This window comes from Lonsdalea quercina, from assembly GCF_900107885.1.
Classification (GTDB): domain Bacteria; phylum Pseudomonadota; class Gammaproteobacteria; order Enterobacterales; family Enterobacteriaceae; genus Lonsdalea; species Lonsdalea quercina.
In genome coordinates this window covers 230,687-288,357 of record NZ_FNQS01000001.1, presented here as the reverse complement: position 1 = coordinate 288,357, position 57,671 = coordinate 230,687, and the positions used below count along the sequence as shown (strand labels likewise).

54 protein-coding genes and 2 tRNA genes (2 of these 56 running past the window's edge) are annotated in these 57,671 nt (G+C 55.8%); 40 read left to right on the top strand and 16 right to left on the bottom strand.

Annotation, left to right across the window (positions count from 1 at the left end):
* The 3 genes in view from nagC to nagB are tightly spaced (at most 21 nt apart) and all read right to left on the bottom strand, a layout consistent with a single transcriptional unit that may run on beyond the window.
* Positions 1–163, bottom strand: the beginning of a protein-coding gene (nagC, locus tag BLU64_RS01290; protein WP_026742756.1) for a DNA-binding transcriptional regulator NagC. It extends 1,061 nt beyond the left edge of the window; 163 of the gene's 1,224 nt are visible here — the first part of the coding sequence; its start codon is at positions 161–163; its stop codon lies beyond the left edge, outside the window.
* Positions 164–178: 15 nt separating this feature from the next.
* Positions 179–1,324: an N-acetylglucosamine-6-phosphate deacetylase gene (nagA, locus tag BLU64_RS01285; RefSeq protein WP_026742755.1), complete on the bottom strand. Its 1,146-nt coding sequence runs from the start codon at positions 1,322–1,324 to the stop codon at positions 179–181.
* Between the two features lie 21 nt (positions 1,325–1,345).
* Complete coding sequence (gene nagB / locus BLU64_RS01280; RefSeq protein WP_026742754.1) at positions 1,346–2,146, bottom strand: glucosamine-6-phosphate deaminase; 801 nt, start codon at positions 2,144–2,146, stop codon at positions 1,346–1,348.
* Between the two features lie 305 nt (positions 2,147–2,451).
* Here nagB and nagE point away from each other — a divergent pair, with 305 nt between their 5' ends.
* Positions 2,452–3,921: an N-acetylglucosamine-specific PTS transporter subunit IIBC gene (gene nagE / locus BLU64_RS01275; RefSeq protein WP_026742753.1), complete on the top strand. Its 1,470-nt coding sequence runs from the start codon at positions 2,452–2,454 to the stop codon at positions 3,919–3,921.
* 207 nt (positions 3,922–4,128) lie between these two features.
* The gene (glnS, locus tag BLU64_RS01270) at positions 4,129–5,787 is read left to right on the top strand and encodes a glutamine--tRNA ligase (protein WP_026742752.1); all 1,659 of its coding nucleotides are present in this window, start codon (positions 4,129–4,131) and stop codon (positions 5,785–5,787) included.
* An 86-nt stretch (positions 5,788–5,873) separates the two neighbouring features.
* Here glnS and fur read toward each other — a convergent pair whose 3' ends face one another.
* Both fur and fldA read right to left on the bottom strand, forming a co-directional pair.
* A complete protein-coding gene (gene fur, locus BLU64_RS01265; RefSeq protein ID WP_026743208.1) occupies positions 5,874–6,320 on the bottom strand; it encodes a ferric iron uptake transcriptional regulator in 447 nt (148 codons plus the stop codon).
* A gap of 344 nt (positions 6,321–6,664) precedes the next feature.
* Positions 6,665–7,177, bottom strand: coding sequence for a flavodoxin FldA (fldA, locus tag BLU64_RS01260; protein WP_026743207.1), 513 nt, complete (start codon positions 7,175–7,177; stop codon positions 6,665–6,667).
* Positions 7,178–7,565: 388 nt separating this feature from the next.
* Here fldA and BLU64_RS01255 point away from each other — a divergent pair, with 388 nt between their 5' ends.
* Positions 7,566–9,239, top strand: coding sequence for a methyl-accepting chemotaxis protein (locus tag BLU64_RS01255; protein WP_026743206.1), 1,674 nt, complete (start codon positions 7,566–7,568; stop codon positions 9,237–9,239).
* 177 nt (positions 9,240–9,416) lie between these two features.
* On the opposite strand, the gene ybfE is transcribed toward BLU64_RS01255, so the two are convergent.
* Both ybfE and ybfF read right to left on the bottom strand, forming a co-directional pair.
* The gene (ybfE, locus tag BLU64_RS01250; RefSeq protein WP_026743205.1) at positions 9,417–9,698 is read right to left on the bottom strand and encodes a LexA regulated protein; all 282 of its coding nucleotides are present in this window, start codon (positions 9,696–9,698) and stop codon (positions 9,417–9,419) included.
* 179 nt (positions 9,699–9,877) lie between these two features.
* Positions 9,878–10,645 (bottom strand): esterase, encoded by a 768-nt coding sequence (ybfF, locus tag BLU64_RS01245; RefSeq protein WP_074727729.1) that lies wholly within the window; start codon positions 10,643–10,645, stop codon positions 9,878–9,880.
* Positions 10,646–10,864: 219 nt separating this feature from the next.
* Between ybfF and seqA the strand changes: the two genes are divergently transcribed.
* A complete protein-coding gene (gene seqA / locus BLU64_RS01240; RefSeq protein ID WP_026743203.1) occupies positions 10,865–11,401 on the top strand; it encodes a replication initiation negative regulator SeqA in 537 nt (178 codons plus the stop codon).
* A 24-nt stretch (positions 11,402–11,425) separates the two neighbouring features.
* Positions 11,426–13,069, top strand: coding sequence for a phosphoglucomutase (alpha-D-glucose-1,6-bisphosphate-dependent) (pgm, locus tag BLU64_RS01235; protein ID WP_074727728.1), 1,644 nt, complete (start codon positions 11,426–11,428; stop codon positions 13,067–13,069).
* A gap of 388 nt (positions 13,070–13,457) precedes the next feature.
* Here the strand turns inward: pgm and kdpE are convergent, their stop codons facing one another.
* The gene (kdpE, locus tag BLU64_RS01230; protein WP_026743201.1) at positions 13,458–14,138 is read right to left on the bottom strand and encodes a two-component system response regulator KdpE; all 681 of its coding nucleotides are present in this window, start codon (positions 14,136–14,138) and stop codon (positions 13,458–13,460) included.
* Between the two features lie 17 nt (positions 14,139–14,155).
* Complete coding sequence (gene kdpD / locus BLU64_RS01225; RefSeq protein ID WP_026743200.1) at positions 14,156–16,879, bottom strand: two-component system sensor histidine kinase KdpD; 2,724 nt, start codon at positions 16,877–16,879, stop codon at positions 14,156–14,158.
* A gap of 294 nt (positions 16,880–17,173) precedes the next feature.
* On the opposite strand from kdpD, the gene BLU64_RS01220 reads away from it, so the two are divergent.
* The 8 genes from BLU64_RS01220 to nei all read left to right on the top strand — a co-directional run bounded on the left by BLU64_RS01220 (position 17,174) and on the right by nei (position 23,903).
* Complete coding sequence (locus tag BLU64_RS01220) at positions 17,174–17,380, top strand: YbfA family protein (RefSeq protein ID WP_026743199.1); 207 nt, start codon at positions 17,174–17,176, stop codon at positions 17,378–17,380.
* A gap of 146 nt (positions 17,381–17,526) precedes the next feature.
* Positions 17,527–18,486: a YbgA family protein gene (locus BLU64_RS01215; RefSeq protein WP_026743198.1), complete on the top strand. Its 960-nt coding sequence runs from the start codon at positions 17,527–17,529 to the stop codon at positions 18,484–18,486.
* A 22-nt stretch (positions 18,487–18,508) separates the two neighbouring features.
* Positions 18,509–19,933, top strand: coding sequence for a deoxyribodipyrimidine photo-lyase (gene phrB, locus BLU64_RS01210; RefSeq protein WP_026743197.1), 1,425 nt, complete (start codon positions 18,509–18,511; stop codon positions 19,931–19,933).
* A gap of 23 nt (positions 19,934–19,956) precedes the next feature.
* The gene (locus BLU64_RS01205) at positions 19,957–20,700 is read left to right on the top strand and encodes a type 2 GTP cyclohydrolase I (protein WP_026743196.1); all 744 of its coding nucleotides are present in this window, start codon (positions 19,957–19,959) and stop codon (positions 20,698–20,700) included.
* 76 nt (positions 20,701–20,776) lie between these two features.
* The gene (gene pxpB / locus BLU64_RS01200; protein ID WP_026743195.1) at positions 20,777–21,433 is read left to right on the top strand and encodes a 5-oxoprolinase subunit PxpB; all 657 of its coding nucleotides are present in this window, start codon (positions 20,777–20,779) and stop codon (positions 21,431–21,433) included.
* Positions 21,427–22,356, top strand: a complete 930-nt coding sequence (gene pxpC / locus BLU64_RS01195; RefSeq protein ID WP_074727726.1) for a 5-oxoprolinase subunit PxpC — start codon at positions 21,427–21,429, stop codon at positions 22,354–22,356. The genes pxpB and pxpC overlap by 7 nt, the downstream gene beginning before the upstream one ends.
* Entirely contained in the window at positions 22,346–23,083 is a 738-nt protein-coding gene (gene pxpA / locus BLU64_RS01190; RefSeq protein WP_026743193.1) for a 5-oxoprolinase subunit PxpA, read from the top strand. Before pxpC ends, pxpA begins: the two co-directional genes overlap by 11 nt.
* A 28-nt stretch (positions 23,084–23,111) precedes the next feature.
* Positions 23,112–23,903 carry an endonuclease VIII gene (gene nei, locus BLU64_RS01185; protein ID WP_026743192.1) on the top strand — a complete coding sequence of 264 codons (792 nt, stop codon included), beginning with the start codon at positions 23,112–23,114 and terminating at the stop codon, positions 23,901–23,903.
* A 143-nt stretch (positions 23,904–24,046) separates the two neighbouring features.
* Here nei and BLU64_RS01180 read toward each other — a convergent pair whose 3' ends face one another.
* Entirely contained in the window at positions 24,047–25,333 is a 1,287-nt protein-coding gene (locus BLU64_RS01180; protein ID WP_074727724.1) for a citrate synthase, read from the bottom strand.
* Positions 25,334–25,986: 653 nt separating this feature from the next.
* On the opposite strand from BLU64_RS01180, the gene sdhC reads away from it, so the two are divergent.
* From sdhC to pnuC, 22 genes are all read left to right on the top strand, one after another.
* A complete protein-coding gene (gene sdhC, locus BLU64_RS01175) occupies positions 25,987–26,376 on the top strand; it encodes a succinate dehydrogenase cytochrome b556 subunit (RefSeq protein ID WP_026743190.1) in 390 nt (129 codons plus the stop codon).
* The gene (gene sdhD, locus BLU64_RS01170) at positions 26,370–26,717 is read left to right on the top strand and encodes a succinate dehydrogenase membrane anchor subunit (RefSeq protein WP_026743189.1); all 348 of its coding nucleotides are present in this window, start codon (positions 26,370–26,372) and stop codon (positions 26,715–26,717) included. The genes sdhC and sdhD overlap by 7 nt, the downstream gene beginning before the upstream one ends.
* Complete coding sequence (sdhA, locus tag BLU64_RS01165; RefSeq protein WP_074727722.1) at positions 26,717–28,483, top strand: succinate dehydrogenase flavoprotein subunit; 1,767 nt, start codon at positions 26,717–26,719, stop codon at positions 28,481–28,483. Before sdhD ends, sdhA begins: the two co-directional genes overlap by 1 nt.
* 17 nt (positions 28,484–28,500) lie before the next feature.
* Entirely contained in the window at positions 28,501–29,217 is a 717-nt protein-coding gene (locus tag BLU64_RS01160; RefSeq protein WP_026743187.1) for a succinate dehydrogenase iron-sulfur subunit, read from the top strand.
* A gap of 240 nt (positions 29,218–29,457) precedes the next feature.
* Positions 29,458–32,265: a 2-oxoglutarate dehydrogenase E1 component gene (gene sucA / locus BLU64_RS01155; protein WP_074727720.1), complete on the top strand. Its 2,808-nt coding sequence runs from the start codon at positions 29,458–29,460 to the stop codon at positions 32,263–32,265.
* A 16-nt stretch (positions 32,266–32,281) separates the two neighbouring features.
* Positions 32,282–33,517, top strand: a complete 1,236-nt coding sequence (gene odhB, locus BLU64_RS01150; protein WP_026743185.1) for a 2-oxoglutarate dehydrogenase complex dihydrolipoyllysine-residue succinyltransferase — start codon at positions 32,282–32,284, stop codon at positions 33,515–33,517.
* 119 nt (positions 33,518–33,636) lie between these two features.
* Positions 33,637–34,803 (top strand): ADP-forming succinate--CoA ligase subunit beta, encoded by a 1,167-nt coding sequence (gene sucC / locus BLU64_RS01145; RefSeq protein WP_074727719.1) that lies wholly within the window; start codon positions 33,637–33,639, stop codon positions 34,801–34,803.
* Entirely contained in the window at positions 34,803–35,675 is an 873-nt protein-coding gene (gene sucD, locus BLU64_RS01140; protein ID WP_074727717.1) for a succinate--CoA ligase subunit alpha, read from the top strand. The genes sucC and sucD overlap by 1 nt, the downstream gene beginning before the upstream one ends.
* A 698-nt stretch (positions 35,676–36,373) precedes the next feature.
* Entirely contained in the window at positions 36,374–37,942 is a 1,569-nt protein-coding gene (gene cydA / locus BLU64_RS01135) for a cytochrome ubiquinol oxidase subunit I (RefSeq protein WP_026743182.1), read from the top strand.
* A gap of 12 nt (positions 37,943–37,954) precedes the next feature.
* Entirely contained in the window at positions 37,955–39,094 is a 1,140-nt protein-coding gene (gene cydB / locus BLU64_RS01130) for a cytochrome d ubiquinol oxidase subunit II (protein ID WP_026738982.1), read from the top strand.
* Between the two features lie 16 nt (positions 39,095–39,110).
* Positions 39,111–39,224, top strand: coding sequence for a cytochrome bd-I oxidase subunit CydX (cydX, locus tag BLU64_RS01125; protein ID WP_071999786.1), 114 nt, complete (start codon positions 39,111–39,113; stop codon positions 39,222–39,224).
* Positions 39,224–39,517, top strand: a complete 294-nt coding sequence (gene ybgE, locus BLU64_RS01120) for a cyd operon protein YbgE (protein ID WP_026743181.1) — start codon at positions 39,224–39,226, stop codon at positions 39,515–39,517. The genes cydX and ybgE overlap by 1 nt, the downstream gene beginning before the upstream one ends.
* A 140-nt stretch (positions 39,518–39,657) precedes the next feature.
* A complete protein-coding gene (gene ybgC, locus BLU64_RS01115) occupies positions 39,658–40,062 on the top strand; it encodes a tol-pal system-associated acyl-CoA thioesterase (RefSeq protein ID WP_026738984.1) in 405 nt (134 codons plus the stop codon).
* Positions 40,059–40,745: a Tol-Pal system protein TolQ gene (gene tolQ, locus BLU64_RS01110; protein ID WP_026743180.1), complete on the top strand. Its 687-nt coding sequence runs from the start codon at positions 40,059–40,061 to the stop codon at positions 40,743–40,745. The genes ybgC and tolQ overlap by 4 nt, the downstream gene beginning before the upstream one ends.
* A gap of 12 nt (positions 40,746–40,757) precedes the next feature.
* On the top strand, positions 40,758–41,183 hold the full coding sequence (gene tolR, locus BLU64_RS01105; protein WP_026743179.1) for a colicin uptake protein TolR: 426 nt from the start codon (positions 40,758–40,760) through the stop codon (positions 41,181–41,183).
* Between the two features lie 56 nt (positions 41,184–41,239).
* The gene (gene tolA / locus BLU64_RS01100) at positions 41,240–42,349 is read left to right on the top strand and encodes a cell envelope integrity protein TolA (RefSeq protein ID WP_026743178.1); all 1,110 of its coding nucleotides are present in this window, start codon (positions 41,240–41,242) and stop codon (positions 42,347–42,349) included.
* A gap of 136 nt (positions 42,350–42,485) precedes the next feature.
* The gene (gene tolB, locus BLU64_RS01095; protein ID WP_026743177.1) at positions 42,486–43,775 is read left to right on the top strand and encodes a Tol-Pal system beta propeller repeat protein TolB; all 1,290 of its coding nucleotides are present in this window, start codon (positions 42,486–42,488) and stop codon (positions 43,773–43,775) included.
* Positions 43,776–43,814: 39 nt separating this feature from the next.
* Positions 43,815–44,330, top strand: coding sequence for a peptidoglycan-associated lipoprotein Pal (gene pal, locus BLU64_RS01090; protein ID WP_026738989.1), 516 nt, complete (start codon positions 43,815–43,817; stop codon positions 44,328–44,330).
* Positions 44,331–44,339: 9 nt separating this feature from the next.
* Entirely contained in the window at positions 44,340–45,113 is a 774-nt protein-coding gene (cpoB, locus tag BLU64_RS01085) for a cell division protein CpoB (RefSeq protein WP_026743176.1), read from the top strand.
* Between the two features lie 174 nt (positions 45,114–45,287).
* Positions 45,288–45,363: transfer RNA gene (locus tag BLU64_RS01080), tRNA-Lys, on the top strand.
* Positions 45,364–45,399: 36 nt separating this feature from the next.
* Positions 45,400–45,475: transfer RNA gene (locus BLU64_RS01075), tRNA-Lys, on the top strand.
* Between the two features lie 381 nt (positions 45,476–45,856).
* Positions 45,857–46,582, top strand: coding sequence for a nicotinamide riboside transporter PnuC (pnuC, locus tag BLU64_RS01070; RefSeq protein ID WP_026743175.1), 726 nt, complete (start codon positions 45,857–45,859; stop codon positions 46,580–46,582).
* A 16-nt stretch (positions 46,583–46,598) separates the two neighbouring features.
* Here pnuC and zitB read toward each other — a convergent pair whose 3' ends face one another.
* A complete protein-coding gene (gene zitB / locus BLU64_RS01065) occupies positions 46,599–47,531 on the bottom strand; it encodes a CDF family zinc transporter ZitB (protein WP_026743174.1) in 933 nt (310 codons plus the stop codon).
* Between the two features lie 269 nt (positions 47,532–47,800).
* On the opposite strand from zitB, the gene aroG reads away from it, so the two are divergent.
* Complete coding sequence (aroG, locus tag BLU64_RS01060) at positions 47,801–48,853, top strand: 3-deoxy-7-phosphoheptulonate synthase AroG (protein WP_026743173.1); 1,053 nt, start codon at positions 47,801–47,803, stop codon at positions 48,851–48,853.
* Between the two features lie 305 nt (positions 48,854–49,158).
* Here aroG and gpmA read toward each other — a convergent pair whose 3' ends face one another.
* The 5 genes from gpmA to modE form a co-directional block, all read right to left on the bottom strand.
* Complete coding sequence (gpmA, locus tag BLU64_RS01055; RefSeq protein ID WP_026743172.1) at positions 49,159–49,911, bottom strand: 2,3-diphosphoglycerate-dependent phosphoglycerate mutase; 753 nt, start codon at positions 49,909–49,911, stop codon at positions 49,159–49,161.
* Positions 49,912–50,274: 363 nt separating this feature from the next.
* Positions 50,275–51,333 (bottom strand): galactose-1-epimerase, encoded by a 1,059-nt coding sequence (gene galM, locus BLU64_RS01050; RefSeq protein WP_026743171.1) that lies wholly within the window; start codon positions 51,331–51,333, stop codon positions 50,275–50,277.
* Positions 51,334–51,411: 78 nt separating this feature from the next.
* Positions 51,412–52,428 (bottom strand): UDP-glucose 4-epimerase GalE, encoded by a 1,017-nt coding sequence (gene galE, locus BLU64_RS01045; RefSeq protein ID WP_074727715.1) that lies wholly within the window; start codon positions 52,426–52,428, stop codon positions 51,412–51,414.
* 266 nt (positions 52,429–52,694) lie between these two features.
* The gene (modF, locus tag BLU64_RS01040; protein WP_026743169.1) at positions 52,695–54,167 is read right to left on the bottom strand and encodes a molybdate ABC transporter ATP-binding protein ModF; all 1,473 of its coding nucleotides are present in this window, start codon (positions 54,165–54,167) and stop codon (positions 52,695–52,697) included.
* A 70-nt stretch (positions 54,168–54,237) separates the two neighbouring features.
* Complete coding sequence (gene modE / locus BLU64_RS01035) at positions 54,238–55,029, bottom strand: molybdenum-dependent transcriptional regulator (RefSeq protein WP_026743168.1); 792 nt, start codon at positions 55,027–55,029, stop codon at positions 54,238–54,240.
* A gap of 202 nt (positions 55,030–55,231) precedes the next feature.
* On the opposite strand from modE, the gene BLU64_RS01030 reads away from it, so the two are divergent.
* From BLU64_RS01030 to modC, 4 genes are all read left to right on the top strand, one after another.
* Positions 55,232–55,387: an AcrZ family multidrug efflux pump-associated protein gene (locus BLU64_RS01030; RefSeq protein WP_036153105.1), complete on the top strand. Its 156-nt coding sequence runs from the start codon at positions 55,232–55,234 to the stop codon at positions 55,385–55,387.
* A gap of 141 nt (positions 55,388–55,528) precedes the next feature.
* A complete protein-coding gene (modA, locus tag BLU64_RS01025) occupies positions 55,529–56,302 on the top strand; it encodes a molybdate ABC transporter substrate-binding protein (protein WP_026743167.1) in 774 nt (257 codons plus the stop codon).
* Entirely contained in the window at positions 56,302–56,991 is a 690-nt protein-coding gene (gene modB, locus BLU64_RS01020; RefSeq protein ID WP_026743166.1) for a molybdate ABC transporter permease subunit, read from the top strand. Before modA ends, modB begins: the two co-directional genes overlap by 1 nt.
* Positions 56,991–57,671 carry the 5' portion of a molybdenum ABC transporter ATP-binding protein ModC gene (gene modC, locus BLU64_RS01015; protein WP_026743165.1) on the top strand. 378 nt of this gene lie beyond the right edge of the window, so the window shows 681 of its 1,059 coding nt (coding positions 1–681); the start codon lies at positions 56,991–56,993; the stop codon falls past the right edge of the window. Before modB ends, modC begins: the two co-directional genes overlap by 1 nt.

The following is a 57,671-nucleotide window of genomic DNA, read 5'->3' as shown; positions in this document are numbered from 1 at the left end:
GGCGAGTGATTTTCGTGACGCTGGCGGGCGCAAGCTGGCTCTGTTCGGCGACTTGTATCCGGGAGATGGGACCTTGCTGGTCGATGAGCCGGTACACTACCGCGCTGTTTAACTGCTTTACCAGATCGATATTGCCTATCTTCGCCTGCTCGCCTGTGGTCATGAAAAGTTGCCCGACTTAGTTCAATACTTCCTCGCCGTTGACAAAAGTATTGATGACATGGAAATCACGGGTGAACGCCGTCAGATTCGCGACTTTGCCGCACTCGATACTGCCCAGTCGGTGGTCGACCCCGATGGCGCGGGCAGGGTAGAGCGTGGCCATTCGGAGCGCTTCATCCAGGGCGATCCCCGCCTGTTCTACGCAATTGCGTACCGCATCGATCATGGTGAGCGCCGACCCGCTGAGGGTGCCGTTCTCATCCACACAGATGCCGTCGCGGTAGTATATGGGTTTGCCGGCAAAAATGAACTGGTCAATTTCGGCGCCGGCGGGCGCCGTGGCGTCGGTGACCAAGACCAGTCGGTCGCCCTTGATGCGTTTACTGTTGCGGATGTTGGCCCAGCTGACGTGATGGCCGTCGGCGATAATGCCGCTATAGATTTCCGGCGCGTCGTAAATCGCGCCGACCAGCCCCGGTTCTCGCCCGGCCACCACCGGCATGGCGTTAAAAAGGTGCGTGGCGCAGCGGATGCCGGCGGCGAAACCGCGTTTGGCCTCTTCCCAGGTCGCATTGGAGTGGCCGGCGGAAACAATAATGCCGGCGCGGGTCAACCGCTGGATGACGTTGGTGGAGACCTGCTCGGGCGCCAGCGTGATTTGGGTGATGACGTCCGCATTGGCGCACAAAAATTCGACCAACGCCTCTTCCGGCTGGCGGATCAGCGTAATGTCATGGGTGCCTTTCTTGATGGGATTCAGCCATGGGCCTTCTATGTGCAGCCCCAACGCCTGATGATTGTTCTGCGCCAGATAGGCGCGCATGACTTCCACTCCGCGCCGGATGAAGTCGTCAGAAGCGGTAATCAGCGTCGGCAGGAAACTGGTGCAGCCGGATTTTTCATTGGCCTGCTGCATGATTTCCAGCGTTTTGACCGAGATATTATCCAGCGTGTCGTTAAACTGCACGCCGCCGCAGCCATTTAACTGAAGGTCGATAAATCCCGGAGCGAGCAGGGCGCCGTTGAGGTCGCGTGTTTCAATATCGGCCGGTAATGCGTTCAGCGGACAAACACGGTCTATCAGGCCGTCGGCAATGACAACGGCGTGACCGTCGAGAATTTGATGGCCGGTAAAAATGCGGCCATGAGTTAAAGCGTACATCGTGAGCTCCCGGCTAACCGATTAAAAATGTGTGAGGTTCTCAGCTTCCAGTTCGCGAAAGTATTTAACGGTTTTCACCTTCAGTTCCATCGTCGAAGGTTCGTCGCAGACCATCATCGATTTGGCATGCAGCTGTAGACAGCTGATGGTCCACAGATGATTGACGTTGCCTTCAACCGCGGCCTGTAGCGCCTGCGCCTTGTTCCGACCGGTGACCAGAATCATGATTTCTTCCGCATCGAGCAGCGTGCCGACCCCTACGGTCAGCGCGTATTTGGGAACCAGGCTGACGTTGCCGCCGAAAAAGCGCGAGTTGGCGACGCGGGTTTCTTCGGTCAGTGTTTTGATGCGCGTGCGCGACACCAGAGATGATGCCGGTTCGTTGAAAGCGATATGACCATCGCTGCCTACGCCGCCCATGAACAGGTGAATTTTGCCGTAAGCGCGGATTTTGTCCTCATAACGCTGACACTCCGCGGTGATATCCTTCGCGTTTCCGTTCAACAGATTAATGTTTTCATGTGGGATATCAATGTGATTAAAGAAATTCTGGAACATGAAGGTGCGATAGCTCTCCGGATGATCCGGCGGAAGCCCGACGTATTCGTCCATATTAAAGGTAACGACATGCTGGAAACTGACTTCGCCCGCCTTGTGTAGCGCAATCAAAGCCTTGTAGGCTTCCAGCGGCGTGCTGCCGGTGGGAAGCCCCAGAACGAAAGGTTTTTCGGGCGTAGGATGAAAGTCGTTAATGCGCTCTGCAATATAACGTGCGGCCCATTTGCCGACTTCCTCGGCGGTGTTAAGCGGGATCAGTCTCATTGGCGTTCTCCTGAAGCGTCAGCAAGCGCTTGAAATTTAGGTCTATAGTCGAATGACACGGCGATATTCCACCATCGTGCTACGAAATGTAGTCTAGCGCGTTTTTTTTTATCTTGAAATAAGTGTGGTGATGGCTCTACCCATAAACTTTTTATATGTGATTTTTAGGTGAGGTTTATCACATAATCAGTGATGTTATTTCGCAATAAAAATTATTTTTCTTACACTCAAAACCTATCCGCAGGATGGGACTAAAACGAATGCATCGACTGGCTGTTTCATTGTTCGCAAGGGGAGAGAGGAAAGTGAGTATACTCGGTTATCTACAGAATATAGGCCGGGCGCTGATGGTGCCTGTCGCCACGTTGCCTGCCGCCGCCATTTTGATGGGGGCAGGATATTGGATCGACCCGACGGGATGGGGCAGCCAGAACGCGCTGGCCGCGCTGTTGCTCAAATCTGGCGCTGCCATCATTGAACACATGTCGGTGCTGTTTGCCATCGGCGTTGCGTATGGAATGTCCAAGGACAAAGATGGCTCCGCGGCGTTGAACGGGTTCGTGGGCTATCTCGTTCTGACCACGCTGTGCTCGCCAGCTGCGGTCGCCATGATTCAGCAAATCCCGCTGGACCAAGTTCCGGCAGCGTTCGGTAAAATTGAAAACCAGTTCGTCGGCATCCTGGTCGGGGTAATTTCGGCGGAACTTTATAACCGTTTCAGCGGGGTTGAGCTTCCGCGGGCTCTCTCTTTCTTCAGCGGCCGCCGTTTGGTGCCGATCCTCACCTCTATGCTGATGATTGTCGTCGCCGCCATTCTCATGTACGTTTGGCCGGTGATCTACGGTGGGCTGGTCTCCTTCGGCGAACACATCCAGCGGCTTGGCTCCGTCGGCGCAGGTATTTACGCCTTCTTTAACCGTATGCTAATCCCCGTTGGTCTGCATCATGCGTTGAACTCCGTCTTCTGGTTCGACGTCGCGGGGATCAACGATATTCCTAATTTCCTGAGCGGGCAGCAGGCGATTGATGCGGGTAAAGCGATTCCCGGCATCACCGGTCGTTATCAGGCGGGCTTCTTCCCTATCATGATGTTTGGCGTGCCGGGCGCGGCGTTGGCGATTTACCATTGTGCCCGCCCTGAGAATCGCAGTCGGGTGGCCGGAATTATGATCGCCGGCGCTTTTGCCGCGTTCTTTACCGGGATCACGGAGCCGCTGGAGTTCTCCTTTATGTTTGTAGCGCCGGTGCTGTATTTTCTGCATGCGCTGCTGACCGGGCTGTCAGTCTACATCGCCGCCAGCATGCATTGGATTGCCGGTTTCGGTTTCAGCGCGGGTCTGGTGGACATGGTGCTCTCGTCCCGTAACCCGCTGGCGACGCAATGGTATATGTTGATCCCGCAGGGGCTGGCATTCTTCGTCATCTACTACGTTGTGTTCCGCTTTACCATTCAGCGTTTCAATCTCCTGACGCCGGGACGCGAAGCGTCCGCAACCCCATATACGGCGGCTTCGTCTCCAGACAAGCTGGAAATGGTGGCCGAGGGTTATTTGCGCGCCGTCGGGGGAAAAGAGAACCTGACTGGCATCGACGCCTGCATCACGCGTCTGCGCTTAAATGTGAAAGACTCCGGGCGGGTGGATGAAGCGTTAGCCAAGCAGCTGGGTGCTTCTGGCGTCATTCGTTTGAACGCGCAAAGCGTGCAGATTGTGGTGGGGACGCAGGCTGAAAGTATTGCGTCCGCTTTGCGGCAGGCTTCGCAAAAAACAGGCTAAACTTTATTCGTCTGGTGCAAAACGGGTGACCCCTCCGGGCTGATCCCGTCATTGGAAGATTCGTAACGGGGTGAAGATAAAACTTCACCCCGTTTTTTATGCCGTTCACTTCCATGCAATTTAGGTGAAACAAACGGTTGTTTCCCGGCGTGGCTTGTTGGATCATTAGCGGTTATGTGGTGTTTTTCGTTTTTTAAGGAATCAAGCATGAGTGAGGCAGAAGCCCGCCCAACGAATTTTATTCGCCAGATCATCGAAGAAGATCTGTCATCGGGTAAGCATGATCATATTCAAACGCGCTTCCCGCCGGAGCCTAACGGCTATCTTCATATCGGTCATGCAAAATCAATTTGCCTGAATTTCGGTATTGCCGAAGATTATCAGGGTCAGTGCAATCTGCGCTTTGACGATACCAACCCGGTAAAAGAAGACATTGAATTTGTCGACTCCATCAAACAAGACGTTCAATGGCTGGGCTTCTCCTGGAGCGGCGAGGTGCGTTATTCGTCCAACTATTTTGATCAGCTGCATCAGTATGCGATTGAATTGATCAATAAAGGACTGGCGTATGTCGATGAACTGACGCCGGAGCAGATCCGCGAGTACCGCGGCACGTTGACCTCCCCAGGTAAGAACAGCCCTTACCGAGATCGCGACGTTCAGGAAAACCTGGCGCTATTCGAAAAAATGCGCAGCGGCGGATTCGCCGAAGGCACCGCGTGTCTGCGTGCCAAAATCGATATGGCGTCGCCTTTCATGGTGATGCGCGATCCGGTGTTGTATCGGATTAAATTCGCCGACCACCACCAGACTGGCAACAAGTGGTGCATCTATCCGATGTATGACTTCACCCACTGTATCTCCGATGCGCTGGAGGGGGTGACTCACTCCTTGTGTACGCTGGAGTTCCAGGATAACCGCCGCCTGTACGACTGGGTGCTGGACAATATCTCTATCCCCGCGCATCCGCATCAGTACGAGTTTTCTCGTCTGAATCTGGAATACACCGTGATGTCCAAGCGTAAGCTGAATCAGCTGGTGACGGAAAACGTCGTGGAAGGCTGGGACGATCCGCGTATGCCGACTATCTCCGGGCTGCGTCGTCGTGGCTATACTGCGGCTTCTATTCGTGAATTTTGCCGTCGTATTGGCGTGACCAAGCAAGATAACACGGTAGAAATGGCGTCGTTGGAATCTTGCATTCGCGATGATTTGAATGAAAATGCGCCGCGCGCCATGGCTGTACTGGACCCGGTGAAAGTGATTATCGAAAACCTGCCGGAAGGCCATGAAGAGTGGGTCACGATGCCAAACCATCCCAACAAGCCGGAGATGGGAACGCGTCAGGTAGGTTTCAGCCGTGAACTGTACATCGACCGCGCCGACTTCCGTGAAGCCGCCAACAAGCAATACAAGCGTTTGGTGCTGGGAAAAGAAGTCCGTCTCCGCAACGCTTACGTGATTAAAGCCGACCGCGTTGAGAAAGATGAACAGGGCGAGATCGCTACAATTTACTGCAGCTATGATCCGGATACGCTAAGCAAAGATCCCGCCGATGGGCGCAAGGTGAAAGGTGTCATCCATTGGGTTTCCGTGGCTCACGGCATTCCGGCCGAATTCCGTCTGTATGACCGCCTATTCAGCGTGGCGAACCCAGGCGCTGCGGAAGATTTCCTGTCGACCCTCAACCCAGAGTCGCTGAAGATTGCGCACGGTTATGTTGAAGCCAGCATGGCGGATGCGGTGGCGGAGAAGGCGTACCAATTCGAACGTGAAGGGTACTTCTGCGCGGACCGCGTGTACTCCAGCGCTGATCATCTGGTCTTCAACCGAACGACGGGTTTGCGAGACACTTGGGTCGGTTAATTCCACTAGGCCTGAATAAAAAAAAGAAAACCGCCGCGACGGTTTTCTTTTTTTTTGCAAATCCGTTTTTTTAATCAGAACAGGGATTAATTCCCTTCGTGCAGTTTTTCGTCTTCACGGCAGTTGCCGGAGCTGCAGTGGCCGTAAAGGTACAGGCTGTGGTTGGTCAGTTTGATCCCGTGGCGCTCTGAAATCTCACGCTGGCGAGTTTCAATAGATTCATCGCTGAATTCAATGACGCGCCCGCAGTCCAGACAAATCAGGTGATCATGATGCTGTTGCTGAGTCAGTTCAAAAACTGATTTTCCGCCTTCGAAATTGTGGCGGGTAACGATACCGGCGTCATCAAACTGGTTCAGTACGCGATAAACGGTGGCCAGACCAATTTCTTCTCCCATATCAATCAGCTTCTTATACAAATCTTCCGCACTGACGTGATGGCAAGTTGGATCCTGCAGTACTTCCAAGATTTTGAGACGAGGAAGGGTTACTTTCAGGCCGGCCTTCTTTAATGCGGTGTTGTTGTCAGTCATGCGGATTTAGTCCTGTTACTCTACTTTCATCAAGGGAGGCTAACTAGCCTAATATTATCGGTCGGCTCAAACATGTTTATTCGTCTCAATTATAGAACTGCATAGGCGAAATGAAAACCGCAGAACCGTAACCATATCAGGCTTACCCATCGGTAAAGGGGACGGCGCAACGCCGTTTTAAAAGCGAAAAATGGTGAGAAACCAGCTAACCGAAGGGGTTATTGTACCGCGCAACGCGGAAAAGTTAAAAAAATGTATCTATCTTTACGACAGATTTTACCTATTGATACGGCTCCGACACAAATTTGCGCCGGGCCGCAACGGGGATTACGGTTCCAAAAAGCTTACAAATTCAGCTCAGCGCTGATTTGTTTCACCCATGCGCTCACGCGCTCCTCCGTCAGCTCCGGCTGACGATCTTCATCAATTGCCAGGCCAATGAAGTGAGAGTCATCCGCCAGACCTTTGGAGGCTTCGAAGTAGTAGCCTTCGGTTGACCAGTTACCGACGATGGCCGCGCCGCGCGGTTCGATAATGTCGCGTAAGGTGCCCATAGCATCACAGAAATACTCGGCATAATCTTCCTGATCGCCGCAGCCAAAGAGCGCTACGCGCTTGCCGGTGAAATCGATGTCTTCCAGCGTCGGGAAGAAGTCGTCCCAGTCACACTGTGCTTCCCCGTAGTACCAGGTTGGAATGCCCAGCAACAGAATGTCGAAACGCTCAAGATCTTCTTTGCTGCTTTTGGCGATGTCATGGACTTCTGCGACATCGGTGCCCAGCTGCTGTTGGATCGCCTTGGCAATGTTTTCGGTATTGCCAGTATCGCTGCCGAAGAAAATACCTATAAGTGCCATGGATAATATAACCTCTTGATTCCTAATGAAATGGCGCCAGAGCTACCACAGATCGGGTAATGATAGCAGACCCTTTCTGAGGGAGAAACTTGTATCTGCCGATGCTTAGGGTCTCTCCGCCTTTGCGTTGATTTCTCATATCTTAAATATTTTTATAACTTTTTTAACTCACTATCTTATTGAAAGCAGTTAACTAAATATTATTTCAGGTTTTTTTCTCACTTTTGCGAGGTCTGCCCTCTAAATTTTTGCCCGATATTGACGATGGTGAACACAGAGCGCTTTGTCAGTAACGCCCATTCAAGACCGTGCTTTGCCTTAACGAAGACGCTTCATCACAATTCTAGCTACACCACACTTAATTTTTGCTTCAACGGGGAGTTTAGATATGCAATTGCTGAGAAATATTGCTATCCGTACGGCATTACTATGGGTATTGGGCACCTTCTGCGTGCTGTGGGGCGCTGTTTCGGCCTACACCTTCTATTCATTCCATGCAATGACCCAAACATCACACACCAGCACCCTGCTGGTTAAAAATATGAACCTGGTCAATATGGGCAACGATCAGTACTTCCGAATGGTGACTCGACTGGCCAGATCGGTGGACTATCGTCGGTCGGGCGATATTGTCAACGCCGACAAAGAGCAGCAGTCTGCGGCGGAAGCGCTCAATAATATGAAAGAGGATTTGGTGGCGTTCAAAGAGATCGACCACGGCGGCATGGATGGTTCTTTGGCCGATGCGGTGGCTAACGACTGGGCGAATCTTGTCCAGAATGGTGTAGAGCCGATGTTCCAGCGCGCAGCTGCTTCCGCGCTGGACGAGTATCAGGGTTATGCCAAAACGACCGTCCCTGCATTGAGCCGTCAGTTCGGCATTTCAGTAACGGCCTTCAACAAAGCGGGCGCGGAGAAGTTTAGCGCGGCGGGCGAACGCTTCAATCAGCTGACCTTCATCGGCCAGACCATCCTGGTGGCGGGATTGATCGCGGGCCTATTGATGCTGCTGTTCACCGACCGTTATCTGGTCAAATATTTGATGCGTCCTCTGAACGAACTCCGTGACTACTTTCAGATCATCGCCGCCGGGCGGTTGGGAAAACCGATTGCGGACTTCGGCAACAATTGCGTGGGCAAACTGTTCCCTCTGTTGCGTGATATGCAGAGCAGTTTGGCGAATACGGTCAGCACTATCCGTACCAGCGCGGAATCGATATATCAGGGCGTCTCGGAAATCGCCGCTGGCAATAACGACCTCTCGGCGCGAACGGAGTCTCAGGCCTCGGCGCTTGAGGAGAGCGCGGCCAGTATGGAGGAGTTAACCTCGACGGTTAAACAGAACGCCGAAAATGCAGGGCAGGCACGTCAGCTGGCGCAGCAGGCGTCGGCGACGGCGCATAAGGGGGGCGAACTGGTCGATAACGTGGTGAAAACCATGTCTGAAATCTCCAGCAGCTCCAAGAAGATCGCTGAAATCACCACGGTTATCAACGGGATTGCGTTCCAGACCAATATTCTGGCGCTAAACGCCGCGGTGGAAGCGGCCCGTGCCGGAGAGCAGGGACGTGGCTTCGCCGTCGTCGCGGGAGAAGTGCGTAATCTGGCTCAGCGAAGCGCGCAGGCGGCTAAGGAGATCGAACATTTAATTTCCGATTCGGTGCGCAGCGTCGATTCCGGATCGTCCCAGGTCGCGGACGCGGGCACGACCATGAGTGAAATTGTCCGCTCCGTCTCGAACGTTACCGATATCATGGCGGAGATTGCCACGGCGTCCGAGGAACAAAGTAAAGGGATCGCTCAGGCAGGGCAGGCGATTGCGGAAATGGATGGCGTGACGCAGCAGAATGCCGCGTTGGTAGAAGAAGCTTCCGCCGCCGCGCGCTCGCTGGAAGAGCAGGCGGCTCTGCTGACGCAGGCCGTGTCGGTCTTCCGCCTGACGGAATCGTCGGCCAAAGACGCGCCTGTAGCCCGAAACCGTGAAGTTAAACCCGCCGCTGCCGCGCCTGCGTTGAAAGCGCTGCCTTCCAGGAAGTCGACGGATAATTGGGAAAAATTCTAAAAAGCGGCACGGTTTCAGACGCCGTCTGACATGTTCGTCCACCTTATCGTCGCCGCAGGAGCGCGATGATAAGGGTGGATGGGGGGGAGTAGGAATAGCAGGCAGAGTGGGGTAGCCAGCGAACGTCGTTATGATCCCCTCGAATTCAGAGCGTCCTGAACGACATCTTAAGTGAAATCAACGTTTAGTCCTGGCCAGCTGAGACAGCAACATTTGCTCAATCAGCTCACTCCGGCTGATATTTTTCTCTTCCGCCAACGCGTTGAGAATATCGACCGCTTCCGCGTTAATTTTCAGCTCAACTCGACGTAGCCCACGATTCTTGTCTCGTCGCAGCTGATTTCGCTTATTAATTCTCAGCTGTTCATCTCGTGAAAGCGGATTGGTTTTCGGACGGCCTGGACGCCGCTCATCAGCGAACAGATCCGGTGTGGTGCGATCCGTTTGTTCTTTTGCCATAGGTAGTGGTACTGCAAAGATTCGGACCAAAACGCGCATTTCATTCGCGACATTTTGATGATGTGATTAACAATGCCAGTGGCTAGACAGCCGACCCTTAAGTGCGTAAAGCGGGCGACATGATACCCTAGCGGAACCAGCCGCGACAATGGTTTACGGCGTCGCGGCGAACGGTTGGGCTAACTCTGCGCCATAAAACGGTGTATCGCCCGCAGCACGGCCTCAGGTTTTTCCGCATGCACCCAATGCCCCGCACCCGCGATGGCATAAGCCGTCGCGCCGGGAAACTGACGCAGCAGCGCGTCGCGATAGCGGCGATCCAGATAAGGCGAATTCTCACCGCGAATAAACAAAATGGGATGCGCCCAGACGGGTACATCTTGCCAGCCTGAAATGACATCGTATTGATCCCATAAAACCGGCACGTTGAATCGCCACTCTCCTTGAGCAAATGACTTCAGCAGGAACTGAATCACGCTTTCATCGGCGATGCTTTCGCGCATCAATTCCGCCGCGGCAGTACGTTGTGTGATCCCGGCGGCGCTGACGGCTCTTAGTGCGGCAAAGATGTCGTCGTGTCGTCGGCTGTGATAATGCACCGGCGCGATATCAATCGCGACGATGCGCTCAATGCGATCCGGGATCAGCGCGCTCAGCGCCATGGCGACTTTTCCGCCCATGGAGTGGCCGATCACAATGACACGATCCAGCGACAGTTCGTCCAGTAGATCCACGACATCTTGCGCCATATCTTGATATTGCATGGAAGGATCGCGCGGAGACAACCCGTGGTTACGCAGATCGATCTGTAAAATATCGTGTTGATTTTGCAGATCGCGGGCCAATACGCCAAGATTATCAAGGTTACCGAACAGGCCGTGAATGAGAATAACCGGAAGCTGCTGCTGAGGCAGTTGCGCGTTTTGCCAGCGATAATTCAATTTCATAGTGAAGTTCATTCAGGGAGACGTTTGCTTAGGGTATCATGAGTTTATCCTGCGATCTCGCGGTGCCATGAACGATCGCCTCAGGCGACCCTCCATGCGCAAAGGCATCACTCAGCCTAATCTGACTTTATGCGGATACCCGCGTTTGCTGCTGTTCGCGGGAGAAAGGTAACTTTATACTCCCTGATGATTGAAGAAATAAAACCGTACTGGATAAAGATGAAAACTATTGAGGTCGACGAAGAGCTTTATCGTTATATCGCCAGCCATACCCAGCATATTGGCGAAAGCGCATCCGACATTTTACGGCGTATGCTGAAATTCAGCGCCGGACAGGTTGTACAGACAGCCTCCTCCACAGTTGCGGCGGCGGAAAAGCCGGCGGCGACGATCCAACGTAGCCCGCGTGACCGGGTGAGAGCGCTCCGCGAGCTGCTGTTATCAGACGAATACGCTGAGAAGAATAAAGCGATCAACCGCTTCATGTTGATATTGTCCGTATTGTATGACCTGTCACCTGCGGAATTCGGCGCAGCGACCGAGTCGCTCCACGGCCGAACCCGCGTCTACTTTGCCGGTGACGAGCACACGCTGCTGCAAAATGGCACGCACACTAAACCCAAACATATCCAGGGCACGCCATACTGGGTTATCACTAACACCAATACGGGTCGTAAACGGAGCATGATTGAACACATCATGCAGTCGATGCAGTTCCCGCCGGAGCTAATCGAGAAAGTCTGCGGTACCCTCTAAATCACGCGTCAGGAAAACAAGGCAATGGCTAATCACCCGAGAGCTGGACAACCGACCCGGCAGAGCGACTTGATTAACGTCGCGCAGTTGACGTCGCAGTATTACGTGTTGCAACCGGACCCCGCTAACCCGGCCCATGCCGTTAAATTCGGCACCTCCGGTCATCGCGGCAGCGCCGCGCGTCACAGTTTCAATGAAGCGCATATTCTGGCTATTGCCCAGGCCATCGCCGAAGAGCGCAGTCGCCAGGGGATTAGCGGTCCTTGTTACGTGGGGAAAGACACGCATGCGTTGTCTGAACCCGCGTTTATTTCCGTTCTGGAAGTGCTGACGGCGAATGGCGTGGATGTGATTATCCAGCAGGATAACGGCTTCACCCCGACACCGGCGGTCTCCAACGCGATTTTGACGCATAACCGCAACGGCGGTGCACTGGCGGATGGCATTGTCATCACACCGTCGCACAACCCGCCGGAAGACGGTGGCATCAAGTACAATCCCCCCAATGGCGGACCCGCAGACACCAACCTGACCAGCGTGATTGAAAAGCGCGCCAACGCGTTGCTGGCCGAATCGCTGCGCGACGTTCAGCGTCAGACCGTGGACGCGGCCAAACAGGGCGGTCATCTTCACGAGCAGGATCTGGTGCAGGCCTATGTGGAAGGGCTGGGCGAGGTCGTCGATATGGCGGCCATTCAGCGCGCCGGGCTGAAGCTGGGCGTCGATCCTCTGGGGGGTTCCGGTATCGCCTACTGGCAGCGGATCGCCGAACACTACCAGCTGGATCTGACGATGGTTAACGACGAAGTTGACCAGACGTTCCGCTTTATGACGCTGGATCACGATGGCGTCATCCGTATGGACTGTTCATCCGAATTCGCCATGGCGGGACTGCTGGCGCTGCGCGACAAGTTCGATCTGGCCTTCGCCAACGATCCGGACTACGACCGCCACGGCATCGTGACCCCCGCCGGGCTGATGAATCCGAACCACTATCTCGCCGTCGCGATCAACTACCTGTTCCAGCATCGTCCGCAGTGGAACGACAGCGTCGCGGTCGGCAAAACATTGGTCTCCAGCGCGATGATCGACCGGGTCGTCAACGATCTGGGCCGCAAGCTGGTGGAAGTGCCGGTCGGCTTTAAATGGTTTGTCGATGGGCTGTTCGACGGCAGTCTGGGCTTCGGCGGCGAGGAAAGCGCGGGCGCGTCTTTCCTGCGCTTTGATACTCAGCCGTGGTCAACCGACAAAGACGGCATCATCATGTGTCTGCTGGCGGCGGAGATCACGGCCGTGACCGGTAAGAACCCGCAGCAGCACTACGATGAATTGGCGAAACGCTTCGGCGCGCCTAGCTATAACCGTATCCAGGCTCCGGCCACGCACGCGCAAAAAGCCGCGTTGTCCAAGCTGTCGCCGGAACAGGTCTCCGCCAGTACGCTGGCGGGCGATCCGATCACCGCGCGTCTGACCACCGCGCCGGGCAATGGCGCGTCCATCGGCGGGCTGAAGGTGATGACGGACAACGGCTGGTTTGCCGCGCGTCCTTCCGGCACGGAAGAAGCCTACAAAATTTACTGTGAAAGTTTCCTCGGGGATGACCATCTGCGGAAAATTGAAAAAGAAGCGGTAGAGATTGTCAGCGAAGTGCTGGACAACGCGAAATAACGTCCGTTACCACGCGAAATTTAAAAGGCACCGATGACGGTGCCTTTTTTGTTATTAGCCGGAATGTTAGCGACGAAAAGCGTTGTTTTGGTCAGTCGCGGTCTTAACGATTATGCGAATGTTGCGCCCGTATCATTCTGTCCGCCTGCCGTGTTGCTGGGGAGATTCGAGCGTCGCCGTTCCTCATGCCGAGGATAAATCCGGCAGTGACGAATTGGACAATGTCATCGAAAATGGGGGACGATTGCCATTATCCAAGTGTAACCATCAGCGTGACCACTGGGATCATCACAGCGCATATTGCGGATAGCCAACCCGCTACTTATAACTCTTTTCCCGCTCAAGAATAAGCGGAAATGCCGCTTCAGCCTCATGCGAAAGGCTATCTTCAGGGGATGAAACGATAACCGACGGCGGTCTCCGTCACCAGGTGCCGCGGGCGGGCGGGGTCCAGCTCCAATTTTTGGCGCAGGTGTCCCATATAGATGCGCAGGTAGTGGCTGTTCTCTACCGCATTAGGCCCCCACACGTCATTCAGCAATTGGCGCTGCGTCAAGACTTTGCCGGGATTAGCGACCAGCAGGGACAGTAAGCGGAACTCGGTGGGCGTCAGATGTAGCAGTTCGCCGTTGCGAGTCACCTGACGATCGAGCAGATCGACACTGATGTCTCCGAAGGTCACCTGCGGGCTTTCCTGCCGCGACAGCGTAAACCGACGCTGTGCGACACGCAGCCGCGCCAGCAGCTCGCCAATGCCAAAAGGTTTTGTCAGAAAATCGTCGGCGCCAGCGTCCAGCGCCGCGATTTTATCCTGTTCATCGCTGCGGGCGGACAGGACGATAATCGGGATGCTGCTCCACTGGCGCAGGTCGTGAATATAATCGATGCCGTTGCCGTCCGGCAGGCCCAGATCGAGGATAATCAGCGACGGCTTGCGGGTGGCGGCCTCGATCAGGCCGCGCTGTAGCGTGTCGGCCTCAAAGACATGACAACCTTCCCCTTCGAGCGCTTGCCGCACGAAGCGCCGTATCTCTTTTTCATCTTCTACGAGCAATATGTTGGTAAGCACCTGCGTGGTGACTCCTCTTATTCAGGTTCCAGATCCGGCGGGGTTATCAGCGGCAATGTGAAGTGAAACACGGCGCCGCCGCCTTCGGCATTCGTCGCCCAGATTTTTCCGCCGTGAATGGCGACGATGGCCTGACAGATAGCCAGTCCCAACCCTACACCAGGAATGGCGGATTCCTGATGTCCTCGGGCGAATTTATCAAAAATCATCAGCTCTTTACCGGGGGCGATGCCGGGGCCGTTGTCCTGCACGCGCACTTCAACGTAGCGCTCGTCGGTTGCTGCGACGAGCGGCAGTGCGGAGAGCGTAATAGCGGCTTGGTCTCCCGCATACTTGACGGCATTCTCCAGAAGGTTAATCAGCACCCGTTCTATCAGGATGGCATCGCAGTAGACCAGCATCAGATCTTGCGGCAGCGCCAGCGCCAGCGTCACGTCTGGCGCGTCTTCGCCATTTTCCAGATGCCGCACTGCGCTGTCCGCCAGCTCCTGAAGCGACTGCCAGGCTTTGCGGGGATGGAAACTGTCCGACTGGAGACGAGCCATATCCAGCAGATTATTGACCAGCCGTATGGTGTTCTGGATCTGCCGTCCGATCTGGCCGGCTTGCGGAGCATAAGGCGATGCCTGCGCGCTCAGATTCCGTGTCAGAATCTCCGCCTGTCCGGACAGCACCGTCAGCGGCGTGCGCAAATCGTGGGACAGCGCGGACAGCAGCGAGTTGCGTAACTGCTCTCGTTCGGTATCCAGACGCGCCTTCTCGGCGCTTTGGATGAGATGCAGCCGTTCCAGCGCATTGGCGATCAAGACGGTGCAGGTCTCCAGCATGCGCTGCTGTTCGGGGATCATCAATTGGCGCGCATGCAGCGGCTCAAGCGCGATGACGCCGAACGTCAGCTGCGGCGTCGACAGCGGCTGAATCTGGTAAGGAACGCCGGGCAGGGTACGGGTTCCGTAGCCCGCCGGCGCATGATGGTCGAAGCTCCAGCGTGCGATAGCCGGGTCGACGATAAGCGATTCCGGCGTCTGCGCCGAGACGGGCTTCAGCTCGGTCGTCGGTGAGGACGGCGTATCCGCCAGCCAGATCGCGGCGCGAGCCTGAAACGTCGAGCCAAGATAGTGACGACTGGCGGCGGCGATATCTTCCACGGTCAGGCTGCGGTTAAGCGCGTTGGACATCTCGTACAGATGGCGCATGCGCTGTTCACGGAAGCGGGCGACGCGTGCCTGGTAGCGCACGCCCGCGGTCAAGCTGCCCACCAGAATGCCGACGCTGAGCATCACGATAAACGTGACCAGATACTGTGCATCGGCCACGGCCAGTTTGCCGCGCGGCGCGACGAAGCAGAGATCGAAGGCGACGACGTTGATCAGCGCGGCAAAAACCGAGGGCCAACGTCCGAAGAACAGCGCGACGATCGCCACGCCAAGCAGGTAAATCATCACCAGATTCACCGGTTCGAGCATGGAAAATGGAGACCACAGCGCCAGCAGCGTGATTGCGGCGCACAGGGCGATCGCCAGCGCGCAGCCATACAGCTGACGCCGCCATTTTTCGGTGGGACTCCGGTTATCTTCCGGTTTGTCTGGCGGGGTGGCGGGCTCATCCTGAACGGCAACCACCACCAGATCGAGATCGGGTCCTAATAGCCCCAGCTTCTCGGCGAATCGCGCCCGACGCCAGCGATTCCATCGGCGATCCGTGTGACGACCAATCACGATTTTGCTGAGATTATGTTCGCGTGCGTAACGGAGGATGGCGTTTTCCACGGAGGGATCGGACAAGGTGGCCGTTTCTGCGCCCAAATCCTGCGCCAGCTTCAACGCGCGCAGGATGGCCCGGCGTCGGGATTCAGGCAGTCGGTGTAACCGGGGCGTTTCCACGTACACTGCGTGCCAGACGCCGCCCAACCGCGCCGCCAGCCGGGCGGCAGTCCGCACCAGTTTTTCATTGCCCGCGTCCTGACCGATGCAAAGCAGAATCGCGTCGCGGGTATGCCATACGCGCTCGCCGCCCTGAAGGTCGCGCATCGCCCGCACCTGGTCGTCCACCCGGTCAGCCAGCCGACGCAGGGCCAGCTCACGCAGCGCAACGAGATTGCCCTTGCGGAAGAAATGTTCGATGGCGCGCTCCGCCTGCTGCGGAAGATAAACCTTGCCTTCATGCAGGCGTTGGCGCAGGTCGTCCGGCGGCAAATCCACCAGCACGACTTCGTCCGCATCGTCAAAGAACGGATCGGGGAGGGTTTCGCGTACACGTATACCGGTGATCCCGCCCACCACATCGTTGAGGCTTTCCAGATGTTGCACGTTGACCGTTGTGAAGACATCGATCCCGGCTTCCAATAGCTCCTGCACATCCTGCCAGCGTTTAGGATGACGACTTCCATGCAGATTACTGTGGGCCAGTTCATCTACGAGGATCAGCGCAGGCGCTCGCGCCAGCGCGGCGTCCAGGTCGAACTCCTCATAATCTCTGCCCGCTGCCCCGATCTTTTTCCCCGGCAGTTGCGGCAACCCGTCTAACTGCGCGAGGGTCTCCACGCGCCCGTGGGTTTCCACCACGCCGACCAGCACATCCAGCCCCTGCTCCTTGAGACGGCGAGCTTCTTGCAGCATCGCGTAGGTTTTACCGACGCCCGCGCTGGCGCCAAAAAAAATCTTCAGTTTTCCCCGCGGGGATTCTCCAAGCTGGGACAGCAACGTATCCGGGTCGGGACGACGCGGTTCCTCATGGGTCATGAACGGTCCTTATCGCAAGGCTCAGTGAATCATGGGTTGGGTCTAACAGTAATACATAAGCGGCGGTGTTTCCGCCAGAGCCAGGCGTCTCCGGCGTTTTATTCGCGGGTGGCGAAAGTCAGCTTTTTTATCATCGTCAGGCCCATCCCTTCATCAATTTTTAGGATAATTACGGCCCGGTTTTCTGGTCGGATGAGTAGCTAACCGGGCACAAAGCGGGTAGAGTTTTAGCCTATTGCAGTAACGCGTTCATCACCTGCGGGAGTGCCTCCCGCGCATCGTATGACTCGGAGGATGGCCATGTCTTGCGCTTACCCGTTCCACCGTATTGTTCTGCGCCGCAGCGCGGTTGTGATTATTGGTCTGCTGGCTTTGCCGGTGATGCTGTTCCGTCGCGATCGCGCCCGTTTCTACAGTTACCTGCATCGAGTATGGTTAAAAACCAGCGACGAACCGGTGTGGCATAGGCAGTCAGAGCATGCCGCCGGCCACTTTTATTGACCGCAGCGCCGAGGGACCGCGTATCTATCCCTCCTTCGCGTCTGAAATCGTCAGGCGCGAAGGCATGATTTTCCTCATCTTTCTCATGAGTTGCCTGTAAATCCGCTATGCTATTGAGATAGCAATTTCTTTTGATGAGGCACCTCATGTCGAACTCGTTAATTCCCGTTGGCATAAGCGCCTGCCTGCTGGGAAATCAGGTCCGTTTTGACGGCGGACACAAGCGTTTTGGGTTTGCTGCGGATCAACTCACCTCCTATTTCAGCTTTGAGCCGATATGCCCCGAAATCGCGGTTGGGCTGCCGACGCCGCGTCCGGCCTTGCGTTTGGTCAAGAACGAACACGATGAAACCGTGTTGCGCGCCAGCAACGGCAGCGATCTGGACGTGACCGAGGAAATGCACGCCTTCTCGGCAAGCAAGGTGAACGAACTGAGCCATCTGTGCGGCTACATCGTCTGCGCCAAATCCCCCAGCTGTGGGATGGAGCGCGTCCGCGTGTATGACGCCGACCAGAAAAACGCGCGGCGAAGCGGCATGGGTCTCTTTACCGAACACCTGATGGCCGCCATGCCGTGGTTGCCTGTAGAAGAGAACGGCCGCCTGAATGACGCGGTGCTCCGCGAGAACTTCATCGAGCGAGTTTTCGCACTGCATGAGCTGAATCAGCTATGGCAACAAGGGCTGACCCGCGGGCGGCTGGTGGCGTTTCACAGCCGTTACAAGCTGCTGTTGCTGGCCCATTCTCAGACGGAATACCGCACGCTGGGACGTTTTGTCGCCATGATGGACCAGTGGGAGTCTCTGGAAGCCTTCGCTGCGGAATACCGGCTGCGCTTGATGTCGCTGCTCTCGAATCCCGCGACCCGCCGCAATCACACCAACGTTCTGATGCATGTGCAGGGCTATTTCCGCAATCAGCTGAATGCCTCACAGCGCCAGGAGCTGACCCAGCTTATCGATCGTTATCGCCAAGGGGTCCAGCCGCTGCTGGCTCCCATTACGCTCCTGCGCCACTATTTGTCCGAATATCCGGACGACTACCTCGAGCAGCAGCGCTATTTCGCGCCGTATCCCGAAGCGTTGCGCTTGCGGTACGGCTACTAGTTTGTTGTCATAAGGACTCGCTATGGCTACGCACTTGGTCTGGTTTCGCCACGATTTACGCATGAGCGATAATCTCGCGCTCCACGCTGCCTGTCAGGATAAAAAAGCCCGTGTGATCGGGTTATTCATCGCCACGCCCCGGCAGTGGGCTAACCATGACATGTCCGAGCGTCAGGCCGCCCTGATGTTCGATAACCTGCAACGGTTGCAGCAGTCTCTGCATGATAAAGGCATCCCGCTGTTCTATCAGCAGTGCGGCGACTTTAACGACAGCGTTGATGCGCTGGTCGAGTTTTGCCAGCGCGAGCAGGTGACGAACCTGTTCTACAACTATCAGTACGAGCTGAACGAACGCCAGCGCGACAGAAAAATGGAGCAGGCGCTGGACGGCAAAGTCGTCTGTCAGGGCTTTGATGACAGCTTGCTGCTGCCGCCCGGCAGCGTCATGACGGGCGACGGCAAGATGTATCGTGTCTTCACGCCGTTCAGCAAAGCGTTCGTCAAACGGTTGCAGCAGAGCGAAACCGTCTGCGTGCCAGCGCCGACCGCGCGCGGCAAGATGACGGACGATGTTCCGCCGGTGAAGCCGTTCGACTATCCGTCAATTTTAGTATCCGAGGACTTTCCGGCGGGCGAAGAGGCTGCGCAGCAGCGGCTGCGTCAGTTCTGTCGTCAGAAGGCCGACGGCTACGCCTCTCAGCGAGACCTCCCCGCCGCGCCCGGCACCAGCCAGCTTTCGCCGTATCTGGCGCTCGGCGTCATCTCCCCGCGGCAGTGTCTCGAGGCGCTACTGGCCGAGTATCCCGAGGCGCTACGTCAGCCAGACAGTAGCGCTTTTGTCTGGTTCAACGAACTGATCTGGCGGGAGTTTTACCGCCATTTGATGGTTTTCAGCCCTGAGCTGTGTCGCCATCAGCCGTTCATTCCCTGGACGAAGCAGGTTGAGTGGCGGGACGACCCGAAAGGGCTTAAAGCCTGGCAGGAAGGCCGCACCGGCTTCCCCATCGTGGATGCGGGCATGCGACAGCTTAATCACATGGGCTGGATGCATAACCGGCTACGCATGATCTGCGCCAGTTTCTTGATTAAGGATCTGCTGATTGACTGGCGCGAGGGTGAGCGGTATTTCATGAGCCAACTGGTGGACGGCGACCTGGCCGCCAACAACGGCGGCTGGCAGTGGGCCGCGTCGACGGGGACCGACTCTGCGCCCTACTTCCGCATCTTCAACCCGAGCACGCAGGGGGAGCGCTTCGATCCGGACGGCGACTTTATCCGGCGCTGGGTGCCGGAGCTGTCGAAGGTGCCCGGCAAAGCGATTCATCATCCTCTGCGTTGGGCGGAACAGCAGGGGCAAAAGCTAGACTACCCGGCGCCTATCGTCGACCATAAACAGGCGAGAACCCGCACGCTGGCAGCGTTCGAGTCCGCCAAGAACACACAATAAATTATCAGGGAGCCGTTGTACCTATGCGTAATACCGAACTGGAAACCGTGATCGACCGATTTCTGAATGTGTCCGCTTTTTCCGACTACGCCCCGAATGGGCTGCAGGTCGAAGGCCGCAGCGATGTGAAACGTATCGTTACCGGGGTGACGGCCTGTCAGGCCTTGCTGGACGCCGCCGTGGCGCAGCAGGCCGATGCGGTGCTGGTGCATCACGGCTATTTTTGGAAAAGCGAGCCGGCGGTTATCCGCGGAATGAAACGTCGGCGTCTGAAGACGCTATTGGCCAACGACATCAATCTGTATGGCTATCACCTGCCCTTGGATGCGCATCCTGAGATCGGCAACAACGCCTGTCTGGCGAACATGCTGAATATCACGACGCTGGGCGAGATCGACTCGCTGCTGCCTTATGGCGAGCTGCGGCAGCCGCAGAGCGGTGATGAGCTGCGCCACCAGCTGGAGGAGGCGTTAGGGCGCTCGGTGCTGCACTGCGGCGATCATGCGCCGGCGATGATCAAGCGCGTGGCATGGTGTACCGGCGGCGGGCAAGGATTTATCGATCAGGCCGCCGATTTCGGCGTGGATGCCTTCATTACCGGGGAAGTATCCGAAAAGACGGTGCATACCGCACGAGAAATGGGACTTCACTTTTATGCGGCCGGGCATCACGCCACGGAGCGAGCGGGGATCCGCGCGCTGGGCGAATGGCTGGCGCAGCAGCATGGCTTTGACGTGACCTTTATCGACATTCCCAATCCGGCCTAATTGACCGTCATCGCTGGGGATGAGACGGGACGACGGTGATACGGCGTCGCGGCGGAGGTTTTCAGGGGAGGTAAGGATGCAACAGGTTCGCTGTTATCTGCTGGGAGAGAGCGCGGCGGTGCTTGAGCTGGCGGCGCCGCCGGCGCTGCAAAGTCAGCAACGTATCTGGGCGCTGGCTGAGCGTCTGCGCGGGGAAAGCGGGGTAGAAGAGGTCATTCCCGGAATGAATAATCTGACCGTCATTCTGGCCCAGCCGGTGTTCGCGCCGACGGCGGTGTTAGCCCAGCTTCGCCATGCCTGGGATGAGATCTCGGCGAAGCCTCAGGCTTCTCGGGAAGTCGATATCCCGGTGATTTATGGCGGGGGGAATGGGCCGGATTTAGCGCATGTCGCGGCGCACTGCGGTATGACGCCGCGTCAGGTCGTCGAATGTCATGCCGCCACGCGCTATGTCGTTTACTTCATCGGCTTTCAGCCCGGCTTCGCTTATCTGGGCGACCTGGATGCGCGGCTGTATACCCCGCGGCGCGCAGAACCCCGTTTGCAGGTGCCTGCCGGCTCCGTCGGCATTGGCGGCCATCAGACCGGTATTTATCCTTTATCCACCCCCGGCGGTTGGCAGCTGATAGGACGTACAGAACTTTCGCTGTTCACGCCCGCATCGACGCCGCCGACGCTGCTGCGGCCGGGCGATCGGGTTCGCTTCGTTCCACAGCGGGAGGGCCTATGCTGACTATTATTCGGGCGGGTTTGCAAACCACGGTTCAGGACCTGGGCCGCTTCGGCCATCGCCAGTTCGGCATTGGTCAATGCGGGGCGTTGGATGTGCCCGCGCTGAGCATCGCCAACCTGCTGGTGGGGAATGAGGCCGACACGGCCGCGCTGGAGATCACGCTCGGTCAGTTTACGGCCAAATTCACCCGCCGCAGCTGGATCGCGCTGAGCGGGGCGGACGCGCGCGCGGAGCTGGATGGTCAAACGCTGTGGACCGGATGGCGTTACCCGGTCGAGCCGGGGCAGACGCTGCATCTGGGCATGCCGCGACACGGCATGCGCAGCTATCTGGCGATTTCCGGCGGCATCGACGTGCCGGAAGTGTTGGGGTCGCGAAGCACCGATCTTAAAGCCGCCTTCGGCGGATTGTCAGGACGTCCGCTGGCGGATGGCGATAGCCTGCCACTCGGCGCACCTGGACGGCAACTGAGCAAGCCGATCGGCATAAAACAGCTTCTGTTTCACAACCGGGTTCGGGTTTTAACCGGGCCGGAGTATCAGGAATTCAGCGAAGTCGCGCACGACGAGTTCTGGCGTACCGGCTGGCAGTTAAGCCCGCAAAGCAACCGAATGGGATATCGGCTGCAGGGACCGGCGCTGGAGCGCGTTACCCACCGCGAGATACTGTCTCACGGGGTGTTGCCGGGGGTAATTCAGGTGCCGCACAACGGCAAACCGATCGTCCTGATGGCGGATGCTCAGACGACCGGCGGCTATCCGTGCATCGCCAGCGTGATCGCCGCCGATCTTTATCATCTGGCCCAGATCCGTCTGGGCGAGAAGGTGCACTTCGTTCACTGTTCGCTGCCAGAGGCTCGGCAGGCATGGCTGACTCAGCGGCACTATCTGGAACAACTGGCTTGGAGGCTACATGGTGATTGACTTGAACGCGGATCTGGGAGAAGGCGGGAAACATGACGAGGCGTTGTTACCGTTGATCAGCTCCGCCAACATCGCCTGCGGTTTTCATGCCGGCGATGCGCAGACGATGCATCGTTCGGTGCGCTCGGCCATCAAATACGGCGTCACCATCGGCGCGCATCCGGGCTATCCCGACCGGGAACATTTCGGCCGCCGGGCGTTGCAGCTTTCGCCCGACGCGGTCTTTGCTCAGGTGGTTTATCAGGTCGGCGCGCTGGCGGCGTTAGTCAAAGCGGAGGGCGCGCGGATGTTCCACGTGAAGCCCCACGGTATGCTTTATAATCAGGCCGCCAAAGATCCGCAGCTGGCGGACGCGATCGCCAGAGCGGTCCAAGTGGTCGATCCCTCGCTGCATCTGGTCGGTCTGGCGGGGAGCGAGCTGATTGAAGCCGGAAAACGACACGGGCTGAAGACGCGCGAAGAAGTGTTCGCCGATCGCAGCTATCAGGCCGACGGCACGCTGGTGCCGCGCGATCAGATCAGCGCGCTGATCACCAGCGATGAATTGGCGCTGGCGCAAACGCTGGAAATGATCCAGCGTCAGCGGGTGCGCGCCACCGACGGCAGTTGGGTTCCGGTGAAAGCCGATACGGTGTGCCTGCACGGCGACGGCGACCATGCGTTGCAGTTCGCCAACAAGCTGCATCATAGTTTTGCGCAGTACGGCATTCACATCGCCGCCTGCTGAATAAATAGCGTTAACGGGAGCGGGGGTTATGCCGGAAGGCCCTGAAATTCGTCGCGCGGCCGATGCGCTGTCGGCGGCTATCGTCGGGAAAACGCTGACCGCCGCCTGGTTCGCGTTTCCCGCATTGAAAATCTATGAACCACAACTGACGGGGTCGCAGGTGACGCGGATTGTGACCCGCGGCAAGGCCCTGCTGACCTATTTTTCCAACGATTTCGTGCTGTACAGCCACAATCAGCTGTATGGCGTTTGGCGCGTGGGGTTGCCCGAAACGTTGCCAGAGACCAAACGCGACCTGCGCGTTCGGCTGACGGCGGCAGACACTGCTGTGTCTCTGTACAGCGCTTCCGATATCGACATGCTGACGGTCGACCAACTGGCCACGCATCCTTTCTTGCAACGCATTGGTCCGGATGTGCTGGATATGACGGTGACGGCTGAACAAGTGCAGGCGCGATTGCTGCTGCCTCGTTTTCGTCGTCGCCAGTTCAGCGGGCTATTGCTGGATCAGGCTTTCCTGGCCGGATTGGGCAACTACCTCCGGGCGGAGATTTTGTGGCAGGCCGAGCTGGCGCCCCGGCGCCGCGCCGCGGACTTGTCGCCAGAGCAACTGGCGGCCCTGAGTCAGGCCCTGCTGGACGTCCCTCGTTTATCTTATCGGACTCGCGGCGAAGGGAGTGAGCGACGGCATCACGGCGCCGTGTTCCGCTTTCGCGTTTTCCATCGCGCTGGCAAGCCCTGCGAACGCTGTGGTCACCTTATTGAGCGCACCGTGTTGTCGTCGCGCCCGTTTTACGGCTGTCCCCACTGCCAGCGTTAAGCTGAGCAGGACACTGTGTGGCGGCAATAAATGTGCATGACGTTGGTTCCGGAAGGGGAGCCGCGATGGGCGATCAGAGGGGGCGACGGAGAGTCGATGGTATCGCTCCGAACCGAACATCGCCGACCCGGAGCCGCGTTTCATCAATGCTCTTTCACCTCGGGTTCGAAGTCGCGGCGTTCGTAACCGGTGTATAGCTGGCGCGGACGTGCGATCTTCAGACCTTCGCCGTGCATCTCACTCCAATGGGCAATCCATCCGACCGTACGCGCCATCGCAAAGATGACGGTAAACATCGATGACGGGATCCCCATCGCTTTCAGGATTATGCCGGAGTAGAAGTCCACATTCGGGTAGAGTTTGCGCTCAATGAAGTACGGATCGTTCAGGGCGATGTGCTCCAGCTCCAGCGCGACCTCCAGCAGATCGTCCTTGGTTTTCAGCTCCTTCAGCACTTCGTGACAGGTTTTGCGCATGACGGTGGCGCGCGGGTCATAATTTTTGTACACGCGGTGGCCGAATCCCATCAGCCGGAACGAATCGTTTTTGTCTTTCGCGCGCTCAATAAATTCTGGGATGTGTTTGACCGAACTAATCTCTTCCAGCATTCGCAGACAGGCTTCATTAGCGCCGCCGTGGGCGGGGCCCCACAGCGATGCGATGCCGGCGGCGATACAGGCAAAAGGATTGGCCCCGGACGATCCGGCGGTGCGCACGGTCGACGTGGAGGCGTTCTGCTCATGGTCCGCATGCAGAATAAGAATTTTGTCCATGGCGCGTTCCAGCACCGGATTCACCACATAGTCTTCGCACGGCGTGGCGAACATCATGTGCAGGAAGTTGCCCGCGTAGGAGAGGTCATTACGTGGGTAGATGAAGGGCTGACCCAGCGAATATTTGTAGCACATGGCGGCCACGGTCGGCATTTTTGACAGCAGACGATAGGCTGCAATCTCGCGGTGCCGCGCATTGCTGATGTCCAGTGAGTCATGATAGAAGGCGGCCAGCGCGCCGGTCACGCCGCACAGCACCGCCATCGGATGCGAGTCGCGGCGGAAACCGTGAAACAGGCGGGTAATTTGCTCATGGATCATGGTGTGGCGGGTCACGATGGTTTTGAATTCGTCGTATTGCGCCTGCGTAGGCGCTTCTCCAAACAGCAGCAGATAGCAGACTTCCAGATAGTTGGATTTATCAGCTAACTGATCGATCGGGTAACCCCGGTGCAGAAGGATGCCTTTATCGCCGTCGATAAAGGTGATTTTTGACTCGCAGGACGCTGTGGAGGTGAAACCAGGATCGAACGTGAAATAACCTTTCGCACCGAGGCTGCGGATATCGATCTCGTCGTAACCGAGCGTACCGGACAGGACATCAAGCGCGATAGGCTCTTGACCGTCGATAGTAATCGTTGCGTGTTTGTCAGCCATTGACATTCTCCTTAGCGTTTTAGTTAACGACATTGCTCACCGTGACAGCGAGTCATCCTACCTGGGAGCGGCGACCGGAAGCCGGCTGGCATGACTCGGTAAAAACCGGTTGTTTAGGACGGCGCCAGCGGCGGTGATTTTCCGCTGAGCGCAGGCAGTTTCGAGTCAGGCGGTTGCCGTTAATCCGACGTGTCGTCCTAAATTGAGTGTAGTCATACCGATGACTTTTACGTGGACTCTTTCGACACTGTTACACAACCCATCTCAATCGAAAAGCGTCGTCTCTCACCTTCGTTATCAGTCACAAGCACCCAATCATTTGTTAAATTAATGTTTAATAATCGCCTACATAATCAGTTTGTTTTTAATAAATTGTTAAATGCGTGATCCAATTCACCATTCCCAGCAAATTCCCTTAAACTCTATGTGTGCTATTTGTAATGATATTGTGAAGCACCTATACTTTTTTCAGGTCTCCGGAATACCCTGCAGTAGGAGCACCCAGCGTGATAGGTTTGCGCCGCCCAGGCTTAAAATTGGCTGATGGGGCGTGCGGCGAAACAAGGAGATGCCCGACTTATCTTCCTTTATGCAACCGTTCATGCTGTCTGACCCCCACAACAGGTCCGGAGTAAGAAAATAATAAAAGTTGTGTGGGCGAACCTGTGAAAAAACAAAGACCTGTGAATCTGGATCTGCGAACGTTCCACTTTCCTGCTACCGCGGTAGCATCTATTCTCCATCGCGTTTCCGGCGTCATCACCTTTGTTTCAATCGGTATCCTGCTCTGGCTGCTGGGCCTCTCTCTGTCTTCCGAAGATGGCTTCATGCAGGCGTCGGCCATGATGGATAGCGTCATCGCCAAATTGATCGTCTGGGGGATTCTCACCGCGCTGGCCTACCATGCCGTGGGTGGTTTGCGTCATCTGCTGATGGATTTTGGCGGCATAGAGGAAACGTTTGCCTCGGGTGAACGCTCCGCATGGATCGCTTTTGTTATTACTGTCGTGCTTTCAATCTTGTCTGGAGTCCTTGTATGGTAAGCAATGCTTCTGCACTTGGGCGTAATGGAGTACACGATTGGTTATTACTTCGCGCTGCTGCCATCGTCATCGTGCTGTACGTTTTGTATCTGGTGGGGTTTTACGTCACTGCGCCCGAACTCACCTATCCCCTCTGGCGTGATTTCTTCGCCCTGCGTCTCACTAAAGTGCTCACCCTGATGGCCCTGTTTTCGATTCTGGTGCATGCCTGGATCGGCCTGTGGCAGGTGTTGACCGACTACGTCAAACCGCTGGCCGTTCGGCTCACGTTACAGTTGGCGATTGTGGTCGTACTGATGGTGTATGTCATTTATGGAACGATTGTGGTGTGGGGGGCGTAATGAATTTGCCGGTCAGAGAGTTTGATGCAGTTGTGGTTGGCGCGGGCGGCGCGGGTATGCGCGCCGCGTTGCAAATTTCCCAGATGGGGCTGTCCTGCGCCCTGATTTCCAAGGTATTCCCGACGCGTTCCCATACCGTCTCCGCACAGGGCGGTATCACGGTCGCGCTGGGCAATACCCACGAGGATAACTGGCAGTGGCATATGTACGACACGGTAAAAGGGTCGGACTACATCGGCGATCAAAATGCCATTGAGTACATGTGCAAGACCGGACCGGAAGCCGTGTTGGAGCTGGAGCATATGGGGCTGCCGTTTTCGAGGTTGGATGACGGGCGTATTTACCAGCGTCCGTTCGGCGGTCAGTCGAAAAACTTCGGCGGCGAGCAGGCGGCGCGTACCGCGGCGGCGGCCGACCGCACCGGACACGCGCTGCTGCACACGCTCTATCAGCAAAACCTGAAAAATCACACCACCATTTTTTCCGAGTGGTACGCGCTGGATCTGGTGAAAAATCAGGACGGCGCGGTGGTGGGCTGTACTGCGATTTGTATCGAAACCGGCGAAGTCGTCTATTTCAAAGCCCGCGCGACGGTGCTGGCGACCGGCGGCGCAGGGCGCATTTATCAGTCAACGACCAATGCGCATATTAATACCGGCGACGGCGTGGGCATGGCGCTACGCGCCGGCGTGCCGGTGCAGGACATGGAAATGTGGCAGTTTCACCCGACGGGGATCGCCGGAGCGGGGGTGCTGGTTACTGAAGGCTGTCGCGGCGAGGGCGGCTATTTGCTGAATAAAGACGGCGAACGCTTTATGGAACGTTACGCGCCGAATGCGAAAGATCTGGCGGGCCGCGACGTCGTCGCACGCTCCATCATGATCGAAATCCGCGAAGGCCGTGGGTGCGACGGTCCGTGGGGGCCGCACGTCAAGCTGAAGCTCGACCACCTCGGCAAAGAGGTCCTGGAGTCGCGCCTGCCGGGTATTCTGGAGCTTTCCCGCACCTTCGCCCATGTCGACCCGGTGAAGGAGCCGATCCCGGTGATCCCGACCTGTCACTACATGATGGGCGGCATACCGACCAAGATCACCGGTCAGGCGCTGACCGTTAACGAACAGGGCGAGGATGTGGTGATCCCCGGCCTGTTCGCCGTGGGGGAGATTGCCTGTGTCTCAGTGCACGGCGCGAATCGTCTCGGCGGTAACTCGCTGCTCGACCTGGTGGTGTTCGGCCGCGCCGTGGGGATGCATTTGGAAGCGTCTTTGTCGGAGCAGGGCGCCAGCCGCGATGCCAGCGAGTCGGATATCGAGGCCTCGCTGACACGTCTCAACCGCTGGAACAACAACCGCGATGGGGAAAGCCCCGTAGAGATCCGCCGGGCTTTGCAGGAGTGCATGCAACATAACTTCTCCGTCTTCCGCGAAGCCGACGCGATGGCTCAGGGGCTGGAGGAGCTGAAAACAATCCGCGAGCGGTTGCAACACGCCCGTCTGGACGACACGTCGCAGGAGTTCAACACCCAGCGCATCGAGTGTCTGGAACTGGATAATCTGATGGATACCGCGTTCGCCACCGCGCTGGCTGCGAATTACCGCACGGAAAGCCGTGGCGCGCATAGCCGCTCCGACCACCCCGATCGCGATGATGAACACTGGCTTTGCCACACGCTGTATCTGCCGGAGACCGAAAGCATGACGCGCCGCGAGGTGAACATGCAGCCGACGCTACGCGAGGCATTCCCGCCGAAAGTGCGCACCTATTAGAAGACGGAGAGACGGCGATGAAACTTGAATTTTCGATTTATCGTTACAACCCGGATATGGATAACGCTCCACGGATGCAGGACTACCAGTTGGAAGCCGACGAAGGGACGGACATGATGCTGCTGGACGCATTAATCCAGCTCAAGGAGCAAGACCCTACGCTCACCTTTCGCCGCTCTTGCCGTGAGGGCGTGTGCGGTTCGGATGGGGTGAATATCAACGGTAAAAACGGTCTGGCATGCATCACACCGGTGTCCAGCCTGCGTCGCGGCAACCACAAAATCGTGATTCGACCGCTGCCGGGATTGCCGGTGGTACGCGATTTGGTGGTAGACATGGGGCAATTCTATGCCCAATATGAGAAAGTTAAACCTTACCTGTTGAATAATGGGAAGAATCCTCCAGCACGTGAAAATTTGCAATCGCCGCAGGACCGGGCGAAGCTGGACGGGTTGTATGAATGTATCTTGTGCGCCTGCTGTTCCACCTCTTGTCCCTCTTTCTGGTGGAATCCGGATAAATTCATCGGGCCTGCCGGGTTGCTGACGGCGTACCGATTCCTGATCGACAGCCGTGATTCGGAAACCAAGCCGCGTCTCGACGGGCTTGACGACGCTTTCAGCGTGTTCCGTTGTCACAGCATCATGAACTGCGTCAGCGTGTGCCCGAAGGGTTTGAATCCGACGCGCGCCATCGGCCATATTAAGTCAATGTTATTGCAGCGCGGCGCCTGACGGACGCATCGAGCTTAAGGCCTCCGACTTCGGACTGGGGCCATCGGGAATGGGTTTTTATCCCGCATTCAGGCGCGATAGACCCTGATCATTCGGTTCCCTTGGCGGGCTGAATTTAGCTCACCAGGCTCACCGTCGGCATGCGGAGTGAACCGCTTATCCGGCAACGCCGCTTTTGATGCGGCGCAAAAAAATGTTAACCACGGCGAAAACTGAAGCACATCAGCTTAAGGGATCATAATGCAGAATGGTGCAATGAAGGCCTGGTTGGATTCCTCCTATCTGGCGGGGGCGAACCAGTCCTACATAGAGCAGCTCTATGAAGATTATTTAACCGATCCGGCCTCTATCGACACCAGTTGGCAAACGATTTTCCAGCAAATGGTGGCGACGGGAGTCAAACCCGATCAACTGCACTCTCAAACCCGAGACTATTTTCGTCGTCTGGCGAAGGACAGTTCACGGTACACCTCCTCTATCCACGACCCGGACAGCGACGCCAAACAGGTCAAAGTGCTGCAGCTCATCAATGCGTTTCGCTTTCGCGGCCATCAGCATGCCAACCTCGACCCGTTGGATCTTTGGAAACAAGAGCCCGTTCCTGACCTTGACCTCGCCTATCACAATCTGACCGAAGCGGATTTGGACGATACCTTTAACGTAGGTTCGTTCGCTATCGGCAAAGAGACCATGAAGCTGAGGGATTTGTACGCGGCGCTGCGGCAGACCTACTGCGGCCCCATCGGCGCGGAGTATATGCACATTACCAATACGGAAGAGAAACGCTGGATTCAGCAGCGCATCGAATCCGTGGTCGGTCAGCCGTCGTTCAGTGTCGATGAGCGTAAGCGTTTTCTAAAAGAGTTGACGGCGGCGGAAGGGCTGGAGCGCTATCTGGGCGCGAAATTCCCCGGCGCCAAACGTTTCTCTCTGGAAGGCGGGGACGCGCTAATCCCGATGCTGAAAGAAATCGTGCGGCATGCCGGTAAAAACGGCACGCGCGAGGTGGTCTTGGGGATGGCGCACCGTGGACGCCTGAATGTGCTGGTCAACGTCTTGGGCAAAAAGCCGCAGGATCTGTTCGACGAGTTCATCGGCAAGCACAAGGAGCATCTCGGCACGGGCGATGTGAAATATCATCAGGGCTTCTCTTCGGATGTCGATACTGAAGGCGGCAGGGTGCACCTTGCGCTGGCCTTCAACCCCTCGCATCTGGAGATCGTCAGCCCGGTCGTCATCGGCTCGGTGCGGGCGCGTCTGGACCGTCTGGATAATCCCAGCAGCGCGCTGGTCCTGCCCATCACTATTCACGGCGATGCGGCCATGACCGGTCAAGGCGTGGTGCAGGAAACGCTGAACATGTCCAAAGCGCGCGGTTACGACGTCGGCGGGACGATCCGTATCGTCATCAACAACCAGATAGGGTTCACAACCTCCAATCCGCGCGACGCGCGTTCGACCGAGTACTGCACCGACATCGGCAAAATGGTGCAGGCGCCCATTTTCCACGTGAACGCGGATGATCCCGAGGCCGTGGCCTTTGTGACCCGGTTGGCGCTCGACTTCCGCAATACCTTCAGGCGCGACGTCTTCATCGACATGGTGTGTTATCGCCGCCACGGTCACAACGAGGCCGATGAGCCGAGCGCCACTCAGCCCTTGATGTATCACAAAATCAAAAAGCACCCGACGCCGCGTAAAATCTACGCGGACCGTCTGGAGCAGCAGCAGTTGATTCAGCTGGAAGACGCCACCGAAATGGTCAACCTTTACCGCGACGCGCTGGACGCGGGCGAATGCGTGGTGGAAGAGTGGCTGCCGATGGATACGCAGGCGCTGGCGTGGATGCCCTATCTCAATCACGACTGGGACGAAGACTACCCGCATCAGGTAGACAGGAAGCGCCTGCAGGAGCTGGCCCGACGTATCAGCACCATCCCTCCGGCGATCGAAATGCAGTCTCGGGTCGTGAAAATATACCATGACCGCGCCGAAATGGCAGAGGGCGGTAAGCCTTTTGACTGGGGCGGCGCTGAAACGCTGGCCTACGCCACGCTGGTAGATGAAGGCATTCCTATTCGGCTGTCGGGTGAAGATACCGGCCGCGGCACCTTCTTTCACCGTCACGCGGTCGTGCACAACCAGAAGAATGGCTCTACCTATACGCCGTTATCGCATGTGCATAATGCGCAAGGGGAGTTTAAAGTATGGGACTCGGTGCTGTCGGAAGAGGCGGTGCTGGCCTTCGAATACGGTTATGCCACGGCCGAGCCGCGTACGCTGACCATCTGGGAGGCGCAGTTCGGCGATTTCGCCAACGGCGCACAGGTGGTGATTGACCAGTTCATCAGCTCTGGCGAGCAGAAATGGGGACGGATGTGCGGCCTGGTGATGCTGCTGCCGCACGGCTATGAAGGGCAGGGACCCGAACACTCCTCGGCCCGCCTGGAACGCTATTTGCAGCTGTGCGCTGAACAGAATATGCAGGTCTGCATCCCTTCCACCCCGGCGCAGGTTTACCACATGCTGCGGCGTCAGGCGCTGCGTGGAATGCGCCGTCCATTAGTGGTGATGTCGCCGAAGTCGCTGCTGCGTCATCCGCTAGCGACATCGACGCTGGATGAGCTGGCCTCCGGTAAATTCCAGCCAGCGATTGGCGAGGCCGACGACATCGATCCGCGCGAGGTGAAGCGCGTCGTGATGTGCGCAGGTAAGGTTTATTACGATCTGTTGGAAAAACGACGCAAGAATGAGCAGAAAAATGTGGCGATTGTCCGCATCGAGCAGTTGTATCCCTTCCCTCAGCAATATGTGCAGTCCGTGCTGGAACCGTACGCTCACGTTCTCGATTTCGTCTGGTGTCAGGAAGAGCCGCTGAATCAGGGCGCCTGGTACTGCAGCCAGCATCATCTGCGCGAGGCGATCCCCTTCGGCGCTTCCCTGCGTTATGCCGGCAGACCGGCATCCGCATCGCCCGCCGTGGGGTACATGTCCGTCCACCAAAAGCAACAGCAAGATCTTGTTGATGACGCGCTGAACGTTAATTGAATCAAAAGGATAGATAATGAGTAGCGTAGATATACTGGTTCCCGACCTGCCCGAGTCCGTCGCCGACGCCACCGTGGCGACCTGGCGCAAGCAGCCGGGCGACAGCGTCCAGCGTGACGAAGTGCTGGTTGAAATCGAAACTGACAAGGTGGTGCTGGAAGTGCCTGCCTCCGAAGCCGGCATCTTGGATACGGTACTGGAAGCAGAAGGTGCGACCGTGACCTCACGCCAGATCCTCGGGCGTTTGCGGCCCGGCGACAGTAGCGGCAAAGAGTCCAGCGAAAAACCGGCGAACAAGGAGTCTACGCCAGCCCAGCGTTACACCGCCGGGCTGGAGGAGGGGAGCAACGACGTGCTGAGTCCGGCGATCCGCCGACTGATCGCGGAGCATGATTTGGACGCGTCGGCGATTGCGGGCAGCGGCGTGGGCGGTCGCATCACCCGGGAAGATGTCGAAAAACAGCTTACCCGGCAGCGCGATGCCGCCGTAGTCGCTCCGGCGTGCGCGGGAGAGGCTGCGGCAGTACCGGCATCTGACTCTTCGCTGGACCGCCGCAGTGAAAAAAGGGTGCCGATGACGCGCCTGCGCAAGCGGGTAGCCGAGCGACTGCTCGAAGCCAAAAATAGTACGGCCATGCTGACGACGTTTAACGAAGTCAATATGAAACCCGTGATGGCGCTACGAAAACAGTACGGTGAAGCGTTCGAAAAACGGCATGGCGTCCGCCTGGGATTTATGTCGTTCTATATCAAAGCGGTGGTAGAAGCGCTCAAACGTTTTCCCGAAGTGAATGCCTCCCTGGATGGCGAAGATGTGGTGTACCACAACTACTTCGACGTCAGCATTGCCGTCTCTACACCGCGTGGTCTGGTGACGCCGGTGCTGAAAGATGTCGATATGCTGAGCATGGCGGATATCGAGAAACAGATTAAGGAACTGGCAATTAAGGGGCGTGATGGCAAACTCACCGTGGATGAGTTGACGGGGGGAAACTTCACCATCACCAATGGCGGCGTGTTTGGTTCATTGATGTCGACACCGATCATTAATCCCCCGCAAAGCGCGATTCTGGGGATGCACGCCATTAAGGATCGTCCGATGGCCGTTGAAGGGCAGATGGTCATTTTGCCCATGATGTATTTGGCGCTTTCCTACGACCACCGACTCATCGACGGTCGCGAGTCAGTCAGTTTCCTGGTGACGATCAAAGACATGCTGGAAGATCCGGCGCGTCTGTTGCTGGACGTTTGAGGCAGAGGTTCAAGATAGAGTAGGGCGGCTTGACGCCGCTTTTCGTCACCCAAACCGTCTGTATATCGCCACTCATAAAATCGTGGATTTATCTTCAAATATAAAATGGATTGAACACCATGAATTTACACGAATATCAGGCAAAACAGCTCTTTGCTCGGTATGGCATACCGGCTCCAGAGGGCTATGCCTGCAAGACGCCCCGCGAGGCGGAAGAGGCCGCCGAGAAAATCGGCCAAGGTCCGTGGGTCGTCAAGTGCCAGGTGCATGCCGGGGGAAGAGGTAAGTCAGGCGGCGTTAAAGTCGTCAACAGCAAAGAAGAAATTCGCGCTTTCGCGGAACACTGGTTGGGCAAGCAACTGGTCACTTATCAGACTGACGCCCACGGGCAGCCGGTGCAGCAGGTGCTGGTCGAAACCGCGACGGACATTGCCAGCGAGCTGTACCTCGGGGCCGTTGTCGACCGCGGCAGTCGTCGCGTCGTGTTTATGGCGTCCACGGAAGGCGGCGTAGAGATTGAAAAAGTCGCGCAGGATACGCCGCATCTTATCCACAAAACGGCGCTGGACCCCTTGACCGGACCGTTGCCGTATCAGGGCCGTGAGCTTGCCTTCAAACTGGGCCTTAGCGGTAAACAAGTTGCCCAGTTCACCCAGATTTTCATGGGGTTGGCCAAGCTGTTTCTGGAGCGCGATCTGGCGTTGGTTGAGATCAACCCGCTGGTCATCACCGGGCAGGGCGAACTGCTCTGTCTGGACGGCAAGCTGGCGGTGGACGGCAATGCGCTGTTCCGTCAGCCCGAGCTGCGTGAAATGCACGATCCGAGTCAGGTCGATGAGCGTGAGGAACACGCGGCGCAGTGGGAGCTGAACTATGTCGCGCTGGACGGCAATATTGGCTGTATGGTCAACGGCGCGGGGTTGGCGATGGGCACGATGGATATCGTGAAGCTGCACGGCGGCGCGCCGGCCAACTTTTTGGATGTGGGCGGCGGCGCGACCAAAGAGCGCGTGACCGAAGCTTTTAAAATCATTCTGTCAGACAGCAAGGTCAAAGCGGTGCTGGTCAACATTTTCGGCGGCATCGTACGCTGTGACCTGATCGCGGATGGCGTCATCGGTGCCGTGGCGGAAGTGGGGGTCAACGTACCGGTGGTGGTGCGTCTGGAAGGTAACAATGCGGATCTTGGCGCGCAGAAGCTGGCGGAGAGCGGTCTGAATATCATTGCTGCAACCGGCCTGGCGGATGCGGCTCGGCAGGTGGTCGCTGCCGTGGAGGGAAATTAATGTCTATTCTGATCGATAAAAATACCAAAGTGATCTGCCAGGGTTTCACCGGGAGTCAGGGAACGTTCCACTCCGACCAGGCGATAGCCTATGGGACTCAGATGGTTGGCGGGGTTACGCCGGGCAAGGGCGGTACCCAACACCTGGGTTTGCCTGTGTTCAACACGGTACGCGACGCCGTTGCGGCCACCGGCGCGACGGCGTCGGTCATCTATGTTCCGGCGCCTTTCTGCAAAGATTCCATTCTGGAAGCAATTGATGCGGGCATCGAGCTGATTATTTGCATCACCGAAGGTATCCCTACGCTAGACATGTTGACGGTGAAAGCCAAGCTGGAGCAGACCGGGGCGAGAATGATCGGCCCGAATTGTCCGGGTGTGATTACGCCGGGCGAATGTAAAATCGGCATTATGCCCGGCCATATTCATCTGCCGGGAAATGTCGGCATCGTTTCACGCTCCGGTACGCTGACCTATGAAGCGGTCAAGCAGACGACGGACGTCGGTCTGGGCCAGTCTACTTGCGTTGGCATCGGCGGCGATCCCATTCCAGGCTCAAACTTCATCGATATTCTGTCACTGTTCGAGCAAGATCCGCTCACGAAAGCGATTGTCATGATTGGCGAAATCGGCGGTACGGCGGAAGAAGAAGCCGCGGCTTTCATCAAAGATCACGTGACCAAACCCGTTGTCGCCTATATTGCGGGCGTCACTGCGCCGAAAGGGAAGCGGATGGGTCATGCCGGCGCCATCATCGCAGGCGGGAAAGGAACGGCTGACGAGAAATTCGCTGCGTTGGAAGCGGCTGGCGTGAAGACGGTGCGTAGCCTGGCGGATATCGGCGAAGCGGTAAAAAGTATCATTACCCGTTAATGGGGTGAACGATTGATTTCGCGGATAGCTAAAGCGTCATGACCACCATAAAGACCATCTTCGGATGGTCTTTTTTATGTTTGCGATAGGCGAATATTTAAATGGTAATGACTCTCATTTCTAAAAATAACGTTGCGGCAACAATATAAACCCATAAATATAAAAACCGTCATCATATATAAACAAAATTGCAGTAATTACCCTGATCGACAAGTCGGCAAATATTAATTATTGAAACGTTACGGTCACGTCAAATTAACAACATCAGCCTAATGAAAATGGAATGTGTCCCATTGTTAACATGAAAGGCGGATATTGCGCCAAATCAAAAAATGCACACTGGATATCTTCGTCAAAATACGCTTAAATTGCGCCCGATCAATTATCTGCCAAAGGTATGTGATTGTGAGGGCGGGGTTAAATCAAAACCCTAACCAGCGTCACGTAAAAACCTATTTATTACAGGGGATTGTAGGCGTAATATACCGGTCACTTCATTTTAGGTGCGATATTGGTAATTTTTATAACCTTTCTTAGGCTTATTTTAATTAGACAGCATGTCGTGGTGGGATTTTCGTCATGCGATGTTTAAGCCTGTGTTCAGCAATTAGTTGTGTTCTTTTAGGGTATTGCAGCCGTTATTCAACGGATTGCCTCTACTGCGAGCGAAACCTTCCTGCGAGGAGCAAGGAGTCAAGATGTTTGATATAGTCGAACTGTCACGTTTACAGTTTGCCTTGACAGCAATGTACCATTTCCTGTTTGTGCCACTAACGCTGGGGATGGCGTTCCTGCTGGCAATCATGGAAACGGTCTACGTCCTGTCTGGCAAACAAATTTATAAAGATATGACCAAGTTCTGGGGCAAGCTGTTTGCGATCAACTTCGCACTTGGCGTGGCTACCGGGCTGACCATGGAATTCCAGTTTGGGACCAACTGGTCTTACTTCTCTCACTATGTTGGTGATATCTTCGGGGCGCCATTGGCTATCGAAGGCCTGATGGCGTTTTTCCTGGAGTCCACCTTCGTCGGCTTGTTCTTCTTCGGATGGGATCGCCTGAGCAAGGTACAGCATATGGCGGTGACCTGGCTGGTCGCTCTGGGTTCCAACTTCTCCGCGCTGTGGATTCTCATCGCCAACGGCTGGATGCAAAACCCTATCGCTTCCGACTTCAACTTCGAAACTATGCGCATGGAGATGGTGAGTTTCGCGACTCTGGTCTTCAACCCAGTTGCACAGGTGAAGTTTGTGCACACGGTTGCCGCCGGATACTGTACGGGCGCCATGTTCATTCTGGGCATCAGCTCTTACTATCTGCTGAAAGGCCGCGATATCGCGTTCGCCAAGCGTTCATTCGCTATCGCCGCCAGCTTCGGGATGGCTTCCGTGCTGTCTGTTATCGTACTGGGTGACGAATCCGGTTACGAAATGGGCGACGTTCAGAAGACCAAGCTGGCTGCAATCGAAGCCGAATGGGAAACACAGCCTGCTCCAGCTGCGTTCACGCTCTTTGGCCTGCCGGATCAAGAAGCCAGAGAGAACAAATATGCGATTCAGGTTCCTTATGTTCTAGGCCTGATTGCAACGCGTTCTACAGATAAAACCGTGACGGGTCTGAAAGATCTGATGGAGCAGCACGAAGTGCGCATCCGTAATGGCATGAACGCCTACCATCTGCTTGAGCAACTGCGCGCAGGCAACACTGACCCCGCCGTTCGTGAAGCCTTCAACGCCAGCAAGCAGGACCTGGGTTACGGCATGCTGCTGAAACGCTATACGCCGCAGGTGTCCGATGCATCCGAAGCACAGATCCAAATGGCCGTGAAAGACTCTATTCCTCACGTGGCGCCGCTGTACTTCTCGTTCCGCATCATGGTGGCCTGTGGGATCCTGATGCTGATCATCATCGGCCTCTCTTTCTGGACCGTGCTCCGCAACAAGATCGGTCAGCGTAAATGGCTGCATCGTGCCGCGTTGTACGGTATTCCTTTACCGTGGATCGCGGTGGAAGCCGGATGGTTCGTCGCGGAATATGGTCGTCAGCCTTGGGCGATTGGCGAAGTGCTGCCGACCTCTGTCGCCAACTCATCGCTGACAGCAGGCGATCTGCTGTTCTCTATGGGATTAATTTGCGGTCTGTACACGTTGTTCCTCGTCGCAGAAATGTACCTGATGTTCAAGTATGCGCGTCTGGGGCCAAGCAGCCTGAAAACGGGTGCATATCACTTTGAACAGCCGACCGCTGCAGCGACGGAAGCAAGGTAACAGGAGTCCACTATGTTTGAGTATGAAGTACTGCGTTTTGTCTGGTGGGCGCTCATCGGCGTACTGCTGATTGGCTTCGCCATCACCGACGGCTTCGATATGGGCGTGGGGATGTTGGTCCGCCTGATGGGCCGCAGCGACGTTGAACGTCGCGTTATGATTAACTCCATCGCGCCTCACTGGGACGGCAACCAGGTATGGCTGATCACGGCGGGGGGCGCGCTGTTCGCCGCCTGGCCGATGGTCTACGCCGCAGCGTTCTCCGGCTTCTATGTCGCCATGATCCTGGTACTGGCGTCGTTATTCTTCCGTCCGGTCGGTTTCGACTACCGTTCGAAGATTGAAGACGCGCGCTGGCGCAACATGTGGGACTGGGGCATTTTCATCGGTAGCTTCGTGCCGCCCCTGGTTATCGGCGTTGCTTTCGGCAACCTGTTGCAGGGCGTACCTTTCCACATCGATGCCTATCTGCGACTGTACTACACCGGTAATTTCTTCCAGCTGCTGAACCCGTTTGGTCTGCTGGCGGGCGTGGTCAGCGTGAGCATGATTCTGGCTCAGGGCGGGACTTACCTGATGATGCGTACCAACGGCGAACTGCACCTGCGCGCTAAGGGCGTAGCGCAGTTGGCGTCGTTGGTTCTGTTCATCACCTTCGCCCTGGCTGGTGTCTGGGTCGTCTACGGCATCGACGGTTACACCGTGACATCGGTGATCAATACCGCCGCGGAATCTAACCCGTTGCGTAAAGAAGTGGTCCATCAGGCGGGTGCCTGGTTAGTCAACTTCAATCACTATCCTGCTTTGTGGGCTATTCCACTGTTGGGTGTGGTGTTCCCGCTGTTTACGGTGTTGATGGCTCGCGTGGAAAAGGGCGCGCTGGCGTTCCTGTTCTCCTCGCTGAGTATCGCCTGCGTCATCCTGACGGCCGGTATCACGATGTTCCCATTTGTTATGCCGTCGATCACGATGCCGAACGCCAGTCTGACGATGTGGGATGCCACATCTAGTCTGCTGACGCTGAAGGTCATGACCTGCGTGGCGATCGTCTTCGTCCCGATCATTCTGTGTTACACCACCTGGTGCTACTACAAAATGTTCGGTCGCATCACTAAAGAGCATGTCGAGCAGAACTCGCATTCCCTGTACTAAGTAAGGAGCTTATTTTATGTGGTATTTTGCCTGGATACTCGGAACGCTTCTTGCCTGCTCGCTGGGCGTGATTACCGCGTTGGCGATTGAGCATGTTGAAGATGCCAAAGCGGGAAAAGACGACGCGTGATGAGTCAACTTATTCATCGTCTTTACTGCATCATGGACAAGGGCCCGTTACGGGCCCTTTCCCTGATCATGGCCCTGCTGCTGGCGGGGTGCGTTTTTTGGGACCCGTCACGTTTTGCGGCGAAAACCAGCACATTGGCCGTCTGGCAGGCTTTCGTCCTGATGTGGGCGGTTTGCGCGGGGGTGATTCATGGGACGGGATTTAGGCCGCAGCGCTTGCGCTGGAAAGCCTTCTTCTCACCCTTGCCCGCGGCCATCATTTTGGCCGCCGGTTTGTACTATTTTTTCCAATAATCTTCGCGCTCTATCCCTTGTCATGTGGGCCGTTTCCGGCTCACATTTATTTACCAGCCTGTACATTCTTCCCATTCCAAACCACAATTCTCTTGCGTATAGTAGCCTAAGTTTTATCGCATCAATTGCTGGGATATAAAGTGAGTAATCAAGTGTTCCGCTGGCCAGTTCGCATCTATTATGAAGATACTGATGCTGGTGGCGTGGTTTATTACGCACGCTATGCTGCGTTTTATGAAAGAGCTCGCACGGAAATGCTGCGTGAGCACGGTGTTCATCAACAACAGCTAATGGAGCAGAGGCTCGCCTTTGTCGTACGTAAGATGACAGTGGAGTACTTCTCTCCGGCGCGCCTTGATGATTTGCTGGAAGTGCAAAGCGAGATCGTTTCGCTTCGACGGGCGTCCATGACGTTTGTACAGCGCATTCTCAATCCCCAGGGCGAAGTGATGAGCCAGGCCGAATTTTTGATCGCATGCATCGACCCACACCAAATGAAGCCGATTGCGCTTCCTAAGTCTTTTGTCGCGGAGTTTAAGCAGTGACTGACATGAATATTCTTGATTTGTTTCTGAAGGCCAGCCTTCTTGTGAAGCTAATCATGCTAGTTTTAATCGGTTTTTCCATTGCGTCCTGGGCAATCATTATACAGCGTACCCGTATCCTTAACGCGGCGACCCGTGATGCTGAAGCGTTTGAAGATAAATTCTGGTCGGGTATCGAACTCTCCCGTCTGTACCAAGAAAGCCAGACGCGACGTGAAACCCTATCTGGGACCGAGCAGATCTTCTATGCCGGTTTTAAAGAATTCGCCCGACTGCACCGCGCCAATCATCATGCGCCCGAAGCGGCGGTTGAAGGCTCCTCGCGGGCAATGCGTATTTCGATGAATCGCGAACTTGAAACGCTGGAAACTCATATTCCTTTTCTTGGAACCGTTGGTTCTATCAGTCCTTACATCGGCCTGTTCGGCACGGTATGGGGGATCATGCACGCCTTCATCGCGTTAGGCGCCGTCAAGCAGGCGACTTTGCAGATGGTCGCTCCGGGTATCGCGGAAGCGCTGATTGCCACGGCGATCGGTCTGTTCGCCGCGATTCCTGCCGTCATGGCCTACAACCGCCTGAACCAGCGCGTCAACAGATTGGAACAGAACTACGATAACTTCACGGAAGAATTTGTTGCCATCCTGCATCGCCAGGCATTCTCCAGCGATAGCAACCGTTAATCAGGAGGGAGCATGGCACGTGTACGTCGAGGTCGTCGGGAACTGAAGTCCGAGATCAATATTGTCCCCTTGCTGGATGTGCTGTTGGTGCTGCTGCTGATTTTCATGGCGACGGCGCCGATTATCACGCAAAGCGTCGAGGTCGATCTGCCGGATGCCACGGATTCCAAAACCGTTTCCAGCGATGATAATCCGCCTGTGATTGTCGAGGTTTCCGGTATCGGCCGCTATAGCCTGGTGGTCGATCATAATCGTATGGAACAATTGCCGGCAGAGCAGGTGGTAGCCGAAGCCCAATCTCGTCTCGGCGCCAATCCGAAAACGGTATTCCTGATCGGGGGTGCCAAAGAGGTGCCTTACGACGAAATCATCAAAGCGCTTAATTTACTCCACCAGGCCGGCGTGAAATCCGTGGGTCTGATGACGCAACCGATTTGAGCCGGTAAACAGAGTATGAGTGATCTATTTGGCCACACTGTATTTGGGAATGACTTGTGCTAAAGGGAAACGGACAAAACGATAAGCTAAAACGGGCTTTGATTATCTCAGCCGTTTTGCACGTCATTTTGATTGCGCTGCTAATTGTCAGCTCTTTGCACCAGTCAATGGACGCCAGCAATGGCGGCGGAGGCGGGTCTGCTATCGATGCCGTGATGGTCGATCCCGGCGCTGTTGCCGAACAATACAGTCGTCAGCAGCAGCAACAGCGCGACGCGCAGCGAGCAGCGCAGCTGCGTCAGAAGCAAGCCGACCAGCAGGCGAAGGAGCTACAGGAAAAGCAGGCGGCGGAACAGCAACGCTTGAAAGAGCTGGAAAAAGAGCGTTTGCAGGCCCAAGAAGAAGCAAAAAATCAGGCGCGGGCGCAAGAACAACAGCGTAAGCAAGCCGAAGAAGCGGCGCAGCAGGCTAAAGAACAGCAGAAACAGGCTGAGGCCGCGGCGGCGAAAGCAAAGGCTGACGCCGAGCAACAGGCCAAAGCGGCCGCCGCTAAAAAACAGGCGGAAGAGGAAGCCAAAAAACAGGCTGCCGTAGACGCGAAGAAAAAGGCTGAACAGGAAGCAAAGGCCAAAGCGGAAGAAGTGGCTAAAGAGAAAGCTGAGGCGGACGCCAAGGCAAAAGCCGAAGCTAATGCCAAGAAAGCGGAAGCTGCGGCAGCTAAAAAAGCCGCTGACGACAAGAAAAAGGCCGCAGCGGCTGAAGCCGCCAAACAGGACAGCGAAGTAGACGATCTACTCGGCGGACTGTCGTCGGATAAAAATGCCCCCAAATCAGGTTCTACTGCGAGCAGCGGCGGCGCGGCCGGCGTAGGTAAAAATACGAAGAGCGGAGCGTCGGGGGCTGCATTAGATAGCTATGGCAGTCAGATCAGAACCGCGATTCAAAGTAAGTTTTACGACTGGGAATCCTATAAAGGCCGGACGTGTACGCTACGCGTCAAGCTAGCGCCGGACGGTCTGCTGATCGATGTCACTACAGAAGGTGGCGATCCTGCTCTGTGTCAGGCTGCTATCGCTGCAGCCAAGCAGGCCAGAATTCCTAAGCCGCCGAGCAGTGAGGTCTATGAAGCATTCAAGAACGCCCCGATAGACTTTAAGCCGCAGTAAAGCAGCCTGAAGCTCCGCGAGGGATTTAAGATTAAGCCTATGGTCGACAGACTTGGTCATCGTGTTTTGTTGACGTTGGTTTTGTTCACATTCTGCTAATTTATCGCAGGTTAAGCACCTGGATAAGGGAGATGAAATGAAGCAGGCATTTAAAGTTGCATTAGGTTTTTTGATGCTATGGGCGGCAGTCCTCCACGCGGAAGTACGCATTGAAATCACCCAAGGGGTTGATTCCGCTCGCCCGATCGGCGTTGTTCCGTTCAAATGGGTGGGGCCTGGCGCCGCACCTGAAGACATCGGGGGTATCGTTGGCGCGGATTTGCGCAACAGCGGTAAGTTCAACCCTATTGATCCTTCTCGAATGCCGCAGCAACCGGGCAGCGTGGCGGAAGTGACGCCTGCGGCTTGGACGGCGTTGGGCATTGATGCCGTCGTCATCGGGCAGGTTCAGCCCAGCGCCGATGGTTATGTGATTTCTTATCAACTGGTCGACACCTCGGGCAGCGCAGGCAGCGTGTTGGCGCAGAATCAGTTTAAGGTCACCAAACAGTGGCTGCGCTACGCGGCGCATACCGCCAGCGATGAAGTTTTTGAAAAACTGACCGGGATTAAAGGCGCATTCCGTACGCGAATCGCCTATGTGGTTCAAACCAACGGTGGCCAATATCCTTATGAACTGCGCGTGGCAGATTATGACGGCTACAATCAGCTCCCCGTGCATCGTTCCCCGCAGCCGTTGATGTCACCCGCATGGTCTGCCGACGGCAGCAAACTGGCGTACGTGACCTTCGAAAGCGGCCGTTCCGCGCTGGTAGTGCAGACATTGGCCAACGGTGCGATCAAACAGGTTGCCTCGTTCCCACGTCATAACGGCGCACCGTCCTTCTCTCCGGACGGCAGCAAACTGGCTTTCGCGCTGTCCAAGAGCGGCAGCCTGAATCTTTACGTGATGAATCTGGCTTCTGGACAGATGACTCAGATAACCGATGGACGCAGCAACAACACGGAGCCGACCTGGTTCCCGGATAGTCAGACACTCGCTTATACTTCCGATCAGGCGGGACGTCCGCAGGTGTACAAAATTAATGTCAACGGCGGTGCGCCTCAGCGCCTGACCTGGGAAGGTGCCCAGAATCAGGACGCGGATGTCAGCAGCGACGGTAAATTTCTGGTGATGGTTAGCTCTAATAGCGGAGTGCAGCATATCGCCAAACAAGATCTGGTAACGGGTGCCGTTCAAGTATTGACGGACACGTTCCTGGACGAAACGCCTAGCGTTGCGCCTAACGGCACCATGGTAATCTACAGTTCCAAACAGGGGATGGGATCCGTGCTGCAGCTGGTTTCGACTGATGGTCGTTTCAAAGCGCGTCTTCCGGCAACTGATGGTCAGGTAAAATTCCCTGCCTGGTCGCCGTATCTCTAAATGCAAATATCTATGATAACCTTTTGAAAGGACATAAAAATGCAATTCAATAAAGTGCTGAAAGGCCTGATGTTGGCTCTGCCGGTGCTGGCTGTTGCCGCGTGTAGCTCTAACAAGCATGCTAACAACGACCAATCTTCTGAGAATGGCGTCGGCGTTGGCAGCGGTATGGAAAACGGCGGCAACATGTCTTCCTCTGAGCAGGCGCGCCTGCAGATGCAGGAACTACAGCGCAACAACATCGTCTACTTTGATCTCGATAAGTATGACATCCGTTCGGATTTTGCTCAGATGCTGGATTCTCATGCCGCATTCCTGCGTAGCAACCCGTCTTACAAAGTGACCATTGAAGGTCATGCGGATGAACGCGGTACGCCGGAGTACAACATCGCTTTGGGCGAGCGTCGTGCGAATTCCGTGCAGATGTACCTGCAGGGCAAAGGGGTTTCCTCTGACCAGATCTCTATCGTTTCTTACGGTAAAGAAAAACCCGCGGTTCTGGGTCATGACGAAGCTGCTTACGCTAAAAACCGTCGCGCCGTTCTGGTCTACTAAGAGTCTTGCATGAACAGTAACTTCAGACCTTACCTTCTCAGTCTGTCGTTACTGGTTGGCGTAGCGGCCCCCTGGGTCGCTACCGCCCAAGCGCCAATCAGTAATGCCGGCTCAGGCTCGGTAGAAGATCGAGTCACTCAACTGGAGCGAATCTCAAACGCTCACAGTCAGCTTTTAACCCAACTTCAGCAGCAGCTCTCCGACAACCAGCGCGATATCGACAGCCTGCGTGGTCAGATTCAGGAAAGTCAGTATCAGCTTAACCAAGTTGTAGAGCGTCAGAAACAGATCTACCAGCAAATAGACAGCCTGAGCTCTCAGGGCGCTCGAACGCCTGCTCCTGCGGCCTCAGACGCTAACACACCCCCTGCGGCGAGTAACGCTGCTCCGAACGCGCCAGCCAGCACAGGAGACGCGAACAGCGATTACAATGCCGCCGTGGCGCTAGTGCTTGAAAAAAAGCAGTATGATCAGGCTATTGTTGCACTACAAAACTTCGTCAAAAAATATCCTGATTCCACTTATCAGCCCAACGCCAACTATTGGTTGGGGCAGTTGAACTACAACAAGGGTAAGAAAGACGATGCGGCTTACTATTTCGCCAATGTCGTAAAAAATTACCCTAAATCTCCCAAAGCGTCCGAAGCCTTGTACAAGGTTGGGGTCATCATGCAGGAGAAAGGCCAGACTGATAAAGCCCAGGCGGTATATCGTCAGGTGGTCAAGATGTACCCAAATACCGAAAGCGCTAAACTGGCGCAAAAATCTTTGTCTCACTCTTAATTGCCACGATAAGGCACAAAATTCGCTCGAAATGAGCGGCTTTTGTGCCTATTTGTTTGAGTTGTAAGCAGTTAAACGTTTTTTTTATAAAATAGGTTGCGTGGAAAAATTATCACAGTAATATATGCCGCCGTTGCCAAGGCGATAGTGAATCGCTGAAGTGATGTGGAAATTGGGTCGTTAGCTCAGTTGGTAGAGCAGTTGACTTTTAATCAATTGGTCGCAGGTTCGAATCCTGCACGACCCACCATTTTCCAGTGCTACATCTTGAAGTATTCCGCAGTGCGGGTCGTTAGCTCAGTTGGTAGAGCAGTTGACTTTTAATCAATTGGTCGCAGGTTCGAATCCTGCACGACCCACCATCCCAAGTTTGTTTTCCGAATTCCAATCTACATGCCAAAATTACTTATCGCACGCGTCGTGCGGGTGAGAAGCTGCGTACAGGTTCGAGCCAACAAAATTTAATGCTTTCCCGTACATATTCATCACAAGCGTCTATTGCATTCTTAACCCGCCCTTCTATTTTCTTTGTTCATCTATCGCCCGCCCGAGCGACTGCAGTCCGTCTATCCTTATGAATTACGCTATTGATTTTAATAAATTGAACCTTTATGCGATATATAACGTATAAAAGCGGAATTAAATGGTAAGAAGGGATTGTTTTGTTTAGTATTTGAAACATTGTCTAGCTATAAAGTCAGACGCCATGACGATAACGTATTTTCGGGGCAGACGAGGTGAAGATGGATTTTTTCAGTACGAGCAATATTTTGGTTCATATTCCGTTGGGGGCGAACGGTTACGATCTCTCATGGGTTGAAGGCCTGGGAACCTTATTCGGCTTACTGTGTATCTGGTTAGCCAGCCTGGAGAAGACGAGCAATTATTTTTTCGGACTGATCAACGTCACGTTGTTTGCACTAATTTTCTTCCAGATCCAGCTCTACGCCAGCCTGCTGCTGCAAATCTTTTTCTTCGGTGCGAATCTCTATGGTTGGTATGCCTGGAGCCGGAAGACCAGCGCCGACCAATCCGAGTTGCGTATACGCTGGCTGTCTCTGCCGCAGGCATTGGGGTGGGGGGCTGCCTGCGTCATTGCTATTGGCCTGATGACGGTTTATATCGACGCGCTCTTCGCACTATTGACTGATATCGCTGTGATGCTGATGAAAGGCATTGGAATTAGCGTCGAGCGACCTCAGCTACAGCCTGACGCATTTCCTTTCTGGGATTCCACCATGACCGTGCTGTCCATTGTGGCGATGATCCTGATGACGCGTAAATACGTTGAAAACTGGCTGGTCTGGGTGGTCATCGATGTCATCAGCGTGGTGATTTTTGCCTACCAGGGCGTCTATGCGATGTCGCTGCAATACGCCATCCTAACGTTGATAGCCCTCAACGGTTCCTGGCTGTGGATTAAGGGCGCGCGTGAAAACCAGTCACGCCCTTTGGCCCGAGCCAGCTAACCGCGACTGAGCACCATTAATGGTGGTGATGGTGATGGTGATGGTGTTCGCCGGCCACCTGCTGAATATGGCAGTGGCCGTGATCGCAGTGGCGGTATTCCATTTGGATGGTCACATGATCGATCTGATAGCGTTGCAGCAGATAGTCCTGAATTTGCTGTAGCAATGCATCGTGATCGTCAGAGGGCGTCACCTGCGCATGCAGCGTCAGCAGCGGTTTTTCTCCAACCTGCCATAAGTGGACGTGATGCACGTTCTGCACCGCCGGGATATCGGCACTCAGACTCTGTCTTAACGCGTCGACGTCAATTTGGGCAGGCGAACCTTCCAGCAACTCGTGAAGACTTTCTTTCAGCAGCGCCCAGGCGCTGCGCAATATCAGCATTGACACCACCAAAGACAAAATGGGGTCAATTGGCGTCCAACCGGTCATCATGATAATCAGCGCTGCGGCAATCGCTCCGACCGACCCCAACATATCACCCAATACATGGAGAGCCGCCGCGCGGACGTTCATGTTTTTTTCGTCGCTGCCGCGATGTAGCAGCCAGAATGAAAGCAGATTAACCATGAGGCCGCCGACTGCGATGATGAGCATCGGGATTCCCGCGATCGGCTGGGGATGGCTGAAGCGCTGAAAAGCCTCCCAGCAGATCCATAAGGTGATGATGAACAACGCGATGGCATTGATGAAAGCCGCGAGCGTAGTTAATCGCAGAAAGCCGAAGGTATGGTTGGACGTGGGACGACCTGCGGCAAAGCGTACGGCCAGCAAGGCGACCAGCAGCGCGGCGGTATCCGTCAGCATGTGCCCAGCGTCAGCCAGCAGCGCCAGAGAGCCTGACAGCAGCCCACCGACCGTTTCCACAACCATGAAAAGGGCGGTGAGCGTAAACGCCGCTAGCAGTCGTTGACTATTGTTTTGTTCGTTGGGGCGGGATTGGGTCATCGAATGAGTTCCTGTTTGCAGATCTGTTTCAACTGTATGTCAAACGGGACAAAAAACCTACAGTAGCGTCGCTGAAGGGAATGCATTGCTGAAAATACCGTGGGTGCCGTCGTACTCCTCGGACTGAGGGGAAATTATTCAGGGATTTTAGTCCTTAGCTTGTTTTATAATGCGCCATCCGCGGGGTTTCCTGCTTTTATTTGTGGCTGACTGAGTTGTGGGCATGAACCACAGGCCAAGCCTACCGTTCAGGAATTATTGGGATTGCTATGAGTTATCAAAACGACGATTTAAGAATTAAAGAAATCAAAGAGTTGTTGCCACCTGTCGCGTTGCTGGAGAAATTTCCCGCGACGGAGAATGCCGCTAAAACGGTGTCTCAGGCCCGCTCAGCCATTCATAAAATCCTGCACGGCGGCGACGACCGTCTGCTGGTGATTATTGGCCCTTGCTCCATTCATGATGTTAAAGCCGCCAAAGAGTACGCCGCCAGGTTGCAGGAGCTGCGTCAGGAACTGCACGGCGAGCTGGAAGTCGTCATGAGAGTCTACTTCGAGAAACCGCGCACGACGGTGGGCTGGAAAGGGCTTATCAACGACCCGTACATGGATCATAGCTTCCAGATCAACGACGGTCTGCGCATCGCCCGCAAACTACTGCTGGACATCAACGACACCGGCCTGCCGGCGGCGGGTGAGTTCCTCGATATGATCACGCCGCAGTACCTTGCCGATCTGATGAGCTGGGGCGCGATTGGCGCGCGTACCACCGAGTCTCAGGTGCACCGTGAGCTATCTTCCGGTCTGTCTTGCCCGGTTGGATTCAAAAACGGCACCGACGGCACGATCAAGGTCGCCATCGATGCGATCAACGCCGCGCAGGCGCCGCACTGCTTCCTGTCAGTGACCAAGTGGGGTCACTCCGCGATCGTGAATACCAGCGGCAACAACGATTGCCACATTATTCTGCGCGGCGGTAAAGAGCCTAACTACAGCGCGAAGCACGTGCAGGAAGTGAAAGTCGGTTTGGAAAAAGCCGGGCTGACGCCGCAGGTAATGATCGACTTTAGCCACGCGAACAGCAGCAAACAGTTTAAGAAGCAGATGGAAGTCGGCGCCGACGTTTGTTCGCAGATCGCCGGTGGAGAAAAAGCCATTATGGGTGTGATGATTGAAAGTCATCTCGTGGAAGGCAATCAAAACCCGGATAGCGGCGAGTCACTGGTCTACGGTAAAAGCATCACCGACGGCTGCATTGGTTGGGATGATACCGCGACGTTGCTGCGTCAGTTAGCTGACGCCGTACGTCATCGCCGCGGTTAGTCGTCTGTTGGATGGTAAATCACCGCCTCAACGGCGGTGGTTTTACGTTGGTCGTTGGTAGAGGGTCGTGAGGATGTGTGTGGTTATTGTCGCCCTCACGCTAAGGCGGCATGATTATAGTCCTGCTGACCCTAAACCCTTCAGATAACCGTCCGATGGTGCCTTCAGCGGCTTAGACAGCATCTGCAATATCGCTTCCTGTCGAACAATTAATCCCTATCTTGGATCCCTCCCGTAGGAAACGATGTAAGACAGGCAATAAAAAACCCGGCCTGAGCCGGGTTTTTTTATGGAGTGAAAACGAATTACTTCGCTTTACCCTGATTAGCTACTGCTGCAGCTTTCGCGGCGATTTCATCCGCGTTGCCCAGGTAGTAACGTTTAGTCGGTTTGAAGTTTTCGTCGAATTCGTAAACCAGCGGAACCGCTGTCGGGATGTTCAGTTCCAGAATTTCGTCTTCGCTCAAGTCGTCCAGGTATTTGACCAGCGCACGCAGGGAGTTACCGTGGGCCGCAATAACAATGCGCTCACCGGTTTTCAGACGTGGCAGAATGGTTTCGTTCCAGAACGGTACAACGCGATCAATGGTCAGCGCCAGGCTTTCGGTCAGCGGCAGCTCTTCGTCGGTCAGAGATGCATAACGTGCATCGTGGCCCGGGAAACGCTCGTCTTCACGAGTCAGTTCCGGCGGAGTTACGGCAAAGCCGCGACGCCACAGTTTGACCTGATCGTCGCCGTATTTTTCAGCTGTTTCGGCTTTGTTCAGTCCTTGCAAAGCACCGTAATGGCGTTCGTTCAGTTTCCAGCTTTTTTCTACTGGCAGCCAGGCCTGATCCAGTTCGTCCAGCACGTTCCACAGTGTGTGGATGGCACGTTTCAGCACGGAGGTGTAAGCGAAATCGAAAGAAAAACCTTCTTCTTTCAGTAATTTACCAGCCTGTTTGGCTTCGTTGACGCCTTTTTCAGACAGCTCAACGTCCATCCAGCCGGTGAAGCGGTTTTCTTTGTTCCACTGGCTTTCGCCGTGTCGTACCAGTACCAGCTTAGTTACAGCCATAGCTTAACTCCTTCAGATCCTAAGATTTCTGTAATGACTGCCCCCATTATAGGGTTGGAGAACAGTCATCGGCAATCGCTTGTCGTCTCACTGTCAGTTTATTGCGCGCAATTACGGCATAAAACCGTCAGCTTGATCGGTTCAGCCTGTCATTTTCCCCCAAATGCCTGCGTGTCAGGGGACCGATGACCACAAAAGTGGCCAGCGAGCGGGATAAAACCGACGATTCATATAGTATCTTTTGGCGACTCTACGAGCCACCTGTCGTCGGTCAGGGCTGCGCATAGTGTACCCATAATTTGCCGATGATTTTTGATCTGACCTAAGGTCGCGAACTTTAGTCCAACATCGTCTGTCGAGACGCTAGACCACGTTCGGCGCATCCTCGAAGAAAAACCGATAGGCGGTAAGCGACAGATAAGTTTCTCCCGGATTGAGCCAACAGTCTGGCTGCGGCCATTCGGGATGGTGAGGGCTATCGGGCAAAAATTCGCTTTCGAGCGCGATGCCGGCGTAGTTGGGGTAGGTGCCCCCATTGCGGTCCGGCGTGCCTTCAAGCGCATTGCCTGTGTAAACCTGCAACGCAGGCGCACTGGTGCTGACGTCCAGCCGAACCCGCTTGTCGCTGGACCACAATACGGCGGCAGGATGGGGAGAAGGCGCATCCTGCCGCAGCGAAAAGGCATGATCATAGCCGCCGACAGCGCGTTGGTCGTCGTCAGTCAAAAAATCCTGTAGCAGCGTTTTCGGCAGACGGAAATCCATGCTGCTGTCGGCCACCGGTTTGAGCTTGCCAAAAGGAATGCCTTCCGCGTCGGTGGGCAAAAAATGGTCGGCGAACAGCTGGAGCTGATGCCGGCGCACATCCTCAAACGTTCCGTCGAGGTTGAAATAGGCGTGATTGGTCAGACAGACCGGACAGGCCCGATCGACCTCCGCACGATAGGCGATCGTCAGCCGATTGTCGTCGGTGAGATGATAATGCGCCTCTACCGTAAGATGACCGGGAAAACCCTGGTCGCCCGCCGGAGAGTGCAGTTGATAGGTAATGGCATTCTCGCTGTGTTGAACGATTCGCCAACGACGCGCACTAAACCCGACAGGGCCGCCATGCAACTGATGTTTTCCGCTGTTGGCCGCCAGTGGAATATGGTGTCCCTCGTTGTCCAAGGCCGCATTAGCAATTCTGTTGGCGTAGCGGCCGACGGATGCGCCCATGTAGGCGCTCTGATGAGGGTAATGTTCGGGCGCGCAGCCGAGCAGAACTTCACGCGTCTCATCCGGTGACAGCGGCAGAAGGCAGGACGTCCACGTCGCGCCCCAGTCCATCACGGTGACGCACATACCGGAGGCGTTCCGCAGCAGATTCAGTTGAAAAGGCTGACCATCCGGGGCCAGCGTAGAGGAAGCTTCACTATGCATTGCACTCTCCACTTCGCGACTGGCAGCGCATCCCGCTGAGTGTTGCGGCGCGGAGAGACGCCACTGCCGCCGTCGAAATTAGTCAGGGAACCCCGTGGGATGAGAGGACTGCCAGCGCCAGACGTCGGCGGCCATTTCATCCAGAGTCCGTGCCACGCGCCAGTTGAGGTCGCGGGCCGCTTTTTCCGCATCCGCCCAGTAGGCGGGTAAATCGCCTTCGCGTCGCGGCGCGAAGTGATAGGGGATGGGTTTGCCGCAGGCTTTGCTGAATGATTCGACGACCTGCAGCACGCTATAACCCACGCCCGCCCCTAGATTATAGATGTGAACGCCGGGCTGGCGATGCAGCGTATTCATGGCGGCGATATGACCGTCCGCCAAATCGACGACGTGAATATAGTCCCGTACGCCAGTGCCGTCGGCGGTGGGGTAGTCGTTGCCGAATATCGCGAGAGAATCGCGGCGGCCGACGGCGACCTGCGCAATATAAGGCATCAGATTATTGGGGATCCCCTGAGGATCTTCTCCCATTTCGCCCGACGGATGCGCGCCGACCGGATTGAAATAGCGCAGTAGGACGATGCTCCACTCCGGCTCGGCGCGTTGCAGATCCTGCAAGATTTGCTCCACCATCAGTTTGCTGCGTCCGTAAGGACTCGCAGGCATTCCCGTGAGAAAACTTTCCTGATAAGGAATTTGAGGCTGATCGCCGTAAACGGTGGCTGAAGAGCTGAAGATCAGCGTCTTAACGTTGGCTTTTTTCATTGCTTCGACCAGCGTCAACGTCCCGTAGACATTGTTATCGTAGTAGTCGATCGGCTTTTGTACCGACTCGCCCACCGCTTTGAGACCGGCGAAGTGGATCACGGCATCTATCGTGTGCTCAGAGAAAATTTCATCCAGCAGCTGTCGGTCGCGAATATCGCCCTGATAAAAGATGGGAACCTGTTCGCTGAGTCGCGCAATGGTGGGGATGACGCTCGCTTTGCTGTTGCAAAGATTATCGAGAATGATGGGCTGATGTCCTGAGGCGATCAACTGCACGCAGGTATGGCTTCCTATGTAACCGCTCCCACCTGTAACCAGTACCTTCATAATGACCTCTAATCAAAAAATAGGGGAAAGAGGGAGCACGCAAAGCCCGACGCAAAATCGATTGAAAAAGGGGGAACAATGAGCTTTGTTGAGCCTGATGCTCTCATCATGAAGACAGTGTACAAACTTCCGTGAAACAATTAAGTCTTTTACCTACAGAATAAGCTGAAAAGTAAAAACGTGAAATCGCTATCACGCCGATGAACTGACCGAGGGAACGCAATGCGGAGCAACCCGACGTCAGCGTCGGGTCACCGGGAGACGATTCAGCACGTTTCTTGCTGATAGCGGTAGGTGGAGCCTTCCGGCACAAATCGCAGGCGATGCGTAATGCAGCGCGGGGCATCTTCCGCATGATGTGAGACGAAAAGCAACTGCGTGTCGCCTTCTCCGATCAGGCGGTCCAGCCAGCTGCGAATCAGCTGACGATTGATCGGGTCCAGGCCCTGTAAAGGCTCGTCGAGGATAAGCAAAGCGGGGTGTTTTACCAGCGCGCGGACGATCAGAACCAACCGCTGCTGTCCCCACGACAACGATTGGAAGGGCGCATCCGCCGCCGCGTCCGGCAGTCCCAGCAATGATAGCCACTCCGCCGTCAGTTGGTTTTGCCGGTCGGAAGCCGTCTGATAAACGCCGATGGAGTCGAAAAAGCCGGAAAGAATGACGTGGCGTACGCTGATGCTGACGCGGTAGTCCATGTGCAGGCTACTGCTGACATAGCCGATATGCCGTTTGATGTCCCAGATGGTTTCACCGCTGCCCCGGCGGCGGCCGAACAGCGTCAGATCGTTGCTGTAGCCCTGTGGGTGGTCGCCGGTGATGAGACTCAGCAACGTCGATTTTCCGGCTCCGTTAGGCCCGAGAATCTGCCAGTGCTGACCCGGCATGACGGTCCAGCTAAGATCGTCCAATATCCGGCGATCGTCATAGCTCACAACGCCGTGATTGAGCCTGATCAAGGGCTGTGCGGACAGGGTTGCGGTCCCTTGCGGTCGCGGCGAATCCGTCTCCGGCAACTGGACATCATGGCGTTTCTCGCTGTGAGCCAGCAGCGCGACCAGCTCATCCGCCATTATCTGTTCGCGTTTGCCGTGTCGGGTGAGCGAACAGCCCGCCAGCACGCCGACTTGTTCAACAAACGCGGGAATATCCTCGAAGCGGTTGATGACGAGCACCAGCGTGTAGCCCTGCGTTATCAGTTGCGCTAGCTGGTCGCTCAACTGTTGACGGGATCCCACATCCAGTCCATCGAAAGGTTCGTCCAGAATCAGCAGGTCAGGCTGCGGCATCAGCGCCTGACACAGCATAGCTTTACGCGTTTCCCCCGTGGACAGATGCTTGAAACGCCGCTGCAACAGGTGGGCGATGCCAAACTGTTCGGCCAGTGATGAACAGCGCGCGTCGTCGCAGACGGCGTCCTGAATCACTTCTGCGGTGGTACGGCCGGCATCATTTTCGCCTTCGCTCAGCATATCGGTATTGTTACGCTGCCATTCCAAGCTTACCAACTGTTGTAACTGCTCGAACGACAGTCGCGCGATACGCTGAAAGTCGCACTGACGCTGGCCTTCCAACAGCGGCAACTCGCCGGACAGCGCTTTCGCCAGCACCGATTTGCCGCTGCCGTTGGCGCCGACGAACGCCCAGCTCTCTTGCTGGCGGAGGGTGATTTCTTCCAGCCAGAATGTGTGGGTGTCGCTGAGGCGATAGCGGGCCTGATGCAGTTGCAAAAATGACATAGTGGTTTCCTTCGTGAGTATTCCTGCGCGTTCTTCATGCCGGCGCGCGAGCTCTCGGCGCATTTGCCGCTCAGCACAGCGTGGCGATAATCACCTGTTCGGCGCTGAAACTGGCGTTGACGAATTGGTCGAGCTGAAGCGCATATCGTGCCACGGCGGCGTTAGAGAGCGTTGCGCACAGCACTTCTCCCCCGGTCAGCGTCACCAGAATTTCGCTATGGTCGTGACCGGCTTGCAAATGGGTGATTTGGCCCGGCAGCACGTTATCGACGTCTGGCGATACCTGAGCTTGCGGAGTGACACTGACCCAGGGCGCTTTAATCAGCGCCAGCACCTCTTTGCCCTGCGTTAATTGCAAACGCTCGGCGCTTTGGGCGGTGACGGCGGCCAGTATTTGAGTCTTGCCGTCGGCCAATAAAATCTTCAGATATTGCTGCACCGGCTGTTCCGCCCGGCTGATCAGCGTGCCGAACAGCTGGTTGCGCGCGCTGGTTTGCAGCGAGAAGCGAGCGATGGCGGCCAACAGACTGTCGAGCGGCAGGGTGTCCCGCTGTAAGACATCAAAGGCTTTCTGCTGTACCTGCGCCAAAAGGTCATACAGCTGGATTAAGCGTTCCCCGTAGCTCGTGACCGCTGCGCCGCCGCCGCCTTTGCCGCCGGTCACCCGGTCAACCAGGGTTTGGTCGGCCAGCTGATTCATTTCGTTGATAGCGTCCCAGGCGCTTTTATAACTGATGCCGGCTAACTTGGCTCCCTGACTGATGGAACCGGTCAGCCTGATCTGTTTAAGCAGCGCAATGCGGCGAGGGTCGGCAAACAGACGCTGTTGCAGTTTCAGGGTAAGAAGAATTTCTGCTTGCATGGCAATAGGTTCCATTGAGGGAATCGGGTCAGCGAAAGGCATTGTCACCATTTTTTCTGCGGTGGGCAAATCGCACGAAAGGCCGCATTAATTCATACTTTTCGGGTAGACTGTTTACAAGCGCGGGCTAGCGTTGACGTTAGCCTGATGAATCTGGATCGCTGTCTTGCCATGACAGCCATTGCCTTCAAGTGAGGTCGACATGTTGGAGTTGCTGAGTAGTCTGCTGTTTGCAGTATGTATGGTGCCGGTGATGATGGCCTTGATTCTGGGATGCATTTACGGTCTGGGCGAAGTGTTCAACGTGTTCTCCGCCCTCGGTCATCATGAATCCAAATCTTCACATAAAACGTCCTGATCTCCGTTCTTTGAAAATCCGGCGCTCGCCGGATTTCTCCCCGTCATTATTCACCAGTTCAGCTTCCACAAAGCGAATGCCATTTTATCACTACCGTTATATTATCCCCTACACAACGAAAAAATAACGGGGAACATCGTCATGCAATATTCATGGAAAAAATGGTTGTCCATATTCACATTGAGTCTGGGAATGATCGCCACGGCCTCTGCGGCGACCGACAAGGTGACGGTGTTCGCTGCTGCGTCGCTGACTAATGCGTTGCAGGATATTGCCGAGCGTTATCAGCACGAAAAACAGGTTTCGGTCGTGGCGTCGTATGCCTCTTCGTCAACGCTAGCGCGGCAAATAGAGCAGGGCGCCCCCGCCGATATCTTCATTTCCGCCGACCAACAGTGGATGGACTACGTTCAGGACAAACAGCTGATCGATAACGGTAGCCGTTATACGTTGCTGGGTAATGAACTGGTGGTGATCGCACCCAAAAGCGCCGACGTGAAAACGTTCGCCATCAATGCCTCCACCGACTGGACGAGTCTGCTTAAAGGCGGTCGTCTGGCCGTCGGCGATCCTGACCATGTTCCCGCTGGCATCTATGCTAAAGAGGCGCTGCAAAACCTCAAAGCCTGGGACACCTTATCGCCGTTGATGGCCCGTGCGAGCGATGTGCGCGGCGCGTTAGCGCTGGTCGAGCGTGAAGAGGCCCCGTTGGGGATTGTCTATGGCTCAGATGCGGTAGCCAGCACCAAAGTGAAGGTAGTGGGGACTTTCCCGGCCAGCAGCCATAAACCGGTGGAATATCCGGTCGCTATCGTTAAAAGTCACGATACGGCGGCGGTGAAAGCCTTTTCCGACTACCTGAAAACCCCGCAGTCCGCCGACATCTTCAAACGCTACGGCTTCACTCCTCGCTAATGTGGCTCAGCGACTATGAATGGCAGGCGATTCAGTTAAGTCTCAAGGTTTCGCTGTTAGCCGTGAGCTGTAGCCTGCCGTTGGGGATACTGATGGCCTGGATACTGGTGCGCTGCCGGTTCCCCGGCAAGTCACTGCTGGATAGTCTCATTCACCTGCCTTTAGTTTTGCCGCCGGTGGTGATCGGTTATCTGCTGCTGGTGGGGATGGGACGCAAAGGCGTGATCGGCGCCTGGCTCTATGAATGGTTCGGCGTCAGTTTCAGCTTCAGCTGGCGTGGTGCGGCGCTGGCCTCCGCCGTGGTGGCGTTTCCGCTGCTGGTGCGGGCAATTCGCCTGTCGCTTGAAATGGTGGATCCGCGTCTTGAACTGGCTGCCCGCACGCTGGGCGCGCAGCCGTGGCGCGTCTTTTTCACCGTCACGCTGCCCTTAACGTTGCCCGGCATTATTGTCGGTACGGTGCTGGCATTTGCACGCTCTTTGGGGGAGTTCGGCGCGACGATTACGTTTGTGTCCAACATCCCCGGTGAAACCCGCACGATCCCGCTCGCAATGTATACGCTGATCCAGACGCCCGGCGCGGAGATGCAGGCCGCCAGGCTGTGCCTCATCGCCATTGTGCTGTCGTTGTTGGCGCTGTTGCTGTCGGAATGGCTGACCGGCTGGAGCCGGCGGCGGCTGGGGGGATAATGCTGCAACTGGATTTTTCTCAACGGTTAGGCGACCTGTCGCTCAGCGTCACATCGACCCTGCCCGCCAGCGGCATTTCCGCCATATTCGGCGTATCCGGCGCAGGAAAAACGTCGTTGATTAACGCTATTGCCGGGCTGACCCGGCCCGATCGCGGGCATATTCAGCTCAATGATCGTGTACTGACGGATAGTGAACGTGGCATCTTTCTGCCGCCCGAGCAGCGCCGTATCGGCTACGTTTTTCAGGATGCGCGACTTTTTCCCCATTACCGGGTCGCTGGCAATTTGCGCTACGGCATGGCGCCCGCTATGCGCGGGCAGTTTGACGATATCGTGCAGCTGCTGGGGATTGAACATTTGCTGAAACGGCATCCTTCGACCCTGTCGGGGGGAGAAAAGCAGCGGGTGAGCATCGGTCGGGCGTTGCTGACGGCGCCGGATCTGCTGCTGATGGACGAGCCGCTGGCGTCGTTGGATGCGCCGCGCAAGCGGGAACTGTTGCCTTATCTCGAGCGGTTGGGGAAAGAGGTTAAAACCCCCATCCTGTACGTCAGCCATAGTCTGGAAGAAATCTGGCGTCTGGCCGACCGCGTCGTGGTGTTGGATCAGGGCAAAGTTAAAACGCAAGGCGAGCTGGAGACGGTATGGGCCAGCAGCGCGTTGCGGCCGTGGCTGCCG

Coding starts and splice junctions, on each gene's coding strand:
- nagA (WP_026742755.1), bottom strand. CDS start 1,324: ATGTACGCTTTAACTCATGGCCGCATTTTTACCGGCCATCAAATTCTC.
- nagB (WP_026742754.1), bottom strand. CDS start 2,146: ATGAGACTGATCCCGCTTAACACCGCCGAGGAAGTCGGCAAATGGGCC.
- glnS (WP_026742752.1), top strand. CDS start 4,129: ATGAGTGAGGCAGAAGCCCGCCCAACGAATTTTATTCGCCAGATCATC.
- fur (WP_026743208.1), bottom strand. CDS start 6,320: ATGACTGACAACAACACCGCATTAAAGAAGGCCGGCCTGAAAGTAACC.
- fldA (WP_026743207.1), bottom strand. CDS start 7,177: ATGGCACTTATAGGTATTTTCTTCGGCAGCGATACTGGCAATACCGAA.
- BLU64_RS01255 (WP_026743206.1), top strand. CDS start 7,566: ATGCAATTGCTGAGAAATATTGCTATCCGTACGGCATTACTATGGGTA.
- ybfE (WP_026743205.1), bottom strand. CDS start 9,698: ATGGCAAAAGAACAAACGGATCGCACCACACCGGATCTGTTCGCTGAT.
- ybfF (WP_074727729.1), bottom strand. CDS start 10,645: ATGAAATTGAATTATCGCTGGCAAAACGCGCAACTGCCTCAGCAGCAG.
- seqA (WP_026743203.1), top strand. CDS start 10,865: ATGAAAACTATTGAGGTCGACGAAGAGCTTTATCGTTATATCGCCAGC.
- pgm (WP_074727728.1), top strand. CDS start 11,426: ATGGCTAATCACCCGAGAGCTGGACAACCGACCCGGCAGAGCGACTTG.
- kdpD (WP_026743200.1), bottom strand. CDS start 16,879: ATGACCCATGAGGAACCGCGTCGTCCCGACCCGGATACGTTGCTGTCC.
- BLU64_RS01220 (WP_026743199.1), top strand. CDS start 17,174: ATGGCCATGTCTTGCGCTTACCCGTTCCACCGTATTGTTCTGCGCCGC.
- BLU64_RS01215 (WP_026743198.1), top strand. CDS start 17,527: ATGTCGAACTCGTTAATTCCCGTTGGCATAAGCGCCTGCCTGCTGGGA.
- phrB (WP_026743197.1), top strand. CDS start 18,509: ATGGCTACGCACTTGGTCTGGTTTCGCCACGATTTACGCATGAGCGAT.
- BLU64_RS01205 (WP_026743196.1), top strand. CDS start 19,957: ATGCGTAATACCGAACTGGAAACCGTGATCGACCGATTTCTGAATGTG.
- pxpB (WP_026743195.1), top strand. CDS start 20,777: ATGCAACAGGTTCGCTGTTATCTGCTGGGAGAGAGCGCGGCGGTGCTT.
- pxpC (WP_074727726.1), top strand. CDS start 21,427: ATGCTGACTATTATTCGGGCGGGTTTGCAAACCACGGTTCAGGACCTG.
- pxpA (WP_026743193.1), top strand. CDS start 22,346: ATGGTGATTGACTTGAACGCGGATCTGGGAGAAGGCGGGAAACATGAC.
- nei (WP_026743192.1), top strand. CDS start 23,112: ATGCCGGAAGGCCCTGAAATTCGTCGCGCGGCCGATGCGCTGTCGGCG.
- BLU64_RS01180 (WP_074727724.1), bottom strand. CDS start 25,333: ATGGCTGACAAACACGCAACGATTACTATCGACGGTCAAGAGCCTATC.
- sdhD (WP_026743189.1), top strand. CDS start 26,370: ATGGTAAGCAATGCTTCTGCACTTGGGCGTAATGGAGTACACGATTGG.
- sdhA (WP_074727722.1), top strand. CDS start 26,717: ATGAATTTGCCGGTCAGAGAGTTTGATGCAGTTGTGGTTGGCGCGGGC.
- BLU64_RS01160 (WP_026743187.1), top strand. CDS start 28,501: ATGAAACTTGAATTTTCGATTTATCGTTACAACCCGGATATGGATAAC.
- sucA (WP_074727720.1), top strand. CDS start 29,458: ATGCAGAATGGTGCAATGAAGGCCTGGTTGGATTCCTCCTATCTGGCG.
- odhB (WP_026743185.1), top strand. CDS start 32,282: ATGAGTAGCGTAGATATACTGGTTCCCGACCTGCCCGAGTCCGTCGCC.
- sucC (WP_074727719.1), top strand. CDS start 33,637: ATGAATTTACACGAATATCAGGCAAAACAGCTCTTTGCTCGGTATGGC.
- sucD (WP_074727717.1), top strand. CDS start 34,803: ATGTCTATTCTGATCGATAAAAATACCAAAGTGATCTGCCAGGGTTTC.
- cydA (WP_026743182.1), top strand. CDS start 36,374: ATGTTTGATATAGTCGAACTGTCACGTTTACAGTTTGCCTTGACAGCA.
- cydB (WP_026738982.1), top strand. CDS start 37,955: ATGTTTGAGTATGAAGTACTGCGTTTTGTCTGGTGGGCGCTCATCGGC.
- cydX (WP_071999786.1), top strand. CDS start 39,111: ATGTGGTATTTTGCCTGGATACTCGGAACGCTTCTTGCCTGCTCGCTG.
- ybgE (WP_026743181.1), top strand. CDS start 39,224: ATGAGTCAACTTATTCATCGTCTTTACTGCATCATGGACAAGGGCCCG.
- tolR (WP_026743179.1), top strand. CDS start 40,758: ATGGCACGTGTACGTCGAGGTCGTCGGGAACTGAAGTCCGAGATCAAT.
- tolB (WP_026743177.1), top strand. CDS start 42,486: ATGAAGCAGGCATTTAAAGTTGCATTAGGTTTTTTGATGCTATGGGCG.
- pal (WP_026738989.1), top strand. CDS start 43,815: ATGCAATTCAATAAAGTGCTGAAAGGCCTGATGTTGGCTCTGCCGGTG.
- cpoB (WP_026743176.1), top strand. CDS start 44,340: ATGAACAGTAACTTCAGACCTTACCTTCTCAGTCTGTCGTTACTGGTT.
- pnuC (WP_026743175.1), top strand. CDS start 45,857: ATGGATTTTTTCAGTACGAGCAATATTTTGGTTCATATTCCGTTGGGG.
- zitB (WP_026743174.1), bottom strand. CDS start 47,531: ATGACCCAATCCCGCCCCAACGAACAAAACAATAGTCAACGACTGCTA.
- aroG (WP_026743173.1), top strand. CDS start 47,801: ATGAGTTATCAAAACGACGATTTAAGAATTAAAGAAATCAAAGAGTTG.
- gpmA (WP_026743172.1), bottom strand. CDS start 49,911: ATGGCTGTAACTAAGCTGGTACTGGTACGACACGGCGAAAGCCAGTGG.
- galM (WP_026743171.1), bottom strand. CDS start 51,333: ATGCATAGTGAAGCTTCCTCTACGCTGGCCCCGGATGGTCAGCCTTTT.
- galE (WP_074727715.1), bottom strand. CDS start 52,428: ATGAAGGTACTGGTTACAGGTGGGAGCGGTTACATAGGAAGCCATACC.
- modF (WP_026743169.1), bottom strand. CDS start 54,167: ATGTCATTTTTGCAACTGCATCAGGCCCGCTATCGCCTCAGCGACACC.
- modE (WP_026743168.1), bottom strand. CDS start 55,029: ATGCAAGCAGAAATTCTTCTTACCCTGAAACTGCAACAGCGTCTGTTT.
- BLU64_RS01030 (WP_036153105.1), top strand. CDS start 55,232: ATGTTGGAGTTGCTGAGTAGTCTGCTGTTTGCAGTATGTATGGTGCCG.
- modA (WP_026743167.1), top strand. CDS start 55,529: ATGCAATATTCATGGAAAAAATGGTTGTCCATATTCACATTGAGTCTG.
- modB (WP_026743166.1), top strand. CDS start 56,302: ATGTGGCTCAGCGACTATGAATGGCAGGCGATTCAGTTAAGTCTCAAG.